This window comes from Chryseobacterium taeanense (assembly GCF_900099685.1).
Classification (GTDB): Bacteria; Bacteroidota; Bacteroidia; order Flavobacteriales; family Weeksellaceae; genus Chryseobacterium; species Chryseobacterium taeanense.
In genome coordinates this window covers 115,344-164,137 of the sequence record NZ_FNDW01000008.1, presented here as the reverse complement: position 1 = coordinate 164,137, position 48,794 = coordinate 115,344, and the positions used below count along the sequence as shown (strand labels likewise).

Sequence of the window (48,794 nt, the reverse complement as noted above, 5' to 3'; positions counted from 1 at the left end):
GACACAAAATATTTCTTCTGTCTCTTAGCTTTTTGTTATCCTATGTAAAACGTAAATCTTTCTTACGCAAACATACGAGTCACAAAAGATGAGTTAATTTATATTTAAAGTTGATGACTGCAAATGAGAAAGGTCACAATAGCTTAAAAAATCTTCGATTTTTATTCTTTTGAAAACTTTGAATATACTAATCATTATGTTATAATTATCTTTTGAGACTTTTGCGGTTAATTCTGAAATGAGTTTAAACAAGTTTATAGATAAAAAGCAGGGTTTACTTTCATTATTTCTGTTTTTTTGCCCAAAGCTCCATTTTTCTGTTCAAAACATCCAAAGGAAGACATCCCTGGCTCAGCACTTCATCATGGAATTTTGCTAAACTGAATTTGCTTCCCAGTTCCTTCTGGTATTTATCTCTCAACTCACGGATTCTCAACGATCCTATTTTATATCCCAATGCCTGACCCGGCATCGCCATATAACGCTCAACCTCTGCAGTAGCACCGGCTTCATCGTAAGAAATATTGCTTAAAAAATATTTAATAGCATCTTCTCTTGTCATTCTTCCCGTGTGTAATCCCGTATCTACCACCAATCTTACAGCACGAAGCATTTGGTCGCTCAGATATCCCATTTTCTGGTAAGGATCTGTGTATAATCCGAATTCAGGGCCTAATGTCTCACAATAATGTGCCCAGCCTTCGCCATACGCCCCAAACCATCCGAATCTCATGAATTTAGGAAGCTTGGTATTTTCCTGCTGAAGAGAAACCTGATAGTGATGCCCCGGAATTGCTTCGTGCAGGAAGAGAGACTCCATCCCGGAAGTGACATTGAATTTGGTGGGATCGGGAAGGGGAACGTAGAAAATTCCTGGTCTTTTTCCGTCCGGCGTTCCCTGGATATATTCTGCGCTGGCACTGGCTTCTCTGAATTTTTCCGTCTGCCTGATCTCAAACTTAGTTTTCGGGGTTACGGAAAACATGGTTTTCAGCTTCGGAGTAATTTTTGCCAGAATTCCGTTAAAAGCACCCAAAACTTCTTTCGATGTTTTATAAGGCATTGCTTTAGGATCTGTTTTTACATAACTGATAAATTCTTCCAGCGTTCCGCTAAAGCCCACCTGCTGTTTTACCTTTTCCATTTCAGAACGGAGCATTGCCACCTGCTGAAGCCCGATTTTATTGATTTCTTCAGGTGTTTTGTTGGTTGTTGTCCAGCTTTTTGCATAAAACTGATAAATTTCCTTTCCGTTAGGCAGGCTGTTGTAACCATCTGTATCTCTCGCTTTGGGTAAATATTCTTTTTCTAAAAAGTCGCCCATTTTAGTGTAAGCTGGAATGATTTTCTGTGTGATGGCATCCTGATAAAGTTTTGAGAACCTTTCTTTTTGCTCACTGGTAAAATCTTTCGGGAATTTTCTGATCGGCCCGTAGAAAATATTTTTATCGAAATCTGTCGTCGTAATTTCTTCGGCTCTCATCTGCGGAATCATTTTTACGACAAGCTTTTTAGGCAAAACCATTTTGTTGTTAATTCCTTCACGGAAATTATCCGTTGCGGCATTCATCCAGTCCGGAAACTTTTCCATTCTTTTGAGCCAGTCGCTGTAGTCTTTTTCTGTTTTAAAAGGCTGGCTTCCTTCTCCGCTTCCGTACAGCGGAAAATTCAGCGGAAGACCTCCGAATTGAGTAAACGGAATATATTCAGGATGATATCTGTACGCCTGAACTTTATCTTTCAGCGTAAAATTCAGCACATCATAAACAACTTTATCATCATCAGAAAGATTTTTATAATCAACATTTTCCAGTTGTTTCTGCACAGAATTGTAAAAAGCGACCTCTCCGGAAATAAAATCTTTATCGATAGTAATAGGAAGCTGGTCGTTATATCTTAAATCTCCCTGCGAAGTAGCATCCAATGGATATAATTTCAGATATTGCTCATAATAATTGGAGGCAATGGAATCTAAATTGGAAGGAGTGACTTTAGTAAGTGGAGAATCATATTTTTTGCAGGAAGCAAGGCCTACAACAATACCTAATCCAACAATCGTTTTTGATAAGATGTTTTTCATTTTTCAAAATTCTTAAAAACAAAAGTAAATATTAAAACCATTGTTTTTATTTTTAAATTAAAAAATACGAAAGATTTTCTTCAAAAGTTAGAAAGCTTTCTAAACATAGCTTATATAATGACAAAGTTTAAATTTATCAGCTTGATAATGCTGATTTTCCCAAAAAATAGTTTTCAAAAAATTTTTCACATTCAATCTATTTTTTATCTTTGTTGAAAACGTTTACAATCATATTATTACAGTTCTTTTTTTAGGAAAAAATGAAAGGGATTTTAAAAATTTACCATCCGGACGAAACGCTAAAATACAATATCAGAAATACTTATTGTAAAGCAGTTTACAGCAACCAGCAACATTTCCTAGAGGTTGAGATTATTACGGATGACAGTCTGGATCATGTGGATGATGATTCTCTGCAGTACAACTTTCCTCAGCTTTCACTTGAAGTTTTCGATTTCCCTATCGAATCTGCGGAAATAGAAGGAAAAACAATTACCATTAATGATTCCGACGAAGATACTTTCACGGAAGTTGATCTTTTTGATGATGAAGAAGCTTTTATCTATGATAATGAGCTGCAGTTTGATAAAAATGAAGAAGGTGAGCTTCAGGTAATATGGAAAGGGACAATTGATGATTTTTACACGGGTTCAGATACCCCGATTCCTTTCAGGCTAAAATGCGAATTCAAGCAGGATGAAATTGAAGTAGACGAAGATTAATTTCAGACGTTTACTGTTCTCCGGAATTTATATCAGATTTCTTTTCAGATTTTTTTGGAAAGAAATTTGCTGTTGTTGAAAATAACAAAATTTAAGTTGTTTTTAAGCAATTTTTAAGATATCATTTGATAATATTCCACTACATTTGTCGTTACAACTCTTATAAAATAAACATTAATGCTGATAACGGAACTTACTCAGGTATTATTTGCACAGGCTGCTGCGCCTGCAGTTGCGGCACAAGATTTAGAATTTTCATTTTGGAAGATCATGTTTCATGGAGGCGCTTTCGCCAAAATCGTAATGGTGACTGTACTCCTGTTGGGGGTATTTTCCGTTTATCTCTTCTTTGAACGTTTTTTCTTTATCAAAAGGCTGACTTCAAAAACAGATGCCAACTTTATGGATAATATTGAAGATTTCATCAAAGAAGGTAAAATGGAATCTGCACTCGATTACTGTAAAAGGCAAAACTCACCTGAAGGAAGAATTCTGGAAAAAGGAATCTCCAGACTCGGAAGACCAGTATCCGATATCGTAAGTGCCATGGAATCTCAGGCGCAGGTTGAGGTAGCCAATATGGAGAAAAACCTGAATCTTTTGGCTGTTGTACCAAGTATTGCGCCGATGCTGGGACTTTTAGGAACGGTAATCGGGATGATTATCGCTTTCTTTAATTTATCTCATGCCAGCGGATCTTTTTCTCCGAAAACATTGTCTGAAGGCATTTATACGGCGTTAGGACAAACAGCAGTCGGTCTGGCAGTGGCGATTCCGGCAAACTTTTTCTACAATTTATTATTGACAAGAATAGATAAATTTGTATTGAAAGCTCAGAATATGTCGGGAGAATTTTTAGACCTTATCAACAAACCTTTATAAATCTTCATATGAAACCGAAAGGTTCTGTCTGAACATTAAAAAACAAGAAAAGTAAACAGATGAAAATTCAGAGAAGAAATAAAGCAAACCCCGAGTTCAGCCTCGCAGCAATGACCGATGTTATCTTGCTGATGCTGATCTTCTTTATGGTAACATCTTCCGCTGCAAATCAAAGTGCTATTGATGTAAAATTACCGAAAACGGGAGCTGTTGAAGATAATATTCCGAACCCTGTTACCGTAAGCATCAAGCCGGACGGATCTTACTTTGTAGATGATACTCCTGTTGAAAAAGCACAGCTTGAGCAGACCATCGTGAATAAGCTAACCAACCAGACCAATAAGTCTTTCACGATACGTGCAGACGAAAATACCATGCATAAAGATGTAGTTTTTGCCATGGAAATTGCCGAAAAGTATAAATTTAATATTGCCATTGCAACGGTTAAAGATAAATAACAACTCCGAAACTATCGGAAAGGATCTTTTTAAAATGAGAAGCGAGATTATAAACAGAGACGAACAAAACCGGGATCGGGTAAAAAGTGCATTGCTTTCTATCCTGATTTGGTCTGCGATCTTGCTGTTTGTCTTTTTATATAAATTAAAACCGGAACTGGATCAACAACCGGAAATTGTAACCACCATGCTGGTAAATTTCGGGGACAACAGAAACGGAAACGGAGCGGAAGAACCTGCCGATCAGCCAGGAAGTTTAGCTGCAGCAACAGAAAATGTTACAGAACCTGCGGAAGCTTCTGTTCCGGAAACAAAAACAGTAATCAAGCCTGAACCTCAACCTGAAACACAAAAATCAGAAGCGAAGGATAAAATCATTACCGGAAACAATTCGAAAATTACCGTTCCGAAAAAAGAAGAGTCAAAAGCCGAAACTAAGAAGTCTTCAGCAAGCACGAGCGCGACAAAAAATACTAAAAAATCAGGAGCTGTAACCTCAAACTCAAAAACAGGAAACGGAGACGGAAAAGGAACGGCAGCCATCGGAAACCTGATCCGAGGACGAGGAACAAAAGCAGGAAGCCAGGGAGATGGCAGTGGAATTGGAAATGCCGGAGATCCTTTAGGAGGCGATGGAAATGGGGACAGCAAAGTGGGGATTGATAGAAAATTGGTTGGGTTCATTCCCGGAACCATGGGTAGAGGAGGAACGCAACCAGCAAACAACTGCAAAGCAAGTGGGACAATTACCATATCTTACACGGTTGATAAAGCAGGAAATGTAGTTTCTGCAAGAAGATCAGGAGGGACTTCAGATCCTTGTATTACTTCAAATGCAGTCTCGTGGGTTAAGAAATATGTAAAAGCTGAAAAAGCCAGTGTGTCTTCTACCGGAACGTATAAAATTACTTTCTAAACATACAAAAGCACTTTATTCAAGTGCTTTTTTTATTTCTGATATTCTGTTGATTACCGGAAGCGCAAATATTCCGCTGGTCTGAAGATAGAGCTCATAGAATGTTTTAGCTTTGTCTAGAAAATCTTTATTGTTTTCCGTTTTACCTTTAAAATAAAAAAGATTTCCCAGCATTTCATAATAATCTTTATGATCTCTTTCCTGTCTTTCTTTCACGATTTCAATGATTTCCTCTTTTGTTTTGGAAGAAATTTCTGTGAAGCTCATCTTGAAAATATCTCTCATTAAGGAATCGAAATCGAGTTCTTTTTGCATTAAACTTTCTTCCGGTTTATCCAAAATCAGTTTTTCCAGCGCCTGTGTCAACTGGCGGATTAGTCTTAGCGTAAATTCTTTATCTGTTATCATAATGGGTTTAAAGTTTAAGATTTTTATTTTATGTTACTGGCAATTGAGGCTATCGAAATCACCAATAAGGCTTTCTAACTGAATTTGTTTATAATATATGCAATCGGCGGCTAGACTTTTGAAACCACATCCTTTTTTATGCAAAAAATAAATATGCTAAAGCAATAGAAGTTATAATTCCTACCAGATCTGCCAGAAGCATTGCAACAACAGTATATCGTGTATTCTTCACGGCTACTGCTCCGAAATAGACTGCGATCACATAAAACGTTGTATCTGAGCTTCCCTGAAGTACCGCAGCCAGTTTCCCCTGAAAGCTGTCGGCTCCGAAAGTAGCCATCGTATCGACCATCATTCCCCGGGCTCCTGAGCCGGAGAGCGGCTTAATAAGTGCTGTCGGCAGTCCGTCTACAAAGCGAGGATCCAGATTGGCGGCATTGGCAACCCATTTCATTCCGTCAATGATGACATCAAAAACTCCGGAGGTTCTTAGTAAGGAAATTGCGATCAGCATTCCGACCAGGTAAGGAATAATTTTAACACAGGTTGTAAAACCTTCTTTAGCACCTTCAATAAAAGCATCAAATACATTGATTTTTTTATAGACCGCACCCAGAACAATAGCCAGAAATATAAAGAGAATCAGTCCGTTACTTAAAACCTTGCTAAAATCATCCAGCTGATCTTTGCTCAGCTGTACGAGATAGACAACCAATAAAGCGATTATTGCTGAAATTCCTCCTACATAAGCGATCACAATAGGTTTTAATAAGTTGATTTTTTGGTAAAGTGAAACAACGATCATGGCAGCCAAAGTTGCGGCAAAAGTTGCAATCATACACGGCAGGAAAATATCTGTAGGTGTTTTTGAACCCATAGAAGCCCGAATGGCAATGATAGAAACCGGAATCAGCGTCATTCCACCTGCATGAAGACATAAAAACATGATCTGAGAATTGCTCGCTGTATCTTTTTGTGGATTTAAGGTTTGCAGGCTTTCCATAGCTTTTAAACCGAAAGGTGTAGCTGCATTGTCTAAACCGAGAAGATTGGCACTGAAATTCATCAGCATATGTCCGAAAGCAGGATGGTTTTTGGGTATCTCAGGAAAAAGTTTTGAAAAAAAAGGCTGAATAAATCGGCTTAAAAGGTTGATCCCGCCGGCTTTTTCTGCAATGCTCATGAATCCCATGAACAAAGCCATAATTCCAATTAGTTTTAAACAAATCCAAACGGCAGATGTACTGGTTTCTATAACGCCATCTGTTTGTTGAACACGGTAAACTTTCACATCCTGTTTCAGTGAATCTGTTTTATAATGAATTCTACTGTCTGCAAAATCTGGATTTTTCATCAAACTGTCTCGGACAATAGGAGAAAGCGTATTCATTTTCTGGGTCGTGATTTGTACCGTGTCACCACCTTTCCCAACCACCATATCATTAAATATAGTTTTATAATGGCTTGATGAAATGTATTTTATACTGGCAATGGCAATGGCGATAATGATAAAGGCCGACCAAATTCTGCTGAGAACCATTCGTTTGAATTAAATTTGCTTAAACTTATCAAAAAAACTTCATATAACAAAGGTGTAGAAAGTTTTTTAAGTTCTCAAAATAAATAATTCTGTTGATCTGGCAGAATGTTCCGATAATTTTTGAGTCACGGGACTGTAATTGCAGAATTTCTGCTAAATTCGTTCTTATGAAAAATTTGTTTTTTGTATTCTTTGTTTTCACGATTGCAGCCGTTTCCTGTTCCAAAAAAGAGCCTCAGGATTTTTATCCGGAGGAAAACCCGAAGGCTAATTATGATACGACCGCGGTCGACTCTTTTTCGTCCGGTGCAACTTCTGTAGATGTGGTACGGCAAATCAGGATGTCTTCAAAGAAATATCGGGATTCTCTGAAAGAGGTTCTGAAACTTCAGGAACAAGAGAAAAAAATACAGCAGGAACTGGAGAAAGAAAACAAAATAAAAGCAGAAGATAAAAAACAGAATACCGCTGAAACTACTCCTAAGGCTGGAGAAAAAACAGAATAACTCTACTTTATTTACTATTGAATATCATTTAAATTATTAATACATATGAAAAAAAACATTTTATCAGGATTAATTGTAGCAATATTGGTTGTATCATGTACAAAATCGACATCAAAGACGGAGACGGTAGAAAATCCTGACGGATCCGTTACTACTACAACTACCACTGTTTCCGAAAACGGAATTGGAGTAGATACCTCAAAGATCAATGATGTGAAGGAAAAAACGGAATCCAGAATCGATGAGGCTAGTAGAAAGATAGATAAGGCGGCAGAAGATGCAAAGAATAAGATTGATGCTACCGCGGATAAAACCAAAGAAAATCTTCATCAGGCGGGTCAGGATGTGAAAAAGGCAGCTGCCGAAGGCGCTTCGAAAGTAGAAGAGGGGGCGAAAAAGCTTAAGGAAGATTTGAGTAAATAACCAGTACAATACAGAAAAACCGTAGCAAAGGCTGCGGTTTCTTGTTGAAAATTTATCTATTCAATTCCAGTAATGGATCTATATATTCTCTGTCATTACTTAGCCTCGGCACTTTGTTCTGGCCACCGAGTTTGCCTTTGGATTCCAGCCAGCCATAAAAAAGATTGGGTTTGGCAATATGTACGATTGGTCTTTTCAGGGTCATATTATTATAGCGCTTCGCTTCGTAGTCAGAATTGATAGATTTCAGATGATTATCAAAAACGTCAATAAAACGTTCCAGATCAACAGGCATTTTGCAAAATTCGAAAATCCACTCATGGGCACCTCCTTCGTCGTTTTTCATGAAAACAGGAGCTCCTGTAAAATCGGAAACAGCAGCATGGGTTTCTTCGCAGGCTTTGGTAAGGGCAGATTCTACATTGGTGATCATTAACTCTTCACCAAAAGCATTGATGTAATGTTTCGTTCTTCCTGTGATCTTTATTCTAAAAGGGCTTTTACAGGTAAATATTACGGTGTCTCCAATAAGATATCTCCACAGCCCGCCGTTGGTTGTAATGACCATGGCATAATTCTTACCAATTTCCACATCTTCCAGGCTTACCACTTTCGGATTGGAAAGATGAAATTGATCCATCGGGATAAATTCATAAAAAATGCCGTAATCCAGCATCAGCAACATTTCGTCACTGTTTGATCTGTCCTGAATTCCAAAAAAACCTTCAGAGGCGTTATAAATTTCGTAATAGTTGATATTCTTTCCTATGATTTGCTTATACTGCTCTCGGTAAGGTTTAAAGCTGATGCCACCATGAAAGAAGACTTCCAGATTTGGCCACAGCTCAGAGATATTGCTGATGTCGGTTTCCTTTATTACCCGCTGAAGAAGAACCAGCATCCAGCTCGGAACACCAAGAATACTCCCTACATCTTCATTTTTTACTTCCGAGGTTATGGCTTTTAGCTTGCTTTCCCATTCTCCCATCAGCGAAACTTTTTTGCTGGGTGTTGTGGTTATTTCTACCCAGAACGGGAGGTTGTCGATCAGGATTGCCGACAGATCTCCAAACTTAGTGTTGAAATCTGCATACAGTTCTGAGCTTCCGCCGAGACGAAGGTTTTTATAGTTAAAAAGTTGATTTTCAGGATGGTTGTTGGCGTAAATAGAAACCATGTCTTTTCCTGCTTTCATGTGACAGTACTCAAGACTTTCAGCGGAAATAGGGATAAATTTACTTTTGGCATTGGTTGTACCAGAAGACTTAGCGAAATGCTTAATATACCCCGGCCACGTAACATCTTTTTGTCCCTGTCGTGCTTTTTCTATATAAGGTTCTATTTCTTCGTAGGTTACAATAGGAACCTTATTTTTAAAGTCCTGATAACTGGAAATAGAATTAAAGCCATATTTTTTTCCATACTCGGTATCTTCGGCGTGAAACAGCTGGGAAAATAAAATTCCATTCTGTGTCTCAACAGGATGATCCATAAAATTCTGAATCTGATCTATCCTCTGCCGGATAAACCAGTTGACCACAGTATTGAAAAGTGCTTTCGTTGCCATTTCAACAAATATAATAATAATTGCATTTTCTGAGAACTTTTTATTATGATAAATAATAGCTAACGCTTATTTTCTCACATTATAGAGTTAATCCATTGTAATTTGTTGTTATTGAGTGTGTTGTAAATCACCAAAATTATAGTAAATAATTTCTATGGAAACAAGATTTTAAAACAAAAAACCGCTACAATTTGTAACGGTTTTTATATTAAGATAAGCTGTTTCTTAGCAATATTCGTCGTAGGCTGCCTGAAGATTGGCTGCGATAGCTCCTGCAGGATTTCCTTCGATGTGGTGTCTTTCCAGCATATGTACAAGCTCACCATCTTTAAAAAGAGCCACACAAGGAGAGCTTGGTGGGAAAGGAGCCAGATGTTTTCTTGCTTCCACTACAGCTTCTGTGTCGAACCCTGCGAAAACAGTCGTAAGATGATCTGGTTTTTTATCGCCCGTTAAGGAATAAACAACACCAGGTCTTGCAGCTCCGGCTGCACATCCGCAAACGGAATTAATGACCAGAAGAGTGGTTCCCTGTTGTTTTAATGCTTCTTCTACCTGAGCAGGAGTGGTCAGGTCCTCGAAACCTTTATCTGTAAGTTCAGCCTTCATAGGCATTACTAAATCTGTTGGATACATATTTTTGTTTTTATTAAGCTACAAATTTAAGCATTTCTTTAGTTTCCTTCAATATATAAAAACTATCGGTGCTTTTGTTAAAATAAAATACCTCATGAATTATCTATTTAATGTAAAAAATAAGATGTTCAAATCACTGTTTTACTCTTAAATCTGCTTTCGAACTCTTTTCGTATGCCCATTGCTGTTTGTAATTCACCCATTTAGCTTTAAATATTTTCCTCATTAATTTGTCGGTGTATCTCATGATGAAAACATGATACAGCATGCTTGCAAAAATCTTGGGCTTATTAGGAAGTGCACGAAGTGACATTGAAAATCCAGGCTCGAGATATCTGTTGAAATGCCAAAATGCTCCCGGAATAAAAAGTGCGTCGCCATGTTCCATGAAAATTTCATAGCCACGGGCGTGCTTCAATGCCGGAAACTTTTCATAATCAGGATTTTCGAAGTCAAGGTCATATACGGTATGAACGGATAGCGGAACTTTATACAAAAAAGCCGACTGTTCCTGATCAAACAGCAGAATTCTTTTTTTTCCTTCAAAATGAATATGCAGAAAGTCGCCCAAATCTACGTCATAGTGCATCAGCACATGGGCATCACTTCCTCCGAAAAAAAGTGTAGGAAGCCTTTTAAAAAACTTCATTCCCAAATCAGGATAGGTGAAGTTTTTCAGCAATTCCGGAAGACGGTCGGTAATAATATAAAAGAAAATCCGTAGATCCGAGGGGCTATTTCTGATCGTATCAATATAATCTTTCATTTTCATGTGTGTAACCGGTGCATCGGAGCTTTTGGAAGCATCAGCAGGCTTGTTATCGTAAAGAGGAACTTCCTGATCTCCTGCCTTTTTGCGGATAAAATCAAAATTCCACTGATCGAAGGCATCCCATCTGCTGGCAAAATTCTTGATAAGCAGCGGCTTTTTCTTTTTAAAATATTTTTCCTGAAAATCTTCTTTACTAATATCTGTTACAACATCTACGTTACTGAGAATCATTTTGCTGTGGTGTTTTAATTGCGAATTAAAAGTAAGGCTTTTTTGAATTTTAGGAAAATTTTAAAGATGATATCAGTTATCATTTCTCATGCACCAACCCTAATTTACCTCAGCAAATAAATTAACAATGAAATAATCCCTCCAAAAAAGACCACCGCGCAACCCTGCGGACTCGCAGATTTTCTCTTCCTTCCGAATGTACTTACATAGTGTCCACTTACCCATTTTCCGTCTTTTCTGAAATGTCCTTTTCTGTAATGTCCCATGGTATTAAATTTTTTTAACAAAGAAAAAATGAATAGTACAATAAATTTTATGGTTTTCCGTAAAACAAAAGTAAAAGTGAAATTTTATATTTGTACGGACTAACCAATCTTATGAGAGTTTATAATACCAAACATTTCCTGAAAATTCTTTTCAGTCTGCATAAAAGCGATACGCTGAAGATTCTTTTTCCTACGATGATGCTGATAGGGCTTTACTCCTGGGGGATTGAATATCTTGAAGTTGAGTATCTCCACCTTTCTTCAAAATCGCCTATCAGCAACGTGAGCATGATTCATTCTCTGTTGGGGTTTGTATTATCCTTGCTTTTGGTTTTCAGGACAAATACAGCTTATGACAGATGGTGGGAAGGTAGAAAACTCTGGGGTAAACTTGTCAACGATTCAAGAAATTTTGCGGTTAAAATCAATACGATTCTCGCTGACGACAGAAAAAGTGCCGAGCAGATTGCCCGATATTTAAAGTTCTTTCCGCATTTTCTGGCCAAACATCTTTCAAAAGAATCTACGAGACGGGCTTTGGATGAAGACTATTCCGAAATAGAAGATTATATAAAGCATCACGGGCCCAGCGAAATTATTATTCTGCTAAGCCATAAGCTACAAAAGCTTAAAAAAGAATGTAAAATATCTGACATCGAAATGCTTTATCTGGAAACGCAACTCTCAGGTTTTCTTGATGTTTGTGGAGGTTGCGAACGTATTAAAAACACGCCGATTCCGTATTCTTATTCTTCTTTTGTGAAAAAGTTTATCATCCTTTATGTATTGGCGCTGCCGATTGCATATGTTATCTCCATTGGTCTTTTTATGATTCCACTTACGGTTTTTGTGTATTATGTGCTGATGAGCCTCGAGATGATTGCTGAAGAAATTGAAGACCCTTTCAACAATGATGAAAATGATATTCCGATGGAGACTATTGCTCAGAATATAGAAAAAAGTGTTCATCAGATTATGTGTTCTGGTAAATAATTAAATCTGAACAGACCTGGAAATCGTAAATATTTATAAATTAATTTAAATAAAAAATAGACAATTGGTACAAAAATTAAAACTGGAAGAACTCAACAGGATTGATGTAGAAACCTTTAAAACCGTTGAAAAAATCCCGTTAATTGTTGTTCTGGATAATATCAGAAGTATGCACAATGTGGGGGCAACTTTCAGAACGGCAGATGCTTTTCTGGTTCAGAAGATTATTCTCTGCGGAATTACGCCTCAACCGCCGCATCGCGAAATCCATAAAGCAGCGTTGGGAGCTACGGAAAGTGTTGACTGGAGCCATGAAAGCGATATTAATACAACCATAAACGACCTGAAATCTCAGGGATTTGAAGTTGTAGGAATTGAGCAGACGACAAACAGCACGATGATCACGGATTTTATGATTGATAAATCTAAAAAATATGCTGTAATCCTAGGAAATGAAGTAGAGGGAATCAGTGATGAAGCGTTATCTAACATTGATTCTTTCATAGAAATTCCTCAGTTGGGAACCAAGCATTCTCTTAATGTAAGCGTATGCGGAGGAATAGTAATGTGGGAATTTGCAAAAGCCCTAAAATGAAAAAACTGCATATGTCTAAGAGACAGTGCAGTTTGAAATAAATCTAATAAAAAGTAAAAATGAAAGGCGACAAAGATACCTAATTTTTTGTCACAAACAAATTTTAAATTCATTTTTTTATTTTTTACGGAAAAAAAGTTTGATTTTCAGAAATAGTTTCGTTTAATTTTTTATAAATTAGCACAATGTTTATCAAGGAATATATCTCGAAAGACTTCCCATGTTTTAGCCTTACTGACTCTATAGAATCAGCGCGGGAGACGTTAGAAGCATTTGGATATTCTCATATTTTCATTAAAAAATCACATCATTTTTACGGTGCCATTGCAGAAGATTTTCTTTATGAGCAGGATGGTATTCTGAAAGATCTGGAACATCAGATTGAGCGGTTTGCTATTCTTGAGGACAACAATATTATGGATAGCATCAGGCTGTTTTATACATTCAATACCAACGTTATTCCGGTCATTAATAAGAATGAGAAATATCTTGGGTATATTATATGTGAAGATGTCTTTCAGGATCTGTCGAAATATCCGCTTTTTTCAGAATCAGGAGCAATTCTCACAGTTGAAACGCCCGGCAGAAAATATTCAATGACAGAGATCGCCAATATTGTAGAAAGCAACAATTCCAAATTTTACGGAGCCTTCATCAGTCATATGACGGAAGATGTAATACAGGTAACGATAAAGATCAGCAATGAAAATCTGAGTTCTATTGATGAAACATTCGACCGGTACGACTACCGGATTGTACAAAAATATTACTCTGATGAAAAATCAGATTTGTTTCAAGACAGGTTTGGTTTTTTCCAGAAATTTATAGAAATATAAAAAAAAGAATGAAGGCAGCTATATATTCTCAGAAAAAAGATCTGGATACCTTTTTATATTTAAGCAAATTTATTTCCGAGCTTGAAAACAGAGGTGTAAAGTCTGTTTTATATGATGAAATGGCTGAGGCACTACAGTTCTCAAAAATATTTGAAACCTTCAGTAGCAAGCAGGATTTACAGGATAAGGAAATCGACCTTTTTTTTACCTTTGGCGGAGACGGAACGATCGTTAATTCTTTAACATTTATCGAAGATCTGGAAATTCCTGTTGTGGGAGTAAATACGGGAAGGCTGGGTTTTTTGGCCAGTTTTACCAAAGAAGAAGCCTTCAATGAGTTAGATTCGATATTAAAAGGCGATATTAAAACCAGCCGTCGCTCAGTGATTGAGGTAATCTCACCTGAAATAGAAGATTTTTCTCCGTATGCGCTGAATGACGTAACGGTTTCCAGAAAAGAAACGACATCCATGATTACCGTGGATTCTTATATCAACAACGAATTTCTGAATGTTTTCTGGGGAGACGGCGTTATCGTTTCTACCCCTACCGGTTCTACCGCTTATTCGCTAAGCTGTGGCGGGCCCATAATCTCTCCGAATAACGAAAACTTTGTCATCACTCCTATTGCTCCACACAATCTTAATGTAAGACCATTGGTGGTAAATGATAAGGTGGAAATAAAATTCAAAGTGGAAAGCCGAGTGCCGCAATATTCCCTTTCGCTGGATTCCAGACTGGTACATATAGAAACAGATAAAGAGATCATCATTAAAAAAGCAGGTTTTCAGCTCCTTCTTGTGCAGCCGAACAATCTGAGTTTCTATGAAACCATCCGCCAGAAGCTACTTTGGGGAAGAGACAAAAGAAATTAAGAATTAAGCAAAAATTATTACCTTTACAGGAATTTTACAAACCCTAATAATTTATATTAAAAAGTAAAACATGAGCAGAATTTTCCCGGCAGGAGTTGCCACAGGTCAATTAGTTACTGATATTTTTCAGCATGCTAAAGAAAACAAATTTGCATTACCAGCAGTAAACGTAATTGGTTCAAGCAACGTAAACGCGGTTTTGGAAACTGCAGCAAAACTAAACTCACCTGTTATTATTCAGTTCTCTAATGGAGGAGCTGCTTATAATGCAGGAAAAGGATTAAGCAATGACGGTCAGAAAGCGGCTATTCTGGGAGCAATCGCCGGAGCAAAACATATTCATACCCTTGCAGAAGCTTACGGAGCGACTGTAATACTTCATACCGATCACTGTGCAAAAAAATTATTGCCTTGGATCGATGGTTTAATGGATGCTAACGAAGAATTCTTCAAGCAAACCGGAAAATCTCTTTATTCTTCTCATATGCTTGATCTTTCTGAAGAATCTTTAGAAGAAAACCTTGAAATTTCAGCTAAATATTTTGAAAGAATGGCTAAAATGCAGATGACACTTGAAGTAGAAATCGGGGTAACAGGAGGAGAAGAAGACGGTGTTGATAACTCTGATGTTGATAATTCAAAATTATATACGCAGCCTGAAGATGTAGCTTATACTTACGAAAAATTAAGAGCTATTTCTGATAACTTTACGATTGCTGCCGCTTTCGGAAACGTTCACGGAGTTTACAAGCCAGGAAACGTAGTTCTTACACCGAAGATTTTAGATAACTCTCAGAAATATGTTCAGGAGAAATTCGGAACTGCTGCCAAGCCGGTGAATTTCGTATTCCACGGAGGCTCTGGATCTACTTTGGAAGAAATCAGAGAGGCAATTGACTACGGAGTTATTAAAATGAATATCGATACGGATCTTCAATTTGCATACACAGAAGGAATCAGAGATTATATGGTGGATAATATCGATTATTTAAGATCTCAGATCGGAAATCCTGAAGGGGAAGAAAAACCGAACAAAAAATTCTATGACCCTAGAGTTTGGGTAAGAAAAGGAGAAGAAACTTTCTCTAAGAGACTTGTTCAGGCATTTGAAGATTTAAATAACGTAAATACGCTTAAATAAAAATTAATGATAAGTGATGATTGATAATTAATTTCAATTAACATTTTTTCATCATTTATCATTTATCTTTCATCAATTATATAAACAATATGGCATTCGAGTGGTTTAAGAGAAAAGCACAAAATATTACGACCTCTACTGATCAGAAAAAAGACGTTCCCAAAGGTCTTTGGCATCAGACTCCTTCAGGAAAAATCGTTGAACATGACGAGCTGAGAAGAAACAACTATGTTTCTCCTGAAGATGGCTTTCATGTAAGAATAGGAAGTGCGGAGTTCTTTGAAATCCTTTTTGATGAAGGTAAATTCACTGAATTGGACGCTAATGTTGAAAGTATCGACATTCTGAATTTTAAAGATACCAAACCATACGCAGACCGTTTGAAAGAGGTAAAGGCTAAAACAAAACTTACCGATTCTATCAGAAATGCAGTAGGAACTGTGAAAGGAACTGAAATGGTGGTTTCGTGTATGGATTTTGCTTTTATCGGAGGATCTCTGGGATCTGTAATGGGTGAAAAGATCAGAAGAGCAGTAGATTATTGTATTCAGAAAAAACTTCCGTATATGATTATCTGTCAGTCGGGTGGAGCAAGAATGCAAGAGGCTACTTATTCACTGATGCAGCTGGCAAAAGTACAGGCTAAATTGGCTCAGCTTTCTGAAGCAGGGCTTTTGTATATCGCCTATCTTTGTGATCCTACTTTCGGAGGAATTACAGCTTCTTTTGCGATGACAGCAGATATCATCATGGCAGAACCAGGTGCGCTTATTGGATTTGCAGGACCAAGGGTTATCCGTGAAACCATCGGAAGAGATTTACCGGAAGGATTCCAGACTTCGGAATTCCTTCAGGAAAAAGGTTTCGTTGATTTTATCGTAAAGAGAACGGAAATCAAAGATACTGTTTCAAAAACAGTTAATCTGTTGACCGTAAAGGCGTAAGAATTTTAACAAAATACAGCAATCTCTCTCTGAACAGGAGAGAGATTTTTATTGATGAGAACCTTCAGCATATTTTTCAATACGATCCGGAGTATGAGCTTTAAAAAGATCATGCGTCTTCTTTCTCTCGTACTGCCGCATCCTGTTTTTTCTTTACTAAGCTTTCATGCGACATTACAGGCTTACTCCATTGCACAGAAAAAATTTCCGAAGACCGCTTCTACAAACGGAATTGGAAATTCTTTCAGACATGCTTTGTGGTGCTGCTTTATTATGATGTATTGCTGCAAAGTATCTTCGCCCGAGAAGGCTCTGGCGTTCTGTAAACGTCTCACTGATCTTCACGAGGAATTATTTCCCAATAAGCCGCTGGAGACTAAAATGGATCTCCACAATAATAAAATTGGAATGGACTATTTCATGGAATTGCTTCCGGGAATTCACCGTCAGTTTTTTGAAAAAAGCTTCTTTATCGACGGCTTAGAAAAGAAGATGAAAGATGCCAAAATTTTAAAAAATCCGGATGATAATTTTGAAGGGTTTCTGGTTTATCTTGATGAGAAATAACGATTTTATTTCTCAAGCTTAAAAGTAGCAATAACCGGAAAATGATCTGAAAGCTTTACAGATCTGTCTACATGATAGCTTAGCGGCTTTATTGATTTTGAAGAAAAAATATAGTCAATTCTTATAGGATATTTATAATCATGAAAACTGGTGCCACTTCCACTTCCAGATTCTACAAACGCATCCTGTAAACCTTTTAGCAAATGATAATATTCATAGGAATTGGGAACTGAATTGAAGTCTCCTGCCAGAATAACCGGATACGGAGAATTATCAATACTTTCTCTTATCGAGGCTATTTGATCCTGATGCATTTTGAAGGTAGGAATAAGTCTTTTTATTACATTTTTTACCTTTTGCTCATCTTCCTCGCTGTTCCCATTAAGTTTCACCATATGTTTTCTAAACTTAAAAGGCTGTAGATATACGTTGATAAAACGGTAAGTCTTTCCTCTGATTTCAATATCCGTTTGTGAAGCATAAGCATTATTAAAAGTATAATCACTATCGATAAGCTGTTTCTGACTGATAATTTTATGTTTCGAGAAAACCTGAATTACCCAACTATCCGGAGCCTGTTTCAGTCCATCGAAATGATATTTCATCTTACTTCCGTATTCTTGTAACATGACGATATCTGGATTCTGGCTGTTTATATAAGCATTAATATTATCTATCCCGTAATATCCGCCCTTTGCATTCATTGTGAGTACTTTGAGGTTGGATGTTTCATTTTTCTGCGGGGAATAATTTATCCATCTTATAGCAGGTTTAAAAAACAACAGTCCTAGAAGTACAAAAATAAATGCTCTTTTTTTCCAGCTAAAAATCCAAAAAAGGGTAAGTAGAATATATGCAATCATCAGCACCGGAAACCCTAAAGAAAGCAGATTGAACCACGGAAAAGTTTTCGGTGGAACATAAGCATTTAAAAGTGTAGCTGCCAGCAGGAAAAAAATTCCTATATGCGCTATGAGGAGAATTAAACGAAAGATTTTCACGGGATTTTAATTGAATCTGTATAAATGTTTTCTCCAGTTTCTTGCCAAAAGCCATCCTACGAGTGCCCCACCAACGTGAGCTAGGTGAGCAATACCTCCCACATTTCCTGAAATACCCAGCCAAACAGATCCAACGATGATGATAGGTAATAAATATTTAACTTTCATAGGTATCGGAATAAACATGATCCCGATTTTTGCATCCGGATACAACGTAGCAAAAGCCGCCACGACCCCAAAAATGGCTCCTGAAGCGCCTACCATTGGTACTGTGAGTGCTGCATAAAGATTTAAAGCTTGTTCATTATATTCATAAAGAGAGAAATTACGTTGGTATTTAGTAAGATCTGCTTTCATAAAAATATCTGATACGTCAATATTAGCATTGGTAAGCTCGGCAGTAAGCTGCTGAACTTCATAAAAGTTCCAGAGGTTAAATAAGAAAAACGCTCCCAAACCGCTCAGAAAATATAAGATTAAATATCTTTTTTCTCCTAATGCCTGTTCCAGAACCGGTCCGAAACTCCATAGCGTAAGCATATTAAAAAGAATATGAGCATACCCTCCATGCATAAACATGTGTGTAATCACCTGCCACGATCTGAAATTTGGAGAAAATGGATAAAATGCAGATAATGAATCAAAAAATTGTGGAAATATAAAGCCGACTACAATAAACACAACAACATTAATAATAATAATATTTCTCGTAATCGGAGGGATACTGTTAAACATACTTAAAATTTATTTTTAAAATCATTAAACGGAACTTCAAAAAAGCATCTTTTGCCATTGGGTAAAAATTCCGGGAAGCCTAATGCTGTAAAGTCTTTGATGAGCTGTTCCGCATCTTTTTTATAGATAAAATCAAATCTTGATTTCGATTGCATTTTGCTCCACTGGTTCTGATAAAACTGCATGAATTCTTCTTCTGTTTTATATTCCAGAATGTCGAAAAGATTCTCTAGGAACTTCATGACCTGGGTTTCTTTCAGTCCTTCCGGTACGGCATCAATCCTCAATACGCTTTCATGGGCAATACTCATCTCAAAACCTAATTCAGGAAGAAATTTCTTGATTGATTTATATTTATTCTTTTCAATCTCATTCATATGATACTCCAGAGAGAAAAGCAATGAATGGCTGTTGGTCTTTCCTTTTTTCACAGGTTTTGTACTTTCGGAAACCACCAGCCTGTGCATCCTTCCTAAGTCCAGCATCAGGGTTTTATCGCCTTTGTTAAATAGCCAGTAACCGTTCGGAAGCCTCATCAGATCTTCATCAAAATCTTCATCTTCAAACAGATTGATTTTAGAAGGCTCCGCTGAAATATTCTGATGATACATCTCCGCAAGATTCTGAATTTCAGCCTGCTTTACACCTTTTTCTTCAAGAAACGGATTGTAATCTTTATCTACGATGATCTCCGGCATTTTAATAAATCCGCTCCCACCACCATTACTTTTGCTTGGAAATGTTTTCTGCATGATCTCATCCAGATGAGGATCTTTTTCAAAATCAAGACTTGGTGCTACATTGTAAATCCCTAATGATCTTTTAATCGTAGAACGCAACAGTGCAAAAATAAGATGCTCATCTTCAAATTTTACTTCAGTTTTCTGTGGATGAATATTGACATCAATTTTCTCCGGATCCAGCTCCAGGAAAAGGAAAAATGTAGGAATATATCCCGGCAGCAGCAAGCCTTCAAAAGCTTCCTGCACTGCTTTATTGAAATATGGGCTTTTAAAATACCTTCCGTTCACAAAAAGAAACTGTTCTCCTCTCGTCTTTTTTGCCCCTTCAGGTTTAGCTACAAATCCGTGAAGCTTACACCAGATAATATCTTCTTTAATGGGGATTAGCTGTGGATGTAGTTTTCTTCCGAAAATATCCACAATACGCTGCATCTGACTTCCTTTTCTTAATCTGAAAACCGCTTCATCATCATGAAACAAAGAAAATTCGAGATTTTCATGAGCCAGCGCAACCCTTTGGAATTCATCAATAACATGCCTGAATTCGATATTGTTATTTTTAAGGAATTTTCTCCTTGCCGGGACATTATAAAAAAGGTTCTTCACTAAAAAGTTAGAGCCGTCAGCCGTCTGAATCGGATCCTGAAACTGAAATACTCCGCCTTCTATATAAATATTGGTTCCTATCGTTGCATCTTTCTGCTTGGTTCTCAGTTCAACCTGGGAAACTGCTGCAATGGAAGCAAGCGCCTCACCGCGAAAACCTTTTGTGGCAATTTTGAAAATATCTTCAGTACCTCGGATCTTAGAGGTTGCATGTCTTTCAAAAGCCATTCTGGCATCAGTTTCCGACATTCCTTTTCCGTCATCCACTACCTGGATCAGGTTTTTCCCGGCATCTCTTACGATCAGTTCAATCTTTGTCGCTTCGGCATCGATTGCATTTTCCAAAAGTTCTTTTACAATGGACGCAGGTCGTTGTACGACTTCACCTGCCGCTATTTGGTTGGCTACATGATCCGGTAAAAGCTGAATAATATCTGACATAAAAAAAGTAAATCAACTTACAAAAATAGGGATTCAGAATAAGAATTAAAACAATAAAGCACTGAATTAAAATTTAATTATCAACATATTAACAGAGTAAACAGACGTATATTTCGCATCGGGTCGCCTTTCTAAAGCTTTTTTCTAAAGTACAATCCCCCAATTGTACGATACAATTAGAGGATTGATTCACAGCTAGTTTACACAAAATTAATACTGATATTTATCTTTACCTAAATATGAAGTCCTTATTGTAAGATAATTTATTCTTCAAAAATGAGCTTTCTCTTTTTCTCTATTTTTTGTTTAATCGTGGAAGACCCGTGGATCTTATTATAAAGAAAAGCGAAAACATTGGGTTTTTTATAAATTTTACTATATCTGTACTGGGTATTAAAATGTCTGAGGTGAATTTTATATGCATCGTATCCAATGACAACCAATAAGCAAAGGCTGATAACATAAAAAACCCTGAATTCCAGATAATAATACGTAAGCCCTGAAAAAACTGCTCCCAAAACATAAGCAAGCATAATACTCATAAGCAGCTTAGCTCTTCCTACGAGTTCCCCATTCTTCCTGAATTTTTTCTGAGTAAACATGGAGAACAGAATTCCCAGGTCGGTCGTTGTACCGGTAAGGTGCGTAGTCTTAACGGAAAAATTTGAAATACTTGCTGTTAAACCATTTTGCAAGCCAGTTGCGAAAAGCATCACCGCTACCAGATATTGAGTTTCCTCTAGGCTTTTCCGGTAATAAAACTGTCCGTAGATTCCTACAAAGAGGAGGCACGTTATTTCAAGAATCAAAGGCATGGCATGTGCAAAATATTTACTTTTTTTATTGAAATTGATAACAATAAAATTTGATACAAATCCTCCGAAGAAGAAAAGAAAGATCCACAATCCGACCACGGCAACCTGCGACCAGTTTGCCTTACTGATTTCTGCCGCCAGAATCGCGTAGTGGCCCGTTACGTTCGATGTAAATGAGAGGAAAATCAACAGGGACGCAATATTTATAGTACCTGCCGTAAAGGCAGTCAGCGTTCCCAGTCTTATGTTGTCTCCCAACGTCCTGCTGTTACTATAATTCCTTAACATTTTTTTTAGTTTTAATTATGATTTTTACGCTTCCGCAAAGATTTCAGCCAGTCTTCCTTTTTCCGGAAGGCGTTCCTGAAGCTCTACTGATATTTCATGACATTTCAGATCTTTACATTTTTTGAGATAGGGAATAAGATCAAATTTTCCATCTCCTTTACTTTTAATGGATGGCGAATAGTACGCCTCTTCAATATTTTCAGCTTTCACATAATTGTTAAAGGTCCTCTGGAAGCTTCCTGTGAAAATATCACACATAATTTTATTAATCAGATGAGGATATTTATTTTTAATAATTCCAAAAGCTTCACAAAATTCCTGCGGACGAAGTTTATTGAAAATTGTACTTTTGGTATTAAATAAAAGATCTCTGATAGAATCGCCCATGTCATATCCCGTAACCAAAAGAATATTATACTGATTCTGATCTTCTGAAGCATCTTTTTCCCTCAATACTTTTTTAAGAATATTTAAAGATTCAAGAGAATAATCGGTGGCTATTAAAATTGTTTTGGTCATATTTTTAAGATTTAGGTTCGTATTATATTTCGATGATACAAAACTATAATGACCAGATTAGAAGTTCTTTGGAATGGAATTAAAATGTGATTAAAGAGATTAAAATCACATTAGAATTTGTATTCCTGATAAATAAGTGTATAAAAACTGTAACAAAAACAGGATATTGCAAACTAATACTATATAAACATCTAAAAACAATGAAAAAGCTATTTTCAATATTTTTTATCGCTCTTTTTGCTTTTGCAAGCGCTCAGGATAATGATTCTAAGGAAACTGCAAACCGTTTTTTTTACGAGCTTACTTTCAAGCCTAAGAAAGATTCTGCCAAGCTTGAAAAGGTACTGACCGCACTAGATATCGTAAAAGACAGATCCGTTTATAGAGATTATACTGTAATAGGACAGGATTCCATTATGAAAGTACAGATTGAAGCAATGCAAAAATCAGGTGTTTTCAAAGATTTATCAAAAACCATCAGAATGCCTAAGTTTTCAGAAAAGATTGTAAAGCAATATCCTGAAATGAAGGTGCAATACATCGAAAGAATCGCCAGCGGCTTTATACCAATGAGTATTTCTTATACTGAAAACATCAAATTTGACTGGAAAATTTCCAACGAAAAAGAAAAAATTGGACCTTACAATACTCAAAAAGCGACTGCTGATTTCGGAGGAAGAAAATGGACAGCCTGGTTTACGACAGATCTTCCTTTTCAGGATGGGCCTTACAAGTTTTCCGGCCTTCCGGGACTTATTGTAAAAGTTGAAGACGACGGTAAAAATTATTCATGGGTTCTTCAGGGAAATAAAAAAGTTCAGAACTGGGAAGAGCTTTCTTATGCTGAAAAAATTTCCGGTATGAGCTCGAAAGTAACAGATATGCCAAGAGAGAAATTTGAAAAGGCTTTCAATGACTTTAAAAAAGATCCTTTCGCATCAGCAAGGCCGATGATGACACAGGAAATCATGTCAAGAACTATTCCGGGAATGGATGGAACGATTGGAGATATGATGAAGAAGCAGGAAAAAATGTATAAAGATTTCTTTAATGCCAACGATAATCCTATCGAACTTACTGCTCCTTCTGTAGATAAAAAGAAGAAATAAGACTTCATATTTAACTAATTATATTAAAATCAACCCAAATGTAAAAATGCATTTGGGTTGATTTCTTTCATGCAAACTTGTTATTTAGATTAAATTTAAATAGCGTATATTTGCATACAAAATTTTGGCTTTGAAAGAGATGGGTTTACATAAATTAAGTGGATTTCCCAAAAACAGAATGGGAAAGATTTTAGGGTATGATAACGACAGCCTTAAAATGCCTAATAAAATTATTGAAATGGGGCTTCTTCCGGAAACTTCATTCAGGATTTTATATCAGGCACCTTTCAAGGGACCGATGTATGTGGAATTTGGAGAAGAGAAAAGCCGTATTGCCCTTCGTGAAGAAGAAGGAGATTTTATTATCGTTGAAGAATTGAATTGATGCAGGGAAATCATAAAAAACAGGTGCTTTTAGTTGGAAATCCTAATGTAGGAAAATCAACGGTTTTTAATGCGCTTTGCAACAAAAAGCAGAAGACAGGAAATTATGCAGGCGTTACGGTAGCCAGTCATTCCGGGTATTATACATATCAAAATGAGGAAGTAGAAGTTGTAGATTTACCAGGATCTTACAGCATTTATCCAAGTTCGGAAGATGAAGCCATTTTTTCAAAATTTGTGATAGATCATCAGAAAGATTATGCTGGAGTTATCTACATTCTTGAATCATTAAGCTTAAAAAGAGGCTTGCTTTTATTTCAGCAAATCCAGGATCTTGGGATTCCTATGATTTTGGTGGTTAACCAAATCGACCAGGCTGAAAGACGAGGGATTTCTATTGATATTCAGAAATTTTCAGAAGCTTTAGGCATAAAAATAATTCAGACCAATGCTAAAGAACAGATTGGTATTGAGGAAATAAAAAAAGCTGTTTTACAGAATGATTTCGTTAAAACATCCGTTCAATCCTTTGAAATGCCTGCAGAACATGCTGGTTTTATTCAGAAAGTTGCCGAACATAATGGCTTTGATAATTCATATGATGCTTGGTTGAGCTTATCATTAGGAACTGATCTCGGAAAAATCAGCTCTGTCGTGGAACAAATCAACGAGCCTGAATCAAAAAGCCTGGTTCCGAAGAGATTACAGGTACAGGAAACCGTAAGAAGATATCAGCATATTGACAAGATATTATCAGATGTTATTTCTAAAAAGCCACAGTTTAAAGAATTATTAACTGAAAAATTAGATAAAATACTTGTTCATAAATTCTGGGGATACGTAGTTTTCATGATGATTTTATTAATCATTTTTCAAAGTGTTTTCTTCCTTGCAGAATATCCAATGAACTGGATTGATGATTTCTTTGCATGGCTTTCCGCATTTACAGGAGAGCATTTGCCACAAGGCCCTTTAAATTCACTGATCTCTAACGGAATTGTTCCGGGAATCGGCGGAATTGTGATTTTTGCACCACAGATCGGGATTTTATTGTACTTCCTTTATCTGCTTGAAGATTCGGGATATATGGCAAGAGTCGTTTTCCTGATGGACAGGATTTTACGTCCTTTCGGATTAAACGGAAAAAGTATTGTTCCTTTGGTTTCCGGTACAGCCTGTGCCATTCCGGCAGTCATTTCTACAAGAAATATAGAAAATGTAAAAGAACGATTATTAACGATTCTGGTTACACCTTTCATGACATGTTCCGCAAGGCTTCCGGTTTACAGTATTATTATCGGATTGATTATTTCAGACGGAACATTTTTAGGGATAAAATATAAAGCCCTCGTGTTAATGGGAATGTATTTATTAGGTTTTGTTGTAGCCTTATTTTCAGCCGCAATTCTTAATAAATTTATTAAAAATAAAGGAAAAACTTATCTTGTAATGGATTTGCCCACGTATAAAAAGCCACTTTTCGGATACGATTTTAAAATGGTTTTGGGTAAAGTATGGGATTTCATTACAGGAGCAGGGAAAATTATTTTCATTGTAAGCATTATCATTTGGTTTTTAAGCTATTTCGGCCCCAAACAAAAGCCGGATCAGTTTGTAGCGACCAACGTCGAACTTGATCATTCCTACCTTGCCAAAATGGGAAAAGGAATAGAACCGGTGATCGCCCCACTCGGCTACGACTGGAAAATGGGTGTCGGGATTCTGACAAGCTTTGTTGCAAGAGAGGTTTTTGTGGGAACGATGTCTACTTTATACAGCCTTGAGGATGATGCCCCGGAAGTGAAAGTAATTGATAAAATGAGAAGAGACGTAAAACCGGATGGCGAAAAAGTTTTCAGCTTTGCGACAGGTATTTCAGTTCTCTTGTTTTATGCGTTTGCAATGCAATGTGTATCTACACTTGCAGTAGTCTACAGAGAAACCAAAAGCTGGAAATGGACGGCTTTTCAGGTGGTTATGATGACAGGTTTGGCATATTTTGTGTCCATGTTTGCATATCAAATATTAAAATAATGGATTCTTCCTTAGTTTTACAGTATATCATTGTTCTTCTGATTGTAGCATTTGCCTGCTACGCTTTATTCAGGGTACTTAAAAAGAATTTCGCACCGAAGAAGTTCAGCTCTAAAAGAACAAACTGCGATAAGGATTGCGGTTGTTCATAAAAAAATAATGTTCTTGTGGAAAACTAAACATTCTTAGGATACAGTTTTTACTTATTTTTGTAAAAAATACACAGGAATATATGAAAAAAGAATTAATCGAAGAGCTATTTTTAAAGTTCGAAAATGCTTCACATTTGTATAACGGCATAGAATGCTGGAGCGCAAGAGACTTGCAGGAAATCCTTAACTACACAAAATGGGATAATTTTCTAAAGGTTATTGAAAAAGCAAAAAAGGCTTGTGAAAATGCGGGCGGAAATATTTCTGATCATTTTGCCGATATCGGGAAAATGATAGAATTGGCCAAAGGAGCACAAAGAGAAATCTCTGATATTGCTTTAACACGATATGCATGCTATTTAATTGCACAAAACGGAGATTCTTCAAAATCTGAAATTGCCTTTGCTCAAACTTATTTTGCTGTCCAGACGAGAAGGCAGGAAATTATTGAGAAAAGATTGTTGGATGTTGAAAGAGTAACGGCAAGAGAAAAATTATCAAAAACAGAAAAGAAACTTTCAGGAATTATTTATGAAAGAGGTGTTGATGAAAAAAGCTTTTCTATAATCAGATCTAAAGGCGACCAGGCTTTGTTCGGGGGTTTTACGACAAATGATATGAAGAAAAGAATGGGAGTTCCCCAGACTCGTCCTTTAGCTGATTTTCTCCCAACATTAACGATAAAAGCCAAAGACTTTGCTACCGAACTGACCAGTCATAATGTAGTTGAAAAAGATCTGAATGGAGATTCTCAAATTACCAATGAACATATAGAAAATAATCTGGCGGTAAGAAAAATATTAGGAGAAAGAGGTATAAAACCTGAAAGTCTTCCAGCGTTAGAAGATATCAAAAAAGTTCAACGCAAGCTGGAGGGAGATGAAAAGAAAATTCTAAAACAAACTAAGAAAAAATAAATGTCACTAATAAAAAGTATTTCAGGAATCCGTGGAACTATCGGAGGAAAAGTAAACGATAATCTTACACCGCTTGATGTGGTAAAATTTGCTTCCGCATTCGGAACCTGGCTTCAGAACAACAACAATAAAAAGGACCTTACCCTCGTTATCGGTAGAGATGCGAGAATTTCCGGGCAGATGGTTTCCTCTCTGGTTACGGCAACATTGCAGGGATTGGGAATTAATGTTATTGATCTTGGCCTTTCAACAACGCCAACAGTAGAAATTATGGTTCCTGAACTGAAAGCCGACGGTGGAATTATCCTGACCGCTTCTCACAATCCAAAACAGTGGAATGCGCTTAAATTACTCAATAACAAAGGAGAATTTATCAGCGGAGAAAACGGTGCAGAAGTTCTAGCCCTTGCAGAAAGTGAAGATTTCAATTATGCAGAAGTAGATGATTTAGGGAAATATGAAACAAGAGATGATGCTTTTGATATTCATATTCGGCAGATTCTTGATCTGCCAATGGTAGATGTAGAAGCCATTAAAGGTAAAAAGTTCAAAGTAGTTTTGGATGCGGTAAATTCTACAGGTGGTATTGCCATTCCGATGTTATTGGATAAGCTGGGTTGCGAAACGATAAAATTATACTGTGAACCGACAGGACATTTCCCACACAATCCAGAGCCGTTGAAGGAGCATTTGGGAGACATCTGTGAGTTGGTAAAAAAAGAGGGAGCAGATTTTGGAATCGTGGTTGATCCGGATGTAGACAGACTGGCTCTTATCGATGAGAAAGGAGAGATGTTCGGAGAAGAATATACTTTGGTTGCTGTTGCTGATTACTTGTTGAAAAATAAAAACGGCGTAGCTATTTCCAACCTTTCATCAAGTCGTGCGTTGAGAGATGTAGCACAAAATCACAATTCAGAGTATTTTGCCAGTGCTGTTGGAGAAGTGAATGTGGTTACTTTAATGAAAGAGAAAAATGCAGTGATCGGAGGAGAAGGAAACGGAGGAATTATCTATCCTGACCTTCATTACGGAAGAGATTCTTTAGTAGGCGTTGCGTTGTTTTTAACGCATCTTGCCAAAGAAAACAAATCGGTTTCTGAACTAAGAGCCGGATACCCAAGCTATTTTATGGGTAAAAAGAAAATAGAGCTGACTCCGGAGATTAACGTAGATGATATTTTAACTAAAATGGAAAAAGAGTATCAAAATGAAGAGGTTTCTACGGTAGACGGCGTAAAGATAGATTTTGAAAACAACTGGGTTCATTTAAGAAAATCGAATACCGAACCTATTATCAGAATTTATACAGAAGCTAAATCACAGGAGGAAGCCGACAGGTTAGGTGATGAGATGATAGCTAAAATCAATAGTTTGATTTAATAAAAGTTAACAACCTTTTCATCATTTTAATCGTATTTATTATTAAATTTAAAACTAAGATTTTCAGAAGCGAGTATTTGTACATCTCATATCTCTGGTCTTAAATCTTAAAACTGTTTTATATTGGAAGAATATTTTGGAAATGAACTTGTAAAAAAGTTCGAGGAAATGATGGAAAATAATGATGAATTCTACTTTGATACAGAAGAGTTGGAAGACATTATTGTTTATTATCTGGAGCTTGGAGACTTTAATTATGCAGACACTGCAGTGAATTACGGTCTGAAGCTTCATCCCAATTCCTTAGACATCAAGATCAAAAAACTTGAAATTCTTTTGGAATGGGAAGATTATAATACCGCAAAAGAGCTGATTGACGAGCTGAAAGGTTCTTCTATGGAAAACACAGACTTTTTGGTCTGCTACGCGAAGTATTATTCGAATCTGGGAAACCCGAGAAGATCAATTGACATCTGTAAGAAAGCATTAGAACTGAAAGAAGAAGAAAATTTCCTTCACAACTTTATTGCCGATGAATATGTGAATCTGGGAGATCCTTTTAACGCTCTCAAACATTACAGAAAAGCCCTTAAAGAAGATCCAACCGACGATTATGCGCTGGAAAACTGTATGGTTTGCTTTTCAGATTTAAATAAGAGTGATGAGGCTATTGCCTTTTTGAATGAATATCTCGATGAATATGCCTATTCGGAAATTGCGTGGTTTGAGTACGGACAATTTTACTTTAACCGAAAAAATTACGAAGAAGCCATCAAAGGATATGATTATTTACTGGCTATTAATTCAAGCTCTGTAGGAGTGTATGCTAATAAAGCAGCCTGCTACGAAGCTTTGGGAGATTATAAAAAAGCGATTGCCGTTTATGAAGAAATGCTTGAACTGGAATACACAAAAGCATTTACTTTCTATAAAATCGGACTTTGCTATAAAGCTCTAAAACAACCGATTGTTGCTTTAAATGCATTTCAGAAATCATTAAGAGAAGATCCGCAGTTTTATCTTGCCATGATGGAACAATCTTACATCTATGAAGAAATGGGTGGGATGACAGAAGCTCTACATTTTGCAAGAGAAGCGACTCATCTTAATGAAAATAATCTTGATTACCAGAAAAGACTGGCGTTTTTATTTATTGATGCAGGAAAATTTGAGGAAAGTCTTGCCTGCCTTAAAAAGCTGGTGGAAGCAGAACCTTCAAGATTTTACAACTGGTACGCCTATTCTGAAGTTTTAATGCTATTGGGCGAATATGAAGAAGCTATTATGGTTTTAAATAAAGCCGTAAAATCGCATCACAGGGCTGAATTGTATTACCAGTTGAGCAACTGCTATTTCAACCTGAAAGATCAGGAAAAAGGAAAGGAGACACTGATGTATGCTTTGGAACTTGATCCTTCTCTGGTTTCGGATATGCAGAAAAAATATCCTTTCATAAAAGATGAGGTGAAAAAGGCTAAAGCAAAAGTAAAAAGAAAAAATTCTGAAGGTTAGTTCAGATTAATTACATAAAATCCCGCAGTTATTTTGCGGGATTTACTTTTTTATAATGTTGGTTTTTGTTCTTAGAAAAATCAGGCCGGCAATAATAATTGCGGCTCCGACAAACTGAATGGCAGAAAGCTTTTCGCCATCAAGAATGCCCCAGATAATAGCGACAATAGGCATTAATAAAGTAACTGTAGAAGCAAATAAAGGGGAAGACACCTTCAGCAGACGATAATTCATCATCATGGCCAGTCCTGTTCCGAAGATTGAAAGTAAACTTACGAACATAAGCCCTGTCAAATGATCCTTATCACAGCTGAAAGTTGAGAAAAATCCCGTAAATGTAAGCGCAATTAATGATGGAAAGAAAAGCACAAACGAAAAGACAAAAGCCGATAAAACAGTGGAAGAAACTTCCATTAATTTAGATTTTACCGTAGTCGTGCTTACCGCATAGCATAAAGTTGCCAGCAAAAGCAAAAGAATAGGAATCAGCTTAAAAGTCCCGCTTTCAGCATTGCCTCCGAAAGCGAGTAAACAAACGCCTGTAAAACTTATTAAAGTTCCTGTAATCTGTCGACTTGTCGTTTCAAACTTCCATACCAGAGCCCCTACAATAATCACAAAAATCGGCATCATAGAATTCACAATTCCGGCAATGCTGCTGCTGACTTCCATTTCAGCGATAGGAAATAAAAACATCGGAATAAAATTCCCCGTAAAAGCAGCCAGCAACAACCATTTCAGATGTTTTTTCGGAAGGAGTTTATATTTTGAAATTGCAATAGGCATCAGAATAATTCCGGCGATAAGAACCCTCAAAGCTCCCACCTGATAAGGGCTAAAATGATCGAGAGATTTTTTAATTAAAATAAAAGATGATCCCCAGATTACACTCAGGAAGACCAGAAGAATCCATTTTTCTCTATCTGTGTTCATTATTTTTTCGTAAAAGTTTCAGAAATTCCCGCTTGGGAATCATTCTTGCCCCCAGACTCTCTAAATGGTCGGTGTGAGACTGACAGTCAATTAATTCCAGTTCGTTTTTATGGGTTTCAACAAAATGAATAAATCCTGCTTTTGAAGCATTGCTTACTTTCGCAAACATACTTTCGCCACAGAAAACATTACCGATCTGAAGTCCATAAAAGCCGCCTACAAGCTCGTCATTCTGCCAGACCTCCACACTTTTTGCCAAGCCGTATTCATGAAGCTGAATAAAAACCATCATCAATTCATCCGAAAGCCATGTGCCCGATTGTCCTTTTCTGGTGACCTCCTGACAGTTTTTTATAACGTCTCTAAAATTTTTATTTTCAGAGAATGTAAAAGTTGGCCGGTTAAGGATTTTCCTCATTGATTTTGAAACTTTAATCTCATCAGGAAATAGTACAAACCTCGGGTCGGGACACCACCAGAGGATTTCTTCACCCGGATTGTACCAAGGGAAAATACCGTGTTGATAGGCAAACCAAATTCTTTCTACCGACAAGTCTCCGCCAAAAGCAATAATGCCTTCGTGGCCGTCATATATTTCAGGATCGGGGAAAGAAATCTCGTTTTTGTCTAATCGAATCATTTTTCAGGAAAAAAAATCCCACTTAAGAAAGCAGGATTTGTATTTCAATAGTGTTTGTAAGTTTAGAAAGGCAAATCGTCATCATCGTCTCCGGCGAAAGGATTTTCATTGGAAACAGAAGATGCAGACTGAGAAGGTGCTGCCTGTGTAGGTTCTGAAGCATTGTCAGATATTTTCTCGATTCTCCATCCTGTAATTGAATTGAAGTATTTTGTCTCGCCCTGTGGAGAAACCCATTCTCTTCCTCTGATATTGATTCCTACCTTTACATTTTCGCCTTCTTTCAGATTATCTAATAAGCTGATCTTATCAGACAAAAATTCTATGTTTATTGGCTGCGGATATTGCTCTTGCGTCAAAATAACCATTTCTCTTTTTTGGAAACCGCTCGCAAAAGTCTGAGCATCAAAAAGTTTCTTTACAGTTCCTTGTAATTCCATATCATATTAATTAACGCTGTAAAAGTAATAAAATGAAATGTAATAAAGGGGGTCGTACCTAAAAAATGTAAAAAATTTAATTTTTTTTATTTAAAATTTTGGAGGTAAAAGAAATTATTCTATCTTTGCACCACTGAAAACGAAAGAAGATCATTAAAAATCAGTAAAACAAAAAACACGCGGATGTGGTGTAATTGGTAGCCACGCCAGACTTAGGATCTGGTGCCGAGAGGCGTGGGGGTTCGAGTCCCTTCATCCGCACAGTTTGCGAAAATAGCTCAGCTGGTAGAGCACAACCTTGCCAAGGTTGGGGTCGCGGGTTCGAATCCCGTTTTTCGCTCCACGCCTGCCCTGGTGGTGGAACTGGTAGACACGCAGGACTTAAAATCCTGTGCCTCTTTTGGCGTGCGGGTTCAAGTCCCGCCTGGGGTACTAGCTGAATGTCAGCATACAAGCTCTCTTTTTTAAGAGAGCTTTTTTTATATCCAAAATTACAGGATAATATAGTACAATATTCTTTAGATTTAAATTTCCTTAAATAATATAAAACTTTTGATGACAGCAGTTCTTTGCTCAGACAGGCAGCTACATTGATGTTTTCACTTTCCAAACAAAGCAAATTCTTTCGGTCTCTATTAAAAAAGAATCAGGTTTTCCATTAATATATTATATCGTATTCAGATCAGAACCAATAAACGGCGTTATCATTGTGCTATAAAGAAATTTGATCTTAGTGAACGCTTCAATACAATGCAATGAATCTTCCTTTTTAAAAAGCTAAAAATATAAATGCTGCTAAACTGCACAATATTGTTTAATGGAAAGTAAAATTTCTGTTCAGGTTGTTCAATTCCGCATCAATTCCGTCTTTACAGATTCATATTCAATGAACTTTAAATGTTTTTTTAATAAGAAATCCAGCGATGAACGGTACAAGAAATACGTTGTAAATTCTTCTTTCTGATTATCAGAAAACTACAAAAAATCTTTAAAAATATCTGAAAACAAATTTAATACGTCAACTTCTGTCGCTTCCCCGGTGGATATTTGCAATGTAAAACAGTAAAAGATGAAATTCAAAATTAAAACTTCAGGTGGATATACTTTAGCCTGAATACCACCTAAAAAAATAAGGCTAAAACTGAAGTGACTCTGCTAAAAAGAAACTTCAAATCTTAACCTATTTAAACACTAAACAAATTTACACAAATGTCAACAAACAACAATGCGTCTCAGACGCTATTCAGATTCGTAAGCTTAAGAAACCCACAATTAACAGAAACCAAAGAAAAAAACTTAGGGTTTATTCATAGACCAAAAGGAGCATCAGGTGTCTTTGATACTGCTGTTGCAGGAAAATATTCAAGAGCTTCAAAACTCGGAGAAATGGTGAAAAAAGCAGCAACATTCAGCAATTCGGGATTTGATACTGAAAAAAAAATTGAAGAAGGCGAATTCGGAAAACTTTTGATTATCGGAAGAAAGGTTTCTAAAAAAGAAGAAATTCAATCTGATGAATGGGCTTATGTAAAAGATTATTATAAAAGTCTCACTGATGACAATAAAGAGCTAACAGCCAAGGGAGTCGAAATATTTACTGCGCTTTGGAACAACTATATTTTTCAGATTGTTACTCAGGCAGACTTCTATGTAAAAGAGGCAATCAGCCATATTTTAATGGCAATTCATCTTGGTTTTGCACAAAGTATGAATTTAACGGATGCTGAAATCATTAAAATCAACGGAGAAAAACCATTGGAAAAAGCTTTAGACGGAAAAATCGTATTGCCAAAGTCTTTATTTTCTGATGATACTGCTGCTTTAGGATCTGATTCTTCAAGAATCGCGGCCGGAGATTCCACTACTGTTCTGAGTACAAAAGCAATGCAAAGATTAGAATCTGAAGCACAAACTTTAGTAACGGCCAATAAAGCAATTCATCAAAAAGAAGCACTCGAAAAGTTTTACGCAGAACTGGAAAAACTTCAGAAAGAATATCATAAATTGAGACACCAGGTTTATCAGGATCAGTTCACAAGATATCAGGAAGAAAATAGGGAAGCGCTGGATGTCTACGCCATGAAATTGGCAGAGGTCAAGACCAAGATTACGGAAGAAACCCCTGAAGAAGAAAAAATCCTTCTCTACGATGAGTTAAGGCGATATGAAGTAAAACCTTTTGAATTCTCCTATAAAAAAGAAATTAATTTACAGGATCTGAAAGAAAATCTTTCAGGTGAATCTTTTGATACGTTCATTAAGCTTTTTGCTGAATTCGATCATAAAAAAGCCTTTGAAGAAGTTGTAAAAGAAGGAATCAGAATCCTTTCCGACAATACCATGAGGATTGGTTCTCAGGATATTATTCTTGATGACGAATTACAGACTTATAATGATGCTTTACACATCGTAGGAAACAATATTTCTTCTAACATACAGGCTGCATTGGAAAGTTCGCCCCTTCAGCAACAGCAGTATATTAATCTTGCCGGCGCATCTGTCCCGGTAGTGCAGAGTACATCAAGGACGTCAATGGCTTATAGCTTTTTTGCTCATAATGCTTACGGGTTTTTAGGTACCGGAGGATTTATTAATTTTTCTTTTGAAGTTGAAGATACTTCATGGAGTGTGGCTACAGCAAAAATTATTACCACCACCGATACTGCAGGAAGTTTTGAAGAAAGTTTCAGCAATATTCCGGTCATCAATGATAAAATTACATTGCCAGCGAGCCTTATTAACAAGTTCAGGCTAAACCTTTCTTTCCGAATAGAAATTATTTTTGATAACGGAAGCCTGGCCTACGCAGACCTGGGAAATCAAACAGTTAAAGAAGATTTAAATCTTACCGGCATGCTTACTTTAAAAAGAGGTGTGGTAGAAAATCCTGACGAGACGGAAAATGTAAAAATTCAGAAGCGTAAAAATTTCGGAATTAAAAGATTAGGAGTTGCAGATTATCTGAAAGTGGTACAGAGTGTTCATGCATATGTTCCTGGGGAAGTGTCTAATATTGAGAACGTCATGGCAAGCGAGCTGAGACACAAATCTTCCGTGGCCAGAGATTACTCCGAAATTACAGATACGACATCAAAATCTCAGGAAACCGAAAAAATTTCCGATACTTCCAAAACTTCCAGAACAGATATGCAGACGGAAGTGGCGAAAGAACTGGATAAGCAACAAAGTTTTCAGGCGCATACAAGAGCAAGCGGAAAAGCCTGGGGATGGACATTAGAGACAGGTGCTGATTATGCCAACAATACCGCACAGCATGACAGTACGAGACAAGCCGTTGCCAAATCTCAGGAAATTACAGAAAGAGCAATGGAAAGGGTATTGACCAAAGTATCCGACGAGAGGGTGCAAAAAATCATCAAAGAATATACAGAAACCAATGTTCATGAATTTGATAACAGAGGAAAAGTAACTAAAACGGACGATGCTGAAGCAGCGCAGCCTAAACACATTACAGGGGTGTACCGATGGATTGATAAAAAGATGAAAAACCAGATTTATAACTATGGTGTACGTACCATGTTTGAATTTATGGTTCCGGAACCTTCAAGACTACATCGCCTGGCCGTTGCTGTATCCAAATCTCAGGTGTTGACTGCCCCGGTAGATCCGAGAACAGCCCCTGCACCTAACACAATGAATAGTCCCAAAACAGCGACTAAGGAATTGTTGCAATATTGGGCAGGAATCTACGGAATTACGCTTACAAGTCTTCCTCAAGAGAAAATTCAGCATGTAATAGGATTGCAATATATCAAGCTCAGCGGAGATTGGGGTAATAAAATAATGATGCTGGATATGCCTCAGAACTATGCCGGGAAAAAAGTAAAAGTGAATTACGGATATGACAGACGAGGAATGAGCGTAGATAATTTCCAGGGCGGAATGCTTGATCTTCCGGATGTAGGACGCGGCTCCAATGACGGGAGCTATAATGTGAATGGATTGAACATAACCGGCTCATATCCGTTCAACTATCATGGTCGTGGTGCAGATTCTTTTAATGTTTCTTTTGTATTTGAATGTGAACTTTCTGACGATTATATGCTTCAGTGGAAAATTGAAAACTTCAACGCCATCATCAAAGCGTACGATGAAGCATACAAAGCATTTCAGGAAGAGCAGGCAAAATTGGATGCCGAGTATAAGGAAAAAGAAGCCGAAGCGAAAGAAAAGGAAGGAAACTTCTACCGTTATATGGAGCATGATACGTTAAAGCACAACTGTATCGCTTATCTGTTGCAGGATTACCTGAATACACTGGGACAGGAAACTACAAATGCACTGAATGACAATACTAAAATGGATAATTTCCAGGTGTATTTAAATGATAACCTTGATCAGTATGCTGCGTTGGCCAAGTTCATGGAACAGGCGTTCGAGTGGGAAATCATGGATTATACTTTCTATCCGTATTACTGGGCAAACCGCAAAAGCTGGCAGGAATTCTACCTTACCGAAAGTATGGATCCTCTTTTCAGAAGTTTCCTTCAGGCGGGAATGGCAAGAATTATCGTTACCGTAAAGCCCGGCTTTGAAACTGCTGTACAATTCTTCCTTGAAACAGGCATCATATGGAATGGCGGTGCCGTTCCTGTGATCGGAGACCCAATGTATATGAGTATTGTAGATGAAATGCGACAGCCTACTGGCAAACCGCAAGGTAAGTATTGGATTACAAGAATTCCTACAACGCTTACTATTCTTCAGGCTGGTTCTGCAGGTCTTATAGTGGATGATGCCTTACCAATCTTCCCGGATGATCCTAAAAACTGTGAAAATCCTTTGGAATTAGAAGGAAGCAGTGCTTTTGGAAAACCACAAGATATTAATATGATTGGAGGAGGTGTAACAACAAGTACTTTAGATTAATTAATATATGAAATGGCGGTTTCTGCCGCCATTTCTATTTTTAAACCATTTAACATTTACAAAATGAGTATAATAAAACCTTTAGAAATTCCTAAAATAAAAGCATTGGGATTTAATGTAAGAAATGCAGCAAACTCATATCGTTTTTTCTTGGAGAAAAAAGCGAAATATCATTCAGTTGCAGGCAACTTTCCAAATGTTGATATTGATAAGATCTCTTATCAGGAATATTCCGAAGCGATCAATCTCAAATATCAATAAAAATGGAAGATTTAAACAAAGAAAAAAGAATAACAATTATTGAAACAACTCCTGACAGGGATTCTGGTATTGATAATTACACGGCTTTTTTAGAATCTGACTACGAAAGATTAAAAAATATAATGAATAATGCTTTTTGGTTTCTAGAGGGCAAAGATTCTAATCTCATATTATTTCATTTATTTTCAAATCATAAAGAAAATGAAGTAGAACAAGTGGTGTGCAATTTTGGGAGTGATATTTTCGATGATATTAAACTTAATACCAAAGTATTTTCAACAGGAGGATATTTAATCGAATCCAACGGAAAGAAAATAATAAACCCGGAATTAAATGAATTTAAGAAAAATATAAGCCAAAAAGTTTTGAGCCTATATCAAACAAAACCAAACTTTAACCATTATCGGCTTACGGAAGCTAAAATCCACAATGCCATGAATCTGGAATTTGCTTCAGAAGCTAATTATCAGAAAATAATCGACTGGATTTTCGAAAATATAGGCATCACTACTACGCTCAAATATTTTATCAACGGATTAAAGGATGAAGCAAAAAATATTCTAAAATATAGATTCCAAGAGTACAACTATCTTCCCTACCTATCCAATTTTGATCCGGTGTTCAACGATTCTTTTCTACAGGCATTTGGGATTAATCCAACAACGCTTATTGAAAACTACACAGTTTCCAAAGAAGATTTGGAGTACTATAATATTCCGGAAAAAGAAGTGAATTGGGTATTTGCCTTTAATGCAGAGTTTTGCGGATTCTGGAATGCTTTGGTAGATTCGTTTGAAGGACTTTTTCTTTTATTTCCAGGGTTGTATGAGATTCTTACTGATAGAGCAAATATCAAAAAATTTGTGAGACTCATTATTGATGTTTTTGAAAACTTTTCTAAACTAAAAGATCTCATTGTACAGTATGATAAGGAGAATAGTAGTGGATCTATCTACAAACTCTCATACCAACATTGTTATGAAATTACAATGTTGCTAACATTACTATTACCATTACCAAAAGCCGCACAAGGTGTAAAATCTACTTCGGCTTATGAGTTTTTTTCCAATGCCTTATCCAAACTATCATTAAAAAGCGAATTGATATTTTTAGCCTACAGATTAGGATTAAGAGTAGAGAGAACAGCAGACGAATGGGCTTTGATTTCCGATAAAGTGATATTGTTTAAAGGCACCAAAGAAAAAGTGCTGAAAAGAATAGAACACATTACTGAAGTTGCCAAGAAAAATCCTAAATTCGGGATGCGTAATCTTTCATTGGGAAGGTTAGAAGATTTGGTAAAGGTAAAAAAAGGAGAAGGCGCATTTTTGCGTGGACTTACCAAGGAAGAACAATTAATTGTGCAAAAAAAATTAAGCGGTGCTAATATTGCAGTTGCTAAATTTAGAGTTTCTTATAGAAGAAGAGTAAGAATTGTAGAATTAAAAGCATATTCTGGAGAAAACATCGGCATTTTAAACAGCAAATATGGTTTTTCTAAAAAGCCAAAATTAAGAGCAGGAGAGACTTTGGATGATTTTATTGATACAACAGTTGAAAAACATGCAGGAAGATTTAAAGATACAGAAAATAAATTGCTTCGAGAATTTGAAGATTACCATTTACAAAAAATTATGGAAAGTTTAGGTGCTAAATCCGCCGATGATTTAAAAATAGAAGTTGAATTACAGACTATTTTAGATCCATGCCACATTTGTCAGGGACAGATAAGTATTTTTGAAGCAAAATACAATTCAAAAGTTACTACATATAGTAGCGGAGCGAAAGACACAAAAAGACTGAATGATTTATATCCGAATTTAAAAGTAGAAAAACCATAAAAATTAAGATTTTATGCAAATAGAATATTTAACACAGATGAAAAATACTCCTATTATAAAAGGAGATCAAAATAGAGGAATTTCTGAACAGGAAATAGAAAAATTAGAACAGAAGTTTAATATTCAGTTTCCGAAAGCCTACAAAGAATTTCTTTTTTTGGGAGGCAAATATCAAAACTGTATTGACGATTGGGATACCGATTATCTATATTTAGATTGGAAACAAGAAAATCTACATGAAAGTATGTCCAATGTAAATTTAGTCTTAAGCCCAATATTTGTCTTCGCTGCTTATGATACAGATCAATGCTTATTCTTCTTTTTAAATGAAGGCGAGAATCCTTCTGTATATATATATGCGGAAGAGAAATTTCACAAAAATAATAATGGAGAATATGTATATTATAAAAAATTATTCAATTCTTTCAGTGATTGTATAGATAAGTCAATTGATGAAGCTTTAAGTAAATAGTATCTAAAAAAGAGGTTGTAATAACAGCCTCTTTTTTTAGATAATAAAAGTGAATTTTTTCGTGAGTTGAAGAATTTCATCTAAAGAAATAACAACTCAATTGGTTACAAATCCGGCAATGATTTAAAAATAGAAGCAGAGTTGCAAACTATTTTGGATCCATGTAAAATTTGTCAAGGACAAATGAATGTTTTTCAAGCCAAATATAATGCTAATAGTACAATTTATAGTAGTGGAGCAAAGGATAGTAAAAGTTTGAATGATTTATATCCACAATTAAAAATAGAAAACCCTTAAAAATATATTATGCAAATAGAATATTTAAAAAAAATGAAAAACACTCCCATAATAAAAGGGAATGAAAATAAAGGGAATAGTGAAACGGAAATAGAAAAACTAGAACAAAAGCTTAATATAAAATTTCCGAAAGCCTACAAAGAATTCTTGTTTTTAGGAGGCAAATATCAAAATTGTATTGACGATTGGAATACAGATTCTCAATATTTAGATTGGATGCAAGAAAATATTAAAGAAAGTATGGACGAAGTAAATTTAGATTTGAAACCATTTTTTGCGTTTGCAAATTATGAAAGAGACCAATGTTTGTTTTTCTTTCTAAACGGAGATGAAAACCCACCCGTTTACGCATATTACGAAGATAAAATAGAAGAAGAAGGTAAAGAGGTATTTTACTCCAAATTTAGAAACTCCTTCAGTGAGTATATTGATAGATCTATTGATTATGCATTGAGTAAATAATATTTAAAAAAGAGGTTGTTTAATACAGTCTCTTTTTTATTTTTAGATACCGAAAGCAAAACTTCCAGAGAGTTTGAGCATATTCATATTAAAGAACTCATGAAACAATTTGATGCAAAGACAACTGCTGATTTGAAAATAGAAGTTGAGTTGCAAACTATTTTGGATCCTTGTCATGTGTGTAGTGGACAGATGAACGTGTTTCAGCAAAATATAATGCAAAAATTAATATTTATAGTAGTGGAGCAGAAAAAATTCAGATTTTAGAGAATCTTTACCCTAAATTAAAAATAAAAAAACCTTAAATTAAAAAAATGCAAATAGAATACTTAACCAAAATGAAAAATACCCCCAAAATTGGTAGTTGGGAAAATCGAGGAATATCAGAACAAGAAATAGAAAAATTAGAACAAAAATTCAATGTCACATTTCCAAAAGCTTATAAAGAATTTCTTTTTTTAGGAGGAGAATTTCAAAATGCCATAGATTGGGATACAATAACTGAGTATTTAGATTGGACACAAGAAAATATTAAAGAAAGTATGGACGAAGTAAATTTAGATTTGAAACCATTTTTTGCGTTTGCAAATTATGGAAATGATCAATGCTTGTTTTTTTTTGTCGAAGGTGAAAACCCGCCTATTTATATATATGCAGAAGATAAATTTCATAAAAATGAAAAAGGAGAATACGTATATTATAAAAAGGTATTTAATTCTTTCAGTGACTTTATAGATAAATCGATTGATGAAGCTTTAAGAAAATGAGGCTGCCTTTTGAGACAGCCTCTTTATAAGTTTATCGTTAAAAGATGCGTTGGCTCATTATAATTTCGCATATGCAAACGTACCTCAATTCACTGATGAAAAAGAATTTAAAAACCCTCCTTACGAAAGGAAATCTTATAGCCCTGAACTTCTTGGGTATGATTTTTCTTAGCACATTATTATCTTCCTGTCAAAAAAATAAATATCCCTGGGAGCCTGGAATTTCCGCTTCCAGGTACTATCCTATAACAGATGTAGTGGTAGATTTTGGAAATGCTGGAAATGGCACACGAATGCCTTTTGACAGTGGATGGAGGCAACTTACATTTCAGCTTTTAATAGTTTCCGGTTATTTAATTTTTCTATTTTTGTATAATTCCTTACTCTAATGAAAAAAATCATTCTCATCGAAGACGAAACAAGTGTAGTATCCTTTATTAAGAAAGGGCTTCAGGAAAACGGCTATGAAATTTCGGTGGCTTTTGACGGAAAAACCGGCGTTCAGATGGTAGAGTCGAGCGATTTTGATCTGGTGATTCTGGATATTATGCTCCCGGAAATGAACGGTCTTGATGTCTGCAAAGAAATACGGAAAACCAATCACCATGTCCCTATTCTTTTCCTAACTGCACTCGGAGCCTCGGAAAATATTGTGTTGGGACTTGAAAGCGGGGGAGATGATTATCTTGTAAAACCCTTCAAATTCATCGAGCTGGTCGCCCGTGTAAAATCACTCCTGAGAAGAAGCAACAACGGAAATACTCCGGAAATTGCAGAACCCGAAGTAGATCAGGAGCATATTTATCAGTTTTCAGATCTTATTCTGAACGACTATGCCAAAAAGGTTACCCGAAACGGAGAAGAAATCTCGCTTACGTCAACGGAATACAAGCTGCTGCTGTATTTTTTGAACAATCCTGAAAAAGTAATTTCCAGAGCGGAAATTCTGGATGCTGTATGGGGCGTGAATTATGAGCTGGGAACCAATGTTGTGGATGTTTATGTTAATTATCTTAGAAAAAAGCTGGATCATAAGGAAGATAATAAACTGATCCATACTGTTATCGGGATGGGCTATGTTTTAAAAAAACCATAACGGATGTTCAATAAAGTTCTCACCAATCAGACCAAAACCATGATTCTTCTGATGCTGGTTTTCACGGCGATCATTCTGCTGTTCAGTGGTCTGGTATATTTTTCGATCGTTAATTTTTCTCACCAAAGATTTGACGAGCTTTTAAAAATCCGTACCACCACTATTATTCAGATAGAGAAGGGTAAGGACGATCTGGATCTCCCGGAAAATTATATTCTGAACGGTCTGAACGATGAAGAACTTCCCATGGAGAGGGATTATGTTTTTGCAGTTCCGGCCGATTCCAATTTTAATAAAATCTCTCAGGAAATTCATATTCCCGGATCGTTTTTTAAAAGTATTGTAAAAAATGGTGAGGCTAATTATAATGACAAAGAATTTTATTATATAGGGCAGACTTTCCGTCATGATAACAAAAGCTATATTGCAATCGCCTCGGCAAAAAATCATTATGTGGTTTATTATCTCGGGTTTTTAAAAAGAACATTAATCACCTGTATCGTTCTGTCACTTTTTTTCAGTATGATTTTTTCTTTTTATCTCTCTAAAACTTTGTTTAAACCGATCTTAAAGATTACAGGAAAGGTAAAAGAAATCAGCTCCGAAAACCTTCACCTCAGACTGGAATCACAACCCGACAATAAAGAACTCAACGAACTGGTGGACACCTTCAACGATATGCTGAACCGGATCGAAACTTCTTTTGAAACCCAGAACCACCTCATCGGAAATGTTTCGCATGAATTGAGAACGCCTTTAACGTCTATCATGGGAGAGGCAGATGTTGCCCTTTCGATATCAAGAACCAATAGCGAATACAAGGAAACCCTTGGAATTATCCTGGATGAAGCCGAAAAGCTGGATAAAAAAATTAAAGCGCTGCTGATGATCGCACAGACAGGATTCGACGGCAAAATTCAGAAAATGGATAAAGTAAGAATCGACCAGCTTCTTTGGGACGTGATTGAGACCTTACGCAGGATTGATTCGAGGAATAATATTTATCTTGATATCAGCATGCTTCCCGATAATCCTAAAAAACTGAAAGTTCAGGGTAATGAGCAGCTACTTCATCTTGCAGTGACCAATATCATTCAGAACGGATGTAAATATTCTAATTTCCAACAGGTAAAAGTATCATTAGGAGCCACTGATTCGGATGTTTATATCATTGTAAAGGATAACGGAATAGGCATTCCGCAGGAAGAAATGAATAAAATCTACGATCCGTTTTTCAGAGCTTCTAATACCCGTAATTATGAAGGCTATGGAATCGGTCTCCCACTGGCCCGGAATATTGTAAGAATGCATCATGGCGAACTGATCGTTAGCTCTTATGAAAACCAGGGAACTACTGTACAACTTCGTTTTCCTAATTTCTACAGTATGATGCAGGAAAACAATGAAATTTAAATAAAACCTTTTAAACATAAAAAAACCAACCTCATTGAGATTGGTTTTCTTGTTTTATTTAAAATTGAATTTTACGGTAAACATTACCTGACTTGGCCGAAGCTGTATTCTCGTAAATCTGGTATCTGTATTTCCAATTTCATAGGTTTCAAATACTTTCTTATTAGCTATATTCATCCATTTTAATTCGAAATCTATTTTCTTTTTAGCCCATGTAAATTGGTAAGATAAGTCATAAAATCCATTATGATATTTTTGATCGACAGCACTTGTATTCACCTGATCCCAGTTGAATCCAATTGTATGATTTTCTATAGGATAGAAGAAAAGACCTAAATTATGAGTAAATCCTCTTCTGCTGGCATTCGTAGCTGCTCTACCAGCACTTGTTTGCTTGGTTTTCGAAAAGCTAGCATTATAATCGATACTCATCCAACTGAAATAAGTATTGTTGAACTTTAAGCCAGCAGACTGCCCGTTATTCTTATTAGTGTAAAAAGAATCATTGAGGAAAAGGTCAGATTTTGTAGTATTATTGCTGTAGCTTACTGAAGCATTGGTTTTGAATTTTGGAAAATATTTTCCAACCTCCGCACTGTAACCACTAGACAATACATGGTTGTCTCTCTCTAAATATTCCATAACAGTATATCCCTGAACGATGGTTGGGTTGGAAATAAGATTTCTCTTCGCATCAGAATATCTGTAGTTGATATTAAAGAATAAATTATTAAGCGGGTTTCTGTATTCTATTCTTGTTCCTGCCGATTTATTGTTGTTCTGAGGTATCGGATTGGTTGCTTTCATGGCATTAATTCCTGAAGGCGAAGTCATCATGAATCCAGAATATGCAGTATTTACTTCTCCAAAATTATTGTTAATATTTGCATTTACTGAAGCTTTCCAGAAAGAAGCAAATGTATATTGAGCAAAAATACTTGGTTCAAAAGTTACCTTGTTCACATCTTTTGAAACGGATCTTGCAGGATCTTCCGCTTTAATATTATTTGAGTTTACCGGGAAGTTTGCATAAATCATCCATGAATCATTTTTATAATTTACCCCCACACTTCCGTAAGGTGTTGCAGTGGTATATGTAAGATCATTGCTGTAAGCAGAAATCGGCGTATTTGAAGGGGTGCTTATTGTACCTGCCAGAACATTAGAAAGGTCAGATACTAAATTTGTTGATTTAAAATTAAATCCAATCTCCGGAGTAAATGTCCAACCTTTTGTTGAGAAACCGATGTTCGCAGAATGGTTGGCTTCAAAAGTTTTCAATCTCATACTCTGTGTGGCAAAATTCGCTGTAGATGGAGTAAAAAATCCCGGAATTTGCAGATATGAAGCCGGAGATACTTCAAGAGTCTGTTTGTCTGTCTGGTAACTGATAAAAGACAATACATTCACCATTTTTTCTTTCCACGGAACAATCGTACTCAATGAGTTCTGGAATGAAGTGGTAGGAGATTCCACTGCTTCTTCTCCATTTCTGCTGGAATTTGGCAAAGTGCTATTTCTATCTACAATTGCCCGGTCTGCATTCCAATATTGAGAAAAACTGGTTGTATTTTTAAAGAAACCTTTTTTTGCATTCTTGGTAAAGATCAATTCTCCTTTTGCTTTATCTGTATAAAAATTATTACGAATATTTTGGAACACCGTTGTAGCAGGAGATTTATCAGTAGCAAAAATCTCTTGTTGGATATAGGACTCTCTCTCTACCGCATTATTCGTATAATTAGCATTAGCTTTCAGTTCCCATTCTTTTTTCTTGTCAATATTGGTAAGATAGTTGGCAGATACGTAATGCACGCTGTTCATCAGATATCTTTTTACCGGAAGGTTGGGAGTACTTGCATTTTCTACATTCAGCCAGTCGTTTTGGGAAGCATTGATTCTTCTTCCCTCAAATCTGTTTCCGAATGCTAATATATTTCCTTCATTTTCTACCTGCTCACCTACGTTGTTGGTTTTATAATTGACTACCCACTGGCTTTTCTGTCCGAAAAACATAGGTGTTAATTTAACGTTCCACAGCAGAGGGCTTCCTCCCAGTCCCACTTCTCCTCTTCCGGTCATGGTAACGGAATTTTTCAGTTTAATATTGATGGCTGCCTGATCGGAAGGAACTTTATCCTGAAGGATTTTTACAGGCTGGTGGTTTTCGAGAACCTCAACTTTCTGTACGGCATCTTTTGGAAGCGAGTTGTTGATTGTTCCGTATCCGCCTTCCATGAGGTCTTTTCCGTTTACATAAAATTTGTTGATGGCATTACCCTGATAAAGGATTGTTCCGTCTGTATTTACTTCAATACCCGGAATCTTTTTCATGACATCGGCCAGCGTTCTGTCGCTTTTGCTGTCGAAGGCTTTCAGATCGTAAGAAATAGTATCACCTCTTGCGGTAATCATCTTGGTTTTCAGTTTCACTTCTTTGATTTCGGTGGCTTCTCCTTCCATCTTGAAGTTCACGGTCTGGTCGCTGTTGTTGATCTGTTTGGTTAGAGATCTTTGGTTGAATGCCTTTACTTTCAGGTCTACATTAGATTCTGCGGAAGTAAAGGTCACTTTATATTCTCCTTTAGAATTGGTAATGGCATAAGCCAGAATGGCATCTTTACCCGGCTCTTCAATCGTTACACTCGCACTTGGAATTGCAACGCCGTCTTCATCTGTGATTTTCCCCGAAACAGTTTTCTGAGCGAATGACAGCGCGGAGAAAAAAATCATGACGAATAAAGTAATTTTCAATTTCATAATTTATTATTTACACAATTAGTTAATGGTTAAAGCTTTTTGTTACACAATTTTAAAGATTGATGTAATCAAGGAAAGTTAAATGTAATCTTTATCACTACAAACATAGTGATAAATTGTCTTGTTTAATCCATGCTTTTCATTTTTATTTGTGTCATACCACAACCTAAGAATATATTTTAACACGTATTGCATAAGAAAATCAGCAAATTACGCTGTGTTTTTTGCACAGAGAAAAAAAGTAAAAAAAGAAAAAGTTTAAGTAAAAAGTAGATCTTGATTTTTTATTTTAATGTCGGAATTAATCTATAAGAAAAATATTTCTCCAAAGCCTGTTTTTTATAACTATTATCAACTTTTCATCGATTATCGGTATTAATTAAATTTTCTATATTAGCAGCAGGGATGGATTTGTATTATTCATTTTTGTGTTTTTGCCCTGTAATTCTTTTTACAGGGTATTTTTTTGGCTAAAAAAATTTTTATTTAGAATAAATAGTTAAAAATGATTTGAATCATAGATTAAAAAAAGCTTAAATCTGTTAACATATATTTTTATTTAATAATTTTGTAACATTAAATTATAAAAAAATGGGAATTAATCTAAAGCCTATAGATATTGTAGATGATATTACACAAGAAGAATTCATCGAAAAATATCTGAAGCCAAGAAAACCTGTGGTTATTAAGAATATGGCGAGAAAGTGGCCTGCTTACCAAAAATGGACCATGGAGTATATGAAGGAAGTAGTAGGAGATGTAGAGGTTCCGTTGTACGACAGCTCCAAGGCCGATCCTGCAGCTCCCATTAATGCTTCTGCCGCAAAAATGAAATTTACAGATTATGTAGATCTTATCCAGAGAGAACCCACTGATCTCAGGATTTTCTTTTTTGATCCTATAAAACACGCCAAAAAATTACTGGCAGATTATATTGCTCCAAAAGAGTTAATGGGAGGATTTCTGGATAAATACCCATCCATGTTTTTTGGAGGAAAAGGCTCTGTAACCTTCCTTCACTTTGATATCGACATGGCGCATATCTTCCACACGCATTTCAATGGAAGAAAGCATATCCTTCTTTTCGACTACAAATGGAAAGAAAGACTTTATAAACTTCCTTATGCAACCTATGCTCTTGAGGATTATGATATCGAAAACCCAGACTTTACAAAATTCCCTGCACTGGATGGAGTAGAAGGTATTGAATGCTTCCTTGAGCATGGAGATACCCTGTTTATGCCGACCGGCTGGTGGCACTGGATGAAATATCTGGACGGCAGCTTCTCTATCTCTCTGAGAGCTTGGGATAAATCTTGGGCCGTGAAAGCTCATTCTTTATGGAATCTTACCGCTCAGCGTAAATTCGACGATTTTATGAAAAAGAATTTCAAAAAGAAATATATGGACTGGAAGGAGAAAATCGCCATCAAGAGAGCAGAAATCGCCCTGAAAAGAGGCCTTCCAAAATAATTTTTAAAGTATTTATTAAAGTCAGCAGACTTGAATATTTGAATGATAAAAAAGACATTTCATAAGCGTGAGATGTCTTTTATTGCAAAATATGGTCTCATATTTTTTTAAGTTAAATTCATATCGGCACTTTAAACACTTTACTGCTTTTATTTTATTTCATACTTTTACCAACCTAATTTTTTAAGACAGATTTTTAATGGCAAAGACAGTGAAGAAAGAAACCCCGTTAATGATGCAGTACAATACCATCAAGGCAAAATATCCTGATGCGCTTTTACTGTTCAGGGTTGGGGATTTTTATGAAACTTTCGGTCAGGATGCCGTCAGAACTTCTCAGATTTTAGGCATTGTTCTTACCAAAAGGGCGAATGGAGAGGGCCATATAGAACTGGCCGGATTTCCGCATCATTCCGTAGATTCTTATCTTCCAAAACTGGTAAGGGCAGGAATGAGAGTGGCGATCTGCGATCAGCTCGAAGACCCGAAAATGGTAAAAGGAATCGTAAAAAGAGGAGTTACAGAATTGGTGACACCGGGCGTTACATTCAACGACCAGGTCTTAAATTCAAAAAAGAACAATTTCCTGCTTTCGCTTCATAAGGAAAAAGATAAATTCGGGATCGCTCTGGTGGATATTTCTACAGGTGAATTTTTAGTAAGCGAAGGCAATCTGGAAAAACTGCTTCATATTGTCAATACTTTTGATCCCAGCGAAATTATTTACCAGCGAAGTGTTCAGATTCCGGAGCAGATCAAAAACAGGAGTGCCTTTAAGCTGGAAGACTGGGCATACCAGTATAATTTTGCCTACGAAAAACTCACCTCTCATTTTAAAACCAACTCTTTAAAAGGATTTGGGGTTGAAAATCAGCAGTTGTCCATTACAGCGGCGGGTGCCATTTTCGCTTACCTCGTAGAAGATACGCATCACAATTTATTATCCCACATCACCAAAATTCAGGTGATTCCGCAGGAGGATTATCTGATGATGGATCATTTTACCTTAAGAAATCTTGAAATTGTATATCCGAGCAGTCCGCAGGGCAAAT

Annotated in this window: 48 protein-coding genes and 3 tRNA genes (1 of these 51 only partly in view); 35 read left to right on the top strand and 16 right to left on the bottom strand. The window is 36.4% G+C overall.

Translation table 11 applies throughout. The annotated features are described in order from the left end of the window. Positions 1-283: 283 nt before the first annotated feature. Positions 284-2,080 (bottom strand): DUF885 domain-containing protein, encoded by a 1,797-nt coding sequence (locus tag BLR30_RS12550; protein WP_089859282.1) that lies wholly within the window; start codon positions 2,078-2,080, stop codon positions 284-286. Positions 2,081-2,340: 260 nt separating this feature from the next. Between BLR30_RS12550 and BLR30_RS12545 the strand changes: the two genes are divergently transcribed. From BLR30_RS12545 to BLR30_RS12530, 4 genes are all read left to right on the top strand, one after another. Beyond that, a complete protein-coding gene (locus BLR30_RS12545; protein ID WP_089859278.1) occupies positions 2,341-2,802 on the top strand; it encodes a hypothetical protein in 462 nt (153 codons plus the stop codon). Positions 2,803-2,979: 177 nt separating this feature from the next. Further along, positions 2,980-3,684: a MotA/TolQ/ExbB proton channel family protein gene (locus BLR30_RS12540; protein WP_089859275.1), complete on the top strand. Its 705-nt coding sequence runs from the start codon at positions 2,980-2,982 to the stop codon at positions 3,682-3,684. Between the two features lie 59 nt (positions 3,685-3,743). Further along, positions 3,744-4,142 carry an ExbD/TolR family protein gene (locus tag BLR30_RS12535; RefSeq protein ID WP_089859272.1) on the top strand — a complete coding sequence of 133 codons (399 nt, stop codon included), beginning with the start codon at positions 3,744-3,746 and terminating at the stop codon, positions 4,140-4,142. A 34-nt stretch (positions 4,143-4,176) separates the two neighbouring features. Beyond that, entirely contained in the window at positions 4,177-5,058 is an 882-nt protein-coding gene (locus tag BLR30_RS12530; protein ID WP_089859269.1) for a ferric siderophore ABC transporter substrate-binding protein, read from the top strand. A 15-nt stretch (positions 5,059-5,073) separates the two neighbouring features. Here the strand turns inward: BLR30_RS12530 and BLR30_RS12525 are convergent, their stop codons facing one another. Beyond that, complete coding sequence (locus BLR30_RS12525; RefSeq protein WP_089859266.1) at positions 5,074-5,466, bottom strand: hypothetical protein; 393 nt, start codon at positions 5,464-5,466, stop codon at positions 5,074-5,076. 136 nt (positions 5,467-5,602) lie between these two features. Continuing rightward, complete coding sequence (locus BLR30_RS12520; protein ID WP_089859263.1) at positions 5,603-7,006, bottom strand: nucleoside recognition domain-containing protein; 1,404 nt, start codon at positions 7,004-7,006, stop codon at positions 5,603-5,605. Between the two features lie 167 nt (positions 7,007-7,173). Between BLR30_RS12520 and BLR30_RS12515 the strand changes: the two genes are divergently transcribed. Continuing rightward, positions 7,174-7,512 carry a hypothetical protein gene (locus tag BLR30_RS12515; RefSeq protein WP_089859260.1) on the top strand — a complete coding sequence of 113 codons (339 nt, stop codon included), beginning with the start codon at positions 7,174-7,176 and terminating at the stop codon, positions 7,510-7,512. A gap of 45 nt (positions 7,513-7,557) precedes the next feature. Next, complete coding sequence (locus BLR30_RS12510) at positions 7,558-7,935, top strand: hypothetical protein (RefSeq protein ID WP_089859256.1); 378 nt, start codon at positions 7,558-7,560, stop codon at positions 7,933-7,935. A gap of 52 nt (positions 7,936-7,987) precedes the next feature. Here the strand turns inward: BLR30_RS12510 and BLR30_RS12505 are convergent, their stop codons facing one another. The 4 genes from BLR30_RS12505 to BLR30_RS17765 all read right to left on the bottom strand — a co-directional run bounded on the left by BLR30_RS12505 (position 7,988) and on the right by BLR30_RS17765 (position 11,407). Continuing rightward, complete coding sequence (locus BLR30_RS12505; protein WP_089859252.1) at positions 7,988-9,502, bottom strand: GH3 auxin-responsive promoter family protein; 1,515 nt, start codon at positions 9,500-9,502, stop codon at positions 7,988-7,990. Positions 9,503-9,727: 225 nt separating this feature from the next. After that, entirely contained in the window at positions 9,728-10,138 is a 411-nt protein-coding gene (locus BLR30_RS12500; protein WP_089859249.1) for a BrxA/BrxB family bacilliredoxin, read from the bottom strand. Positions 10,139-10,271: 133 nt separating this feature from the next. Then, a complete protein-coding gene (locus BLR30_RS12495) occupies positions 10,272-11,141 on the bottom strand; it encodes a cupin-like domain-containing protein (protein WP_089859246.1) in 870 nt (289 codons plus the stop codon). A gap of 104 nt (positions 11,142-11,245) precedes the next feature. Continuing rightward, positions 11,246-11,407: a hypothetical protein gene (locus tag BLR30_RS17765; RefSeq protein ID WP_175443659.1), complete on the bottom strand. Its 162-nt coding sequence runs from the start codon at positions 11,405-11,407 to the stop codon at positions 11,246-11,248. 90 nt (positions 11,408-11,497) lie between these two features. Here BLR30_RS17765 and BLR30_RS12490 point away from each other — a divergent pair, with 90 nt between their 5' ends. The 7 genes from BLR30_RS12490 to BLR30_RS12460 all read left to right on the top strand — a co-directional run bounded on the left by BLR30_RS12490 (position 11,498) and on the right by BLR30_RS12460 (position 17,358). After that, positions 11,498-12,400 carry a bestrophin family protein gene (locus tag BLR30_RS12490; protein WP_228400762.1) on the top strand — a complete coding sequence of 301 codons (903 nt, stop codon included), beginning with the start codon at positions 11,498-11,500 and terminating at the stop codon, positions 12,398-12,400. A 64-nt stretch (positions 12,401-12,464) separates the two neighbouring features. Next, the gene (locus tag BLR30_RS12485) at positions 12,465-12,995 is read left to right on the top strand and encodes an RNA methyltransferase (protein ID WP_089859240.1); all 531 of its coding nucleotides are present in this window, start codon (positions 12,465-12,467) and stop codon (positions 12,993-12,995) included. Between the two features lie 185 nt (positions 12,996-13,180). Continuing rightward, on the top strand, positions 13,181-13,831 hold the full coding sequence (locus BLR30_RS12480; protein ID WP_089859237.1) for a CBS domain-containing protein: 651 nt from the start codon (positions 13,181-13,183) through the stop codon (positions 13,829-13,831). Between the two features lie 8 nt (positions 13,832-13,839). Further along, positions 13,840-14,706 (top strand): NAD kinase, encoded by an 867-nt coding sequence (locus tag BLR30_RS12475; protein WP_089859234.1) that lies wholly within the window; start codon positions 13,840-13,842, stop codon positions 14,704-14,706. A 70-nt stretch (positions 14,707-14,776) separates the two neighbouring features. Next, positions 14,777-15,847: a class II fructose-bisphosphate aldolase gene (gene fbaA / locus BLR30_RS12470; protein WP_089859231.1), complete on the top strand. Its 1,071-nt coding sequence runs from the start codon at positions 14,777-14,779 to the stop codon at positions 15,845-15,847. 89 nt (positions 15,848-15,936) lie between these two features. After that, on the top strand, positions 15,937-16,791 hold the full coding sequence (gene accD / locus BLR30_RS12465; protein WP_089859228.1) for an acetyl-CoA carboxylase, carboxyltransferase subunit beta: 855 nt from the start codon (positions 15,937-15,939) through the stop codon (positions 16,789-16,791). A gap of 54 nt (positions 16,792-16,845) precedes the next feature. Beyond that, positions 16,846-17,358 (top strand): DUF6973 domain-containing protein, encoded by a 513-nt coding sequence (locus BLR30_RS12460; RefSeq protein ID WP_089859225.1) that lies wholly within the window; start codon positions 16,846-16,848, stop codon positions 17,356-17,358. A 5-nt stretch (positions 17,359-17,363) separates the two neighbouring features. Here BLR30_RS12460 and BLR30_RS12455 read toward each other — a convergent pair whose 3' ends face one another. The 5 genes from BLR30_RS12455 to BLR30_RS12435 all read right to left on the bottom strand — a co-directional run bounded on the left by BLR30_RS12455 (position 17,364) and on the right by BLR30_RS12435 (position 22,506). Then, on the bottom strand, positions 17,364-18,359 hold the full coding sequence (locus BLR30_RS12455; RefSeq protein WP_089859222.1) for an endonuclease/exonuclease/phosphatase family protein: 996 nt from the start codon (positions 18,357-18,359) through the stop codon (positions 17,364-17,366). Between the two features lie 6 nt (positions 18,360-18,365). After that, positions 18,366-19,094: a rhomboid family intramembrane serine protease gene (locus BLR30_RS12450; protein WP_089859218.1), complete on the bottom strand. Its 729-nt coding sequence runs from the start codon at positions 19,092-19,094 to the stop codon at positions 18,366-18,368. 2 nt (positions 19,095-19,096) lie between these two features. After that, positions 19,097-20,884, bottom strand: a complete 1,788-nt coding sequence (gene mutL / locus BLR30_RS12445; protein WP_089859215.1) for a DNA mismatch repair endonuclease MutL — start codon at positions 20,882-20,884, stop codon at positions 19,097-19,099. Positions 20,885-21,147: 263 nt separating this feature from the next. Beyond that, complete coding sequence (locus BLR30_RS12440; protein WP_089859213.1) at positions 21,148-21,987, bottom strand: YoaK family protein; 840 nt, start codon at positions 21,985-21,987, stop codon at positions 21,148-21,150. A gap of 24 nt (positions 21,988-22,011) precedes the next feature. Then, the gene (locus tag BLR30_RS12435) at positions 22,012-22,506 is read right to left on the bottom strand and encodes a hypothetical protein (RefSeq protein WP_089859211.1); all 495 of its coding nucleotides are present in this window, start codon (positions 22,504-22,506) and stop codon (positions 22,012-22,014) included. A 200-nt stretch (positions 22,507-22,706) separates the two neighbouring features. On the opposite strand from BLR30_RS12435, the gene BLR30_RS12430 reads away from it, so the two are divergent. From BLR30_RS12430 to BLR30_RS12405, 7 genes are all read left to right on the top strand, one after another. Beyond that, positions 22,707-23,615 carry a GLPGLI family protein gene (locus BLR30_RS12430; RefSeq protein ID WP_089859208.1) on the top strand — a complete coding sequence of 303 codons (909 nt, stop codon included), beginning with the start codon at positions 22,707-22,709 and terminating at the stop codon, positions 23,613-23,615. 139 nt (positions 23,616-23,754) lie between these two features. Then, a complete protein-coding gene (locus tag BLR30_RS12425) occupies positions 23,755-24,000 on the top strand; it encodes a FeoA family protein (RefSeq protein WP_089859205.1) in 246 nt (81 codons plus the stop codon). Next, positions 24,000-26,033 carry a ferrous iron transport protein B gene (feoB, locus tag BLR30_RS12420; RefSeq protein ID WP_089859203.1) on the top strand — a complete coding sequence of 678 codons (2,034 nt, stop codon included), beginning with the start codon at positions 24,000-24,002 and terminating at the stop codon, positions 26,031-26,033. The genes BLR30_RS12425 and feoB overlap by 1 nt, the downstream gene beginning before the upstream one ends. Further along, positions 26,033-26,185: a G protein-coupled receptor family protein gene (locus BLR30_RS17760; protein WP_175443658.1), complete on the top strand. Its 153-nt coding sequence runs from the start codon at positions 26,033-26,035 to the stop codon at positions 26,183-26,185. Before feoB ends, BLR30_RS17760 begins: the two co-directional genes overlap by 1 nt. A gap of 80 nt (positions 26,186-26,265) precedes the next feature. Then, the gene (gene dinD, locus BLR30_RS12415; RefSeq protein ID WP_089859200.1) at positions 26,266-27,102 is read left to right on the top strand and encodes a DNA damage-inducible protein D; all 837 of its coding nucleotides are present in this window, start codon (positions 26,266-26,268) and stop codon (positions 27,100-27,102) included. Beyond that, positions 27,103-28,485 carry a phosphoglucosamine mutase gene (gene glmM / locus BLR30_RS12410; protein ID WP_089859197.1) on the top strand — a complete coding sequence of 461 codons (1,383 nt, stop codon included), beginning with the start codon at positions 27,103-27,105 and terminating at the stop codon, positions 28,483-28,485. It abuts the gene before it with no gap. 123 nt (positions 28,486-28,608) lie between these two features. After that, positions 28,609-29,997 carry a tetratricopeptide repeat protein gene (locus tag BLR30_RS12405; protein WP_089859195.1) on the top strand — a complete coding sequence of 463 codons (1,389 nt, stop codon included), beginning with the start codon at positions 28,609-28,611 and terminating at the stop codon, positions 29,995-29,997. A 42-nt stretch (positions 29,998-30,039) separates the two neighbouring features. Here BLR30_RS12405 and BLR30_RS12400 read toward each other — a convergent pair whose 3' ends face one another. The 3 genes from BLR30_RS12400 to BLR30_RS12390 all read right to left on the bottom strand — a co-directional run bounded on the left by BLR30_RS12400 (position 30,040) and on the right by BLR30_RS12390 (position 32,010). Continuing rightward, positions 30,040-30,930 carry a DMT family transporter gene (locus tag BLR30_RS12400; RefSeq protein ID WP_089859193.1) on the bottom strand — a complete coding sequence of 297 codons (891 nt, stop codon included), beginning with the start codon at positions 30,928-30,930 and terminating at the stop codon, positions 30,040-30,042. Further along, positions 30,917-31,570: a leucyl/phenylalanyl-tRNA--protein transferase gene (gene aat / locus BLR30_RS12395; protein WP_089859190.1), complete on the bottom strand. Its 654-nt coding sequence runs from the start codon at positions 31,568-31,570 to the stop codon at positions 30,917-30,919. Before aat ends, BLR30_RS12400 begins: the two co-directional genes overlap by 14 nt. 62 nt (positions 31,571-31,632) lie before the next feature. Then, a complete protein-coding gene (locus BLR30_RS12390; protein ID WP_089859187.1) occupies positions 31,633-32,010 on the bottom strand; it encodes a DUF3127 domain-containing protein in 378 nt (125 codons plus the stop codon). A 179-nt stretch (positions 32,011-32,189) separates the two neighbouring features. On the opposite strand from BLR30_RS12390, the gene BLR30_RS12385 reads away from it, so the two are divergent. The 13 genes from BLR30_RS12385 to BLR30_RS12330 all read left to right on the top strand — a co-directional run bounded on the left by BLR30_RS12385 (position 32,190) and on the right by BLR30_RS12330 (position 43,509). Next, a tRNA-Leu gene (locus tag BLR30_RS12385) sits at positions 32,190-32,271 on the top strand. A 6-nt stretch (positions 32,272-32,277) separates the two neighbouring features. After that, positions 32,278-32,353 (top strand) — tRNA-Gly (locus tag BLR30_RS12380). A 5-nt stretch (positions 32,354-32,358) separates the two neighbouring features. Beyond that, positions 32,359-32,442, top strand: a tRNA-Leu gene (locus tag BLR30_RS12375). Between the two features lie 777 nt (positions 32,443-33,219). After that, positions 33,220-36,900, top strand: coding sequence for a hypothetical protein (locus tag BLR30_RS17920; RefSeq protein WP_228400761.1), 3,681 nt, complete (start codon positions 33,220-33,222; stop codon positions 36,898-36,900). Between the two features lie 63 nt (positions 36,901-36,963). Then, a complete protein-coding gene (locus BLR30_RS12365; protein ID WP_139164627.1) occupies positions 36,964-37,161 on the top strand; it encodes a hypothetical protein in 198 nt (65 codons plus the stop codon). A gap of 2 nt (positions 37,162-37,163) precedes the next feature. Further along, positions 37,164-39,002, top strand: coding sequence for a hypothetical protein (locus BLR30_RS12360; RefSeq protein ID WP_089859181.1), 1,839 nt, complete (start codon positions 37,164-37,166; stop codon positions 39,000-39,002). Between the two features lie 13 nt (positions 39,003-39,015). Continuing rightward, positions 39,016-39,474 carry an SMI1/KNR4 family protein gene (locus BLR30_RS12355; protein ID WP_089859178.1) on the top strand — a complete coding sequence of 153 codons (459 nt, stop codon included), beginning with the start codon at positions 39,016-39,018 and terminating at the stop codon, positions 39,472-39,474. Between the two features lie 306 nt (positions 39,475-39,780). After that, positions 39,781-40,233, top strand: a complete 453-nt coding sequence (locus BLR30_RS12350; RefSeq protein ID WP_089859175.1) for an SMI1/KNR4 family protein — start codon at positions 39,781-39,783, stop codon at positions 40,231-40,233. Between the two features lie 15 nt (positions 40,234-40,248). Next, positions 40,249-40,500 carry a hypothetical protein gene (locus BLR30_RS17580; protein ID WP_139164626.1) on the top strand — a complete coding sequence of 84 codons (252 nt, stop codon included), beginning with the start codon at positions 40,249-40,251 and terminating at the stop codon, positions 40,498-40,500. A gap of 47 nt (positions 40,501-40,547) precedes the next feature. After that, positions 40,548-41,000 (top strand): SMI1/KNR4 family protein, encoded by a 453-nt coding sequence (locus tag BLR30_RS12345; protein WP_089859172.1) that lies wholly within the window; start codon positions 40,548-40,550, stop codon positions 40,998-41,000. 71 nt (positions 41,001-41,071) lie between these two features. Continuing rightward, the gene (locus BLR30_RS12340) at positions 41,072-41,389 is read left to right on the top strand and encodes a hypothetical protein (RefSeq protein ID WP_139164625.1); all 318 of its coding nucleotides are present in this window, start codon (positions 41,072-41,074) and stop codon (positions 41,387-41,389) included. Next, a complete protein-coding gene (locus BLR30_RS12335) occupies positions 41,389-42,096 on the top strand; it encodes a response regulator transcription factor (protein ID WP_089859166.1) in 708 nt (235 codons plus the stop codon). The genes BLR30_RS12340 and BLR30_RS12335 overlap by 1 nt, the downstream gene beginning before the upstream one ends. A 3-nt stretch (positions 42,097-42,099) precedes the next feature. Beyond that, positions 42,100-43,509, top strand: coding sequence for a sensor histidine kinase (locus BLR30_RS12330; protein ID WP_089859163.1), 1,410 nt, complete (start codon positions 42,100-42,102; stop codon positions 43,507-43,509). Positions 43,510-43,563: 54 nt separating this feature from the next. Here BLR30_RS12330 and BLR30_RS12325 read toward each other — a convergent pair whose 3' ends face one another. Next, positions 43,564-46,269, bottom strand: a complete 2,706-nt coding sequence (locus BLR30_RS12325; protein WP_089859159.1) for a TonB-dependent receptor — start codon at positions 46,267-46,269, stop codon at positions 43,564-43,566. 591 nt (positions 46,270-46,860) lie between these two features. Between BLR30_RS12325 and BLR30_RS12320 the strand changes: the two genes are divergently transcribed. Further along, entirely contained in the window at positions 46,861-47,742 is an 882-nt protein-coding gene (locus BLR30_RS12320) for a cupin-like domain-containing protein (protein ID WP_089859156.1), read from the top strand. Positions 47,743-47,941: 199 nt separating this feature from the next. Beyond that, on the top strand, positions 47,942-48,794 hold the 5' portion of the coding sequence (gene mutS, locus BLR30_RS12315; protein WP_089859153.1) for a DNA mismatch repair protein MutS. Its footprint extends 1,736 nt past the window's final position; the window shows 853 of its 2,589 coding nt (coding positions 1-853); its start codon is at positions 47,942-47,944; its stop codon lies beyond the right edge, outside the window.

Coding starts and splice junctions, on each gene's coding strand:
- BLR30_RS12475 (WP_089859234.1), top strand. CDS start 13,840: ATGAAGGCAGCTATATATTCTCAGAAAAAAGATCTGGATACCTTTTTA.
- BLR30_RS12535 (WP_089859272.1), top strand. CDS start 3,744: ATGAAAATTCAGAGAAGAAATAAAGCAAACCCCGAGTTCAGCCTCGCA.
- fbaA (WP_089859231.1), top strand. CDS start 14,777: ATGAGCAGAATTTTCCCGGCAGGAGTTGCCACAGGTCAATTAGTTACT.
- BLR30_RS12450 (WP_089859218.1), bottom strand. CDS start 19,094: ATGTTTAACAGTATCCCTCCGATTACGAGAAATATTATTATTATTAAT.
- BLR30_RS12500 (WP_089859249.1), bottom strand. CDS start 10,138: ATGTATCCAACAGATTTAGTAATGCCTATGAAGGCTGAACTTACAGAT.
- BLR30_RS12505 (WP_089859252.1), bottom strand. CDS start 9,502: ATGGCAACGAAAGCACTTTTCAATACTGTGGTCAACTGGTTTATCCGG.
- BLR30_RS12520 (WP_089859263.1), bottom strand. CDS start 7,006: ATGGTTCTCAGCAGAATTTGGTCGGCCTTTATCATTATCGCCATTGCC.
- BLR30_RS12360 (WP_089859181.1), top strand. CDS start 37,164: ATGGAAGATTTAAACAAAGAAAAAAGAATAACAATTATTGAAACAACT.
- BLR30_RS17760 (WP_175443658.1), top strand. CDS start 26,033: ATGGATTCTTCCTTAGTTTTACAGTATATCATTGTTCTTCTGATTGTA.
- BLR30_RS17765 (WP_175443659.1), bottom strand. CDS start 11,407: ATGGGACATTACAGAAAAGGACATTTCAGAAAAGACGGAAAATGGGTA.
- glmM (WP_089859197.1), top strand. CDS start 27,103: ATGTCACTAATAAAAAGTATTTCAGGAATCCGTGGAACTATCGGAGGA.
- BLR30_RS12460 (WP_089859225.1), top strand. CDS start 16,846: ATGAGAACCTTCAGCATATTTTTCAATACGATCCGGAGTATGAGCTTT.
- BLR30_RS12425 (WP_089859205.1), top strand. CDS start 23,755: ATGGGTTTACATAAATTAAGTGGATTTCCCAAAAACAGAATGGGAAAG.
- BLR30_RS12330 (WP_089859163.1), top strand. CDS start 42,100: ATGTTCAATAAAGTTCTCACCAATCAGACCAAAACCATGATTCTTCTG.
- BLR30_RS12355 (WP_089859178.1), top strand. CDS start 39,016: ATGCAAATAGAATATTTAACACAGATGAAAAATACTCCTATTATAAAA.
- feoB (WP_089859203.1), top strand. CDS start 24,000: ATGCAGGGAAATCATAAAAAACAGGTGCTTTTAGTTGGAAATCCTAAT.
- BLR30_RS12325 (WP_089859159.1), bottom strand. CDS start 46,269: ATGAAATTGAAAATTACTTTATTCGTCATGATTTTTTTCTCCGCGCTG.
- BLR30_RS12365 (WP_139164627.1), top strand. CDS start 36,964: ATGAGTATAATAAAACCTTTAGAAATTCCTAAAATAAAAGCATTGGGA.
- BLR30_RS12320 (WP_089859156.1), top strand. CDS start 46,861: ATGGGAATTAATCTAAAGCCTATAGATATTGTAGATGATATTACACAA.
- mutL (WP_089859215.1), bottom strand. CDS start 20,884: ATGTCAGATATTATTCAGCTTTTACCGGATCATGTAGCCAACCAAATA.
- BLR30_RS12550 (WP_089859282.1), bottom strand. CDS start 2,080: ATGAAAAACATCTTATCAAAAACGATTGTTGGATTAGGTATTGTTGTA.
- BLR30_RS17920 (WP_228400761.1), top strand. CDS start 33,220: ATGTCAACAAACAACAATGCGTCTCAGACGCTATTCAGATTCGTAAGC.
- BLR30_RS12495 (WP_089859246.1), bottom strand. CDS start 11,141: ATGATTCTCAGTAACGTAGATGTTGTAACAGATATTAGTAAAGAAGAT.
- BLR30_RS12390 (WP_089859187.1), bottom strand. CDS start 32,010: ATGGAATTACAAGGAACTGTAAAGAAACTTTTTGATGCTCAGACTTTT.
- BLR30_RS12480 (WP_089859237.1), top strand. CDS start 13,181: ATGTTTATCAAGGAATATATCTCGAAAGACTTCCCATGTTTTAGCCTT.
- BLR30_RS12340 (WP_139164625.1), top strand. CDS start 41,072: ATGCAAACGTACCTCAATTCACTGATGAAAAAGAATTTAAAAACCCTC.
- BLR30_RS12545 (WP_089859278.1), top strand. CDS start 2,341: ATGAAAGGGATTTTAAAAATTTACCATCCGGACGAAACGCTAAAATAC.
- BLR30_RS12345 (WP_089859172.1), top strand. CDS start 40,548: ATGCAAATAGAATACTTAACCAAAATGAAAAATACCCCCAAAATTGGT.
- BLR30_RS12510 (WP_089859256.1), top strand. CDS start 7,558: ATGAAAAAAAACATTTTATCAGGATTAATTGTAGCAATATTGGTTGTA.
- BLR30_RS12335 (WP_089859166.1), top strand. CDS start 41,389: ATGAAAAAAATCATTCTCATCGAAGACGAAACAAGTGTAGTATCCTTT.
- BLR30_RS12540 (WP_089859275.1), top strand. CDS start 2,980: ATGCTGATAACGGAACTTACTCAGGTATTATTTGCACAGGCTGCTGCG.
- BLR30_RS12440 (WP_089859213.1), bottom strand. CDS start 21,987: ATGTTAAGGAATTATAGTAACAGCAGGACGTTGGGAGACAACATAAGA.
- dinD (WP_089859200.1), top strand. CDS start 26,266: ATGAAAAAAGAATTAATCGAAGAGCTATTTTTAAAGTTCGAAAATGCT.
- BLR30_RS12435 (WP_089859211.1), bottom strand. CDS start 22,506: ATGACCAAAACAATTTTAATAGCCACCGATTATTCTCTTGAATCTTTA.
- aat (WP_089859190.1), bottom strand. CDS start 31,570: ATGATTCGATTAGACAAAAACGAGATTTCTTTCCCCGATCCTGAAATA.
- BLR30_RS12515 (WP_089859260.1), top strand. CDS start 7,174: ATGAAAAATTTGTTTTTTGTATTCTTTGTTTTCACGATTGCAGCCGTT.
- accD (WP_089859228.1), top strand. CDS start 15,937: ATGGCATTCGAGTGGTTTAAGAGAAAAGCACAAAATATTACGACCTCT.
- BLR30_RS12525 (WP_089859266.1), bottom strand. CDS start 5,466: ATGATAACAGATAAAGAATTTACGCTAAGACTAATCCGCCAGTTGACA.
- BLR30_RS12430 (WP_089859208.1), top strand. CDS start 22,707: ATGAAAAAGCTATTTTCAATATTTTTTATCGCTCTTTTTGCTTTTGCA.
- BLR30_RS12400 (WP_089859193.1), bottom strand. CDS start 30,930: ATGAACACAGATAGAGAAAAATGGATTCTTCTGGTCTTCCTGAGTGTA.
- BLR30_RS12530 (WP_089859269.1), top strand. CDS start 4,177: ATGAGAAGCGAGATTATAAACAGAGACGAACAAAACCGGGATCGGGTA.
- BLR30_RS12350 (WP_089859175.1), top strand. CDS start 39,781: ATGCAAATAGAATATTTAAAAAAAATGAAAAACACTCCCATAATAAAA.